Below are 56,651 nucleotides of genomic sequence, written 5' to 3' on the forward strand. Positions count from 1 at the left end.
CTTGCGGTGCTTCTTCTTCGCCATGCGCTTGCGGCGCTTCTTGATGACAGAACCCACGGAAAACCTCACTATGTCAGGGGTCTGGACGCGCATCTTTCGCGTCCGGGAACGGGCATCACGAAAAATGCCCTTGGGACATTCTAGCCGACGTCGGCGATAGGACGTTGCAGGGCGTCGGTCACGGCCGACTCCGGCACGCGATAGCTGCGGCCGAAGCGGACGGCCGGCAGCTCGCCGGAGTGCACGAGACGGTACACGGTCATCTTGGACACGCGCATCAGCTCCGCCACCTCAGCGACGGTCAGAAAACGCACATCGGACAACTCGGTCATCAGTCCCTTACTCCCCCAACATCACTCACGCCAGGCTCTCCCAGGTGAGCCATAGACATAGCGTAGGGGGCGCGTGGGACTCGTGTAAACCTCTGTGACCAGCGTGCGAGGTGGGGAACCTGTGCTCAGCGGCCCGGGATACGCTTGAACATGCTGTCGAAGGCATGCTTCGTGGATGCCGCGGCACGGCCCACCAGGTCAGCCGCGGCCACGGCCGACTCGGGCAGGTTCGACGCGGCCGCTTCGGCCGCAGCCAGGCCGTCGTCGAAGAACGGGACCAGCCAGTCGTCCACTTCGTCCAGCGGCGCGACCGACAGACTGTAGTAGCGGTGCTGGCCCTCTTCGCGGACCGAGACGAGCTCAGCCTCGCGCAGCACCTTGAGGTGCTTGGAGACGGTGGGCTGGCTCACCCGCAGCTCGGTCACGATGTGCGAGACGCTCGTGCCGAGTTCGCCGGATGCCGCGCGCTCGCGCAACAGCTGCAGGATGTCCCGACGGGTGCCGTCGGCGATCACGTCGAAGATGTCCGCCATTGTCTTAGGTTAGCCCGCGCCGCGGCCGGAGTACCATGACAACGATTCTTCCGGCGAGAGAGGCAGGTCAATGGCGGGCGACACCGTCGGGACCCGGGCATGGGGCGGCCTCCGCACGACGGCATCCGAGGCGTGGGGCAAGCTGCGTGAGCTGACCACGGCATCCCCCTCGCGATTCGCCGTCCTCGTCTTCCTCACCCTGATCCTGCTGTTCACGGCGCTGTTCTCGTTGCCCGCGGCATCCGCCGACGGCACCGCGACGCCGTTCGTCGACGCTCTGTTCACGGCCGTCTCGACGATCTGCGTGACGGGCCTGTCGACCGTCGACATGGGCACCCACTGGAGCCCCTTCGGACACGTGCTCGTCTACATCGGCGTCAACGTCGGCGCCCTCGGCGTGCTGACGCTCGCCTCGATCCTGGGGCTCGTGATCTCCAAGCGCCTGGGTCTGCGCGCCAAGCTCATCGCGGCGGGAGACTCCAACCCGCTGCGCGCGCACGGCGGTCCCGTCAACGAGGGGCAGACCGTGCTGCTGGGCGAGGTCGGCCAGATGCTCGCGACGGTCGCCCTGTCGACCCTCGTGATCGAGGCCGTCCTGGCTGTGCTGCTATACCCGTCGCTGCTGCTGAGCGGCGTCGACCCGCTGAGCGCGCTGTGGGAGGCCCCGTACTACGCGGCCATGTCGTTCACCAACACGGGCTTCGCCCCCAACGCCGGCGGCATCGAGCCGTTCGCGCAGAACTACCTCGTGCTGACGCTGCTGATGGCGGGCGTGTTCCTCGGATCGATCGGCTTCCCCGTCATCTTCACGCTGTGGCGCAAGCACCTGCACGTGCGCCGCTGGACGCTGCACACGAAGCTCACGATCATCACGACCGTGACCCTGTTCATCCTGGGCGCGTTCGTGTTCCTCCTGCTCGAGTACGACAATCCCAAGACGTTCGGTGGGCTCGGCGCATGGGACACGACGTTCCAGGCGTTCTTCCTGTCGGCGATGACCCGGTCCGGCGGCTTCTCGATCGTCGACATCGACCAGCTGCACGGGTCGTCGCTCGTCGTCGGATCGATGCTGATGTTCGTCGGCGGAGGCTCGGCATCCACCGCCGGCGGCATCAAGGTGACGACCCTCGCGATCCTCGCCCTCGCCGTCTGGTCAGAGGCCAAGGGTCGCCCGAGCGTGCAGGCGTTCGGACGCCGCATCCCCAGCGACGTGCAGCGGGTCGCCCTCTCGGTCGTCGCGTGGGGCGCGACGATCGTCGCCCTGTCGACGATCACGATCTCCCAACTCACCCAGGCACCCGTCGAGAAAGTGCTGTTCGACGTCATCTCGGGGTTCGCAACCGTCGGGCTGTCGACCGGCATCACGGCCGACCTGCCCGACCCCGCCGTCTACGTCATGGCGCTGACCATGTTCATGGGCCGCGTTGGTACAGTGACACTCGCCGCGGCCGTGGCCGCGACGTCCCGTTCGCAGCACTACTCGCTGCCCGTGGAAAGGCCCATCGTTGGTTGAGCAGATCCGGAGCGACGCTCCCGTCCTGGTGATCGGCCTCGGTCGGTTCGGCGCGGCCTGCGCCGGCGAGCTCGACCGCCTCGACCGCGAGGTGCTCGCGATCGACGCGAACCTCGAGCTCGTGCAGAAGTGGTCGGAGCGGGTCACCCACACGGTGCAGGCCGACGCCCGCAACATCGAGGCGCTCAAGCAGATCGGCGCGCAGGACTTCCAGGTCGCGATCGTTGCGACGGGCTCCTCGATCGAGGCATCCGTGCTGATCACCGCCAACCTCGTCGACCTCAAGGTGCCGCAGATCTGGGCCAAGGCCGTCTCGCAGAGCCACGGCAAGATCCTCGCCCGCGTGGGCGCGAACCACGTGATCTACCCGGAGCGCGAAGCCGGCGAACGCGTCGCGCACCTCGTGTCGGGCCGCATGCTCGACTTCATCCGGTTCGACGACGACTTCGTGCTGGCCAAGATGTACCCGCCGAAGTTCATCCGCGGCACGGGTCTGAACGAGTCGGGGGTGCGATCGAAGTACAACGTCACGGTCGTCGGCGTGAAGAGCCCCGGCAAGCCGTTCCGCTACGCCGAAGCCGACACGGTCGTCACCAACCACGACCTCATCATCGTGTCGGGCACCAACAGCGACATCGAGCGGTTCGCGGGGCTCGACCGCTAGTCGAGGGCCGGGTTAGGCCCCCGTCACGCCCCCGCGGCGAGCTCGCGCGACCGCGCGAGCGCTGCGTCGGTCGCCTCGGCGAACACGCCGTCCAGGCGCGCCCCCTGCAGCACCGCGATCGCGCGCTCGGTCGTGCCCTTGGGGCTCGTCACGCGGCGGCGCAGCTCAGCGGGGTCTTCGCCCGTGGCATCCAGCAGCGCCGCGGCGCCGATGAAGGTCTGCTCGGCCATGAGCCGGGCGTCGGCGTCCGAGAAGCCCTTGCCGCGGGCGGCCTCGGTGAGGTCTTCGATCAGGAGGAACACGTACGCGGGGCCGGAACCCGAGATCGTCCCGAGCGCGTCGATCTGCTCCTCGGCGAGCTCGATCACGGCGCCGCAGGTCTCGAACAGGGCGCGCACGAGCGCGACGTCGGCGGCGGATGCCGCGCTGCCGCCGGCGATCCCCGTGACGGCCTTGCCGACGACAGCCGGTGTGTTCGGCATGGAGCGCACGACCGGGATGCCTTCGCCCACGATCGACTCGAAGGTCGCGATCGTGACCCCGGCCGCCAGGCTCACGACGATCGTGCCGGGACGCAACACCGGCGCGATCTCGCGCAGCAGATCGGGCACCATGACGGGCTTGACCCCGATCAGGACGATGTCGGCGGATGCCGCCGCGGCGGTGTTGGCCGTGGCATCCGCCTCGAGTGCGAGACTCGTCACGCCGTCAAGGTCGGCGAGCTCTGCGGCCTTCGCGGCAGAGCGATTGGTGACCGTCACCTGCGACGCACGGCCCGAGCGGACGAGCCCCTGCAGGATCGCGCCCCCCATCGAACCGGCACCGAGAATCGCGATCGCGGGGAGCGTCTGAGACATGCGTCCATCCTATGGACGATCGCTTACCTGAAAGTTCATTCACACGTTTCGGGCCGCGGGGTAGGATGCGGCTATGACCCTCTTGGACGGCATCGGCGCCCGCCTCATCACCACGGATCGACTGACGGTCAACATCCTCGAGCGCACGGGCGATGACCCCGCGACGGCGCCCGATCAGACCGTCGTCCTCATCCACGGGAACGTCTCGTCGAGCCTGTTCTGGCAGGAGATCATGCAGGATCTGCCGCACGACCTGCGGGTCATCGCGATCGACCTGCGCGGGTTCGGCGGCACCGAGAGCCTGCCGATCGACGCGACGCGCGGCGTGCGCGATTTCAGCGACGACATCCACGCGACGCTCGTGGCGCTCGAGATCCCCACGGCGCACCTCGTGGGCTGGTCGATGGGCGGCGGCGTCGTCATGCAGTACGCGCTCGACCACCCCGTGCTGTCGCTGACGCTGCAGGCACCCGTCTCGCCGTACGGCTTCGGCGGCACGCGCCGCGATGGGTCGCGACTCACCGACGACGACGCCGGCTGCGGTGGGGGCGGCGCGAATCCCGACTTCGTGCAGCGCCTCACCGACCGCGACACGACCGACGAGGCGCAGACCTCGCCGCGCAGCGTGTTCCGCTCGGGCTACGTCGCGGCGGGCTACACGAGCGACAACGAAGACCTGTGGGTCGAGTCGATGAACACGACCTCGACCGCCGAGGGCAACTACCCCGGCGACGGCGTGCCGAGCGAGAACTGGCCCGGCTTCGCGGCGGGGACGACGGGCGTGCTCAACACGATGGTGCCGCGCTACTTCGACACCTCGGGGATCGTGGCGCTGGCCGACAAGCCGCCGGTGCTGTGGGTGCACGGCACGGCCGATGCGATCGTGTCGGATGCCTCGTTCTTCGACCTCAACCAGTTGGGCGCGCTCGGGGTCATCCCCGGCTGGCCGGGCGACGAGGTCGCGCCTGCGCAGCCGATGGTCTCGCAGACCCGCGACGTGCTGGATGCCTACCGCGCCGCGGGCGGCGAGGTCACCGAGTTGACGCTCGAGGGGGTGGGCCACTCGCCGCACCTCGAGCGCCCGGCCGAGTTCCGCCGCGCGCTGCTCGCGGTCATCGGCTACATCGGGCGCCCGGCCGACCCCGCGCCGCCCACCGAGGCGATCATCCTCAGCTCGTCGGACTGAGGCGCCGGTAGCGCCCGCGGGCGCGTCAGCGGCGCGCGTCGAAGAACGCCCGCAGCAGCGCCTGCGCCTCGTGCTCGCGCACGCCGCCGACGACCTCGGCGCGCACGGGCAGCCGGCGGTCACGCAGCACGTCGTACACCGATCCGGCAGCGCCGGCCTTCTCGTCCCACGCGCCGAACACGACTCGCCCCGCGCGCGCCTGCAGGATCGCCCCCGCGCACATGAGGCAGGGCTCGAGCGTCACCGTCAGAGTGCAGTCGTCGAGGTTCCACGAGCCGATCGCCTGCGCCGCCTCGCGCAGGGCGACGATCTCGGCGTGAGCGGTGGGGTCGGCGGTCTCTTCGCGCAGGTTGCGGCCTTCGCCGAGCACCCGGCCGGTGGCATCCGTCACCACGGCGCCCACGGGGATCTCCCCCGCTGCCGCAGCCTGCGCCGCGAGCTCGAGCGCGCGCGCCATCGCCGCGTCGTCGGCGGGAGCGGTCGGCAGGGGCACCCCTCCAGGGTAGGTCCCATGGGGAGTGCTCCCCATGGGACGCGCGCACGGCGCGCGACCGACCCCGCACTGATGCTCGAGCTGCGCGCCGGCTCCGCCTTCTGAGCCGACGCGATCGTGCTCGCGGCTGCGTGGAACCCCGATCCGCGGTCGGACGGCTCTGACGCGTAGGCTGAACACCATGCGCGTGCACGTTGCCGATCACCCCCTCATCACCCACAAGCTGACGGTGCTGCGCGACCAGCGCACCCCGTCGCCGGTGTTCCGCCAGCTCACGGAAGAGCTCGTCACGCTTCTCGCGTACGAGGCGACCCGCAGCGTGCGCGTCGAGGAGGTCGAGATCACGACCCCCGTCACGACGACGACGGGTGTGCGCATCAGCGAGCCGCGCCCCCTCGTCGTGCCGATCCTGCGCGCGGGCCTCGGCATGCTCGAAGGCATGGTCAAGCTCGTGCCGACGGCCGAAGTCGGCTTCCTGGGCATGGTGCGTGACGAAGAGACCCTGCAGCCGGCGACCTACGCCGAGCGCCTGCCGGATGACCTCAGTGACCGGCAGTGCTTCGTGCTCGACCCGATGCTCGCGACGGGCGGTTCACTCGGCGCGGCGATCGACTTCCTGTTCGCGCGCGGTGCGCAGGACGTCACCGCGATCTGCCTGCTGGCCACGCCCGAGGGCATCGCCGCGATCGAAGAGAAGGTCGGCGACCGCGACGTGACGCTCGTGCTGGGCACGGTCGACGAGGGCCTCAACGAGCGCGGCTACATCGTGCCGGGCCTCGGCGACGCGGGCGACCGGTTGTACGGCACGGTCTGAGCGCGGGCCAGTGATCCTGGGGCCGCTCAGCCGCTCGTGCGGCGGCCGGTCTCCTGCTCCCAGAACTCGAGCTGCTGGGTGAGCGCTTTGGCGAGCTCGAACACCTGGTGCGGAGGGATCCGCACACGCTGCACGACCTGACCGGGCACAAGCGTGATGGGCTTGCCATCGGCATCCGTCGCGGCCTGCGGTGGCCGCGCGAGCGAGACGAAGTCCATCACGAACACGTCGGGGGTGTGCCACACGTTGGCGAAGTCGGCGTAGCTGCCGGCGACGACCTCCGGGGGCACGTCGATCTCGAACTGGCGCGGAGCGTCGTCACTCATGGCATCCTCTTCGTCGGCATCTGCACGGATGCCTGAGTCTACGGTCACGCGGCCCCGACCAGGCGCCCGAACGCGCTCAGTCGCGTGACACCGTCGGGCGTGCGGGGCAGATCATCGAGCAGGCCGGTGCCGTACACGATGTACGCCGTGTGCTCAGCGCGCGAGACGGCGACGTTCAGACGGTTCTGCAGTAGCAGGAACTCGAGCCCGCGCGGGGCGTCGCGCCCCGACGAGGCGGCGAGGGAGACGATCGCGACGGCCGCCTCCTGGCCCTGGAACTTGTCGACCGTGCCGACGGGCACGGCGCCGAACCCGGCAGCCCCGAGCGCTTCTTCGACCGTGACCTGCTGCGCGTTGTACGGGGTCACGACGATGAGGTCTTCCGGTGACAGCGCGCGCGGCGGCTCGCCGTCACCGGCGGTCCACTGCCGCCCGACGAGGTCGCAGACGATCGCGACGACGGCATCCGCCTCTTCGGGCGATGCCGTCGCGTTGCCGGTGTGCCCGAGCGGCACGGGGATCACGCCGGGCGCGATGCCGTCGAGGTGCCGCGCCGACGTCGTCGGATGCGCCGCGAGCCTGCACTCGTACGACAGCTGCGAGACGGGTTCGGCGACCTCGGGGCGCATGCGCCGCGTCTGCGCGAGGAAGAACCCGCGATCCTGCGCGATGACGGCAGAGCCGTCCATGAGCCAGCCGAGCGCCGAGGTGTCGACGGGTTCAGGGTGCGTGCCTTGGCTCACCTGCGGCAGCTGCTGCGGATCGCCGAGCAGCAGCAGGCGCTGCGCGGCGACCGAGACGGCGATCGTGGATGCCAGCGAGAACTGGCCCGCCTCGTCGATCACGAGCAGGTCGAGGCTGCCGCGCGGCACGCGGCCGGCGTGGCTGAGATCCCACGCTGTGCCGCCGATGACGAACCCCTCGGGGTGCTCTGCCGCGAACGTCGCGTAGCCGTCTTTCGCGATCGGAGTGAACGACGGCTCGGCGGAGGTGCCACCCTTGAGCGCTTTCGCGACCTGCCCGCGCGGGACGCCCGCCTCGACGATGCGGTCGAGCATGTTCTCGACGACCGCGTGGGACTGTGCGACGACGCCGACCTTGTACCCCTGTTCGGCGACGAGCCGTGCGACGACGTGCGATCCGACGTAGGTCTTGCCCGTGCCGGGCGGGCCCTGCACCGCGAGATAGCTGTGGTCGAGGTCGTGCACCGAGCGGGCGATGTCGGTCACGTCGTCACCCGCTTCGCGCGCGAGCGTGCCGCTGCGTGTGCGCGGCGGGCGGCGCAGCAGCAGATCGGTCGCGGCATCGCGCGGGAAGGATGCCGCGGCCTCGGGCGCGGCCTGGATCACCGCGTCGGCCCACTGATCGATCGCGGCCTGCTGGCTGCCGGCCTGCGGCGGCGCGGGCGGGGTCAGCGCGATCGGCAGCTCTTGCCAGGTGAACCCCGCGATGGAGTTCTCTTCGATGACGACCCCGTCATCGAGCGTGTCGACGATGCGCACCGTGCGGGCGGCGTGGATCCAGCGCGGACTCGTGTCGACCGGGAACGGGGCGGGCAGCTCGTACAGCACGAATACGCTGCTGTCGGCGGACAGCCGGGTTCCGGGCGCGAGATCGCCACGCAGCTCGAGCACGCGACGCTGCACGCGCGCGCCCTCGGGGATGTGCCAGTCGGTCAGCACGCGACAGCGGTCGTGGTCGAAGACGACGACGTCACGGGTGTCCTCCCAGATCGACACGGGCTCGCGCAGGCGCAGGAAGTGCGTCGCCCAGAAGGTCTTCGCCTCACGCGGGTAGTAGTCGATCGCGGCGGCGCCCAGGCGCAGCGCGGTCACGGCATCCTGCTCGTGTGCCGCATGCGCCAGACGTGCGAGCGACTCGGCCCGCGGCGACGGCTCGTACGGGCGCTCGGCCGCATCGACGTCGGCCGACGGTGTCAGCTTCGCCTCGCGGGCGCGCTCGACGAGCCAGTCGCGCAACCGGCGGGTCGAGACGCAGTCGTAGCGGTTGTAGTCGGCGAGGTCGGCGAGGATCGCCTCGCCGGCGGCGGCATCCGATGCCGTCCCGGCATCGAGCAGCACGCGCGCCTCGACATACTTCACGATCGAATCGTCGCCGCGCTGCACATCGCTCGTGCGCACCTCATCGCCCATGTACAGCGGTTCGAGCTTCTTGATCGAGTACGACCGCGAGCCCACCCGCAGCGCGCGCCGGACGATCGGATAGAGATCGACGAAGACGCCTTCGCGTAGCAGCGTGTCGACCTCGGCCTCGCGCGTGCCGTAGGTTGCGGCCATCGCCAGCAGGTGCGTCGTCTCGTACGGCGCGTAGTGGTAGATGTGCATGCCCGGGTGGGTGCGACGGCGCAGGGCGACGAAATCGAGGAACTCCTCGAAAGCCCGTCGTTCATCGGCGTGGGTGTGCGCCCACAGCGCCGTGTACTGCTCGGCGTCATCGACCCAGCCGAAGAGGTAGTCGATGCCCCACTGCGGCGGCGCGCCCGCGGCGGGAGTCTCGGTGTACAGCGGGTCGCCCTCGAAGTCGAAGAAGATGTCACCGCGGTCGGGTCGAGGCAGCGCGCCGATCGCCTTAGGGAACACGACCTCGTAGGTCGGGATCGCGGGTTCTGCCGCCGCGGGCTCGGCGGCAGCGACACCGCCCGCGGGGCTGGCCAGCTGCAGCCGGGCCTGCGTGCGCAGACCCGTGAAGGTGTCCCACGACATGCGGTCGGGGGCCTCCCGGGCATCCGCCAGCTCGTCGATCGTGCGGATGCCGGCGGCCCGCAGCCGGTCGCGCTGCACGGGGCGCATGCCCGCGACGAGCAGCAGATCGCGGTGCGCGATCACCTCGGCGTCGCACGTCGCGCACCGCCCACACGCGACGACCCGCAGTGCGCCGCGCTCGTCACCCCACGCGATCGGGGCACCCCCGGCCCCGGCAGGCAGGTCGCGGTCGGCGATGAGCGCGCGCAGCCGCGCGCGACGTAGGCGGAACACCGGCATGAGGTCACGCACGGCGTGCACCGACGTCGAGCCGTCGCCGAGCAGCAGCTCGACGCGGTCGCTGTGCTCCACGCCGAGGAGGTCGAGCTGATCGACATATGCCGCCAGCTGCATGAGCGCCGTCACGCGGGCGTGCCGCGCGAGTTTGGTGTCCTGCACGATCCAGCGGCCGTCCCCGTCACGCAGCAGGAAGTCGGCGAAACCGACGAACTCGTCGGTCGAGAACACCGCCTGATAGATGACGGCGACGCCGGAGTCGGCAAGCGCCGCGTTGGTCGCGGCGACGGCGGCCGCGATGCCCGCGGCATCCGACGATCGCGTCTCGGGCAACTCGACGACACGACCCGGATACTGGGCGCGGTAGGCCTCGAGCTGGCGCAGTTCGTGCTGCGTGCCGAGCCGCCCGGCGCGGGCGAGCGTGAGGTCTTCGGGCTCTTCGACGGCCGGCACGCGGCCGAGCTTCGCGTCGATCTGGCGCAGCCACGCGAACTCGCATTCGGCCGCGGCCTTGAGATCGCTCGCGCTCCAGACGATCCGGCCTTCGTCTTCGATGTATCGCATGTCGCCCTTCCGCAATCGACCCTAGCGGCGGGTGCCGACACGGGCCCCGGGCGCGAGCCCGGCCGACCTGACAGACTGGTGCCGTGAGCGAGAACCTTCCGTTCGAGAGCGTCTACCGGCACGGCTTCGCGCGCATCGCGGCCTGCACGATCCCGGTCGCGATCGCCGATCCGGCGACCAACGCCGCCGCCGTGCTGGCCTCGGCCCGCGAGGCGCACGACGAGGGCGTCGCCGTCGCGGTGTTCCCCGAACTGTGCCTGACCGGGTACGCGATCGACGACCTCGTGATGCAGGACGCCGTGCTGGATGCCACGGAGGCGGCGATCCTCGCGATCGTGCGCGCCTCCGAGGACCTGCTGCCGGTGCTCGTCGTCGGCGCTCCCCTGCGGGTGCGCAACCGGCTTTACAACTGCGCCGTCGTGATCCACCGCGGTGAAGTGATGGGGGTCGTCCCCAAGACGTATCTGCCGACGTACCGTGAGTTCTACGAGCGCCGCTGGTATGCCTCGGGCCCCACCTACGACGGCGTCGTGCGGCTCGGCGGGTCGCTCGAGCAGGGCGGCATCGAGGCGATGTTCGGGTCGAACCTGCTCTTCCGCGCGGATGACGTGCCGGGACTCGTGCTGGCCGTCGAGATCTGCGAAGACCTGTGGGTTCCCGTCCCGCCCTCGTCGCGTGCCGCGCTCGCGGGGGCCACCGTCCTCGCGAACCTCTCGGGCAGCCCGATCACGATCGCGCGCGCCGAAGATCGCAAGACCCTCGCGCAGTCACAGTCGCTGCGGTGTCTCGCCGCCTACGCCTATGCCGCTGCCGGCACGGGCGAATCGACGAACGACGTCTCGTGGGACGGCCAGACGATGATCTACGAGGGCGGCACCCTGCTGGCCGAGACGGAGCGCTTCCCCACCGGCGCACGCATGTCGATCGCCGACGTCGACCTCGACCGCCTGCGTCAAGACCGCCTGCGCCAGGGCACCTTCGACGACAACCGCGTCGCCGAGCTGCGCCCCGCCGGCGAGCCCGCCGACGACTACGTCGAGTATGAGTTCACGCTCGCTCCCCCGGCATCCGCCACTCGGCTGCGTCGGCCGCTCGACCGGTTCCCGTTCGTTCCCGACGACGCCGCACGCCTCGACCAGGACTGCTACGAGGCGTTCAACATCCAGGTGTCCGCGCTCGTGCAGCGCATGCGCGCGATCGGATCGCCGAAGCCCGTCATCGGCGTCTCGGGCGGTCTCGACTCGACGCATGCGCTGCTGGTCGTGGCCCGCGCGATGGATCTCATGGGCCGCCCGCGCGCCGACATCCTCGCCTACACGATGCCGGGATTCGCGACGAGCGAGCACACCAAATCGAACGCGATCGCCCTCGCCGAGGCGATCGGCGCATCGATCGAGACGATCGACATCCGGCCGATGGCGACCGAGATCCTCACCGGCATCGGGCATCCGTTCGCCGCGGGCGAGCCCGTCTACGACGTCACGTTCGAGAACGTGCAGGCCGGTGCGCGCACCGACTTCCTGTTCCGCCTGGCGAACCAGCGCGGCGGATTCGTCGTCGGCACGAGCGATCTGTCGGAGCTCGCCCTCGGCTGGGCGACGTATGGCGTCGGCGACCACATGAGCCACTACGCCGTCAACGCGGGTGTGCCCAAGACCCTCATCCAGCACCTCATCCGGTGGGTCATCGCGCACAGTGATGGTGGTGGCGCAGACCTGACGCAGGACGCCAAGGACGTGCTGCAGTCGGTGCTCGACACCGAGATCAGCCCCGAGCTCGTACCGGCAGGCCAGGACGGCAAGGTCCAGTCGACGGAAGACACGATCGGTCCGTACGCGCTGCACGACTTCACACTGTTCCACGTGCTGCGCTACGGCCTGCGCCCGTCGAAGATCGCGTTCCTCGCCGAGCAGGCGTGGGCGGATGCCGAGGCGGGAGCCTGGCCTCCGGGGTTCCCCGACGACGACCGCTACGCGTACGACCGCGCGACGATCGTGCGCTGGCTGCGCGTGTTCCTGAAGCGCTACTTCGGGTTCGCGCAGTTCAAGCGCACCGCGATCCCGAACGGCCCGAAGGTGCTGCCGGCGGGTTCGCTGTCGCCGCGCGGCGACTGGCGAGCACCGTCCGACGGCAACGCCGCGGTCTGGCTCGCCGAGCTCGACGCGGCCCTGCCCCAAGACTGACCCGAGCGCCGCGGGCCCGGCCCGCCCTTACTCCTTCGGCGGGATGCCGACCGCGAGGGTGATGACCCAACCGTCGCGCGAGATGTCGGTCAGCGCGTACTGGACCTGCCTGTCGCCGATCCAGCCCTTGTGCCGGCCCATGTCGAGCCGCACATGCTCGGGAGCGACGCGCGCGGCGCGGCCATCGGCCTCGAGCACGGCCTGCACACGCACCCAGTGCTGCAGCAGATCGTCGGTCGCGGTGCCGTCGAGCAGGTGCGAGTGCTTCTGCATCTGGCGGACGTCAGCCGGCTCAGGGTGCAGGTCGCGGATGTCGATGCCGACCGGGACATCGGGATCGCAGATCGCGACGACGGTCGCGGCACGGTAGCTCGCGGTCACGATCGAAATGGGCAGGTCGACGCCGTCGCGCGAGGCGATGAGGCGGGTGTGGTACCCGAAACCGCGCGGCGCTTCGCGCTCGATGCGGATGTCGGTGGGCTCGCAGCCGAGCTTGGTCGCGATCAGCTCCTTCGCGATGATCCGGCGGCGGTCGTGGACCGTCGTCGCCGGGTCCCAGCCGAGGCGAGCCGAGACTCCCGCGGGCGTGTCGAGAAGAACGGTCTGCAGTGTCATGTCGCTCCGATCGCTGATCCGATGGCTCCATCTTGGCGCACCCGGCGTGCCGGCGGGTCACATCCCGGCGTGACAAACCGCGCGGCGCGCCGACCATGATGGAGGGATGTCACCGCGCGCGACGATCGTCGGCAGCGGGCCGAACGGGCTCGTCGCGGCCGTCACGCTCGCCCGCGCCGGTTACTCCGTGCGCGTGCTCGAAGCCGCCGGCGCCGCCGGCGGGTCGGCGCGGACGGCGGAACTGACGCTGCCGGGGTTCCGCCACGACGTCGGCTCGGCGGTGCATCCCGTCGCCCGCAGCTCGGTGTGGTTCCGTGCGTTCGGGCTCGACCGCCGCGTGGAATGGCTCGTGCCGGATGCCTCGTTCGCGCACCCGCTGCCCTCCGGCCCGACGGCGATCGCGTGGCGCGATCTCGACCGCACGGCCGCGAGCCTCGGCGCCGACGGCACGCGCTGGCGCCGCCTGATCCAGCCGCTGCGCGACCATCTCGACGGCGTCGTCGCGCTGACCGGCGATCATCTGCTGCGCGTGCCGCGGCATCCGGTGACGGCGGCTGCATTCGCCGTGCGCACGGCGCTGCTGGGCACGGCGCCATCACTCGCGCTGCGCACAGAAGCGGGCCTCGTGCTGTGGGCGGGCGTCGCGGCGCACGCCGCCCGTACGCTGCCGTCGCTCGCAGGGTCGGCCGCCGGGCTGCTGCTGGCAGCGCATGCCCACGCGGCGACCGGCTGGCCCGTGCCCCGCGGCGGAGCGGGTGCGATCACGGATGCCCTGATCGACGACCTGCTCGCGCATGGCGGTGAGCTCTCGTGCAACGAGAACGTCGTCGATGTCGCGGCGCTGGACTGGGGTGATGCGGCGGCGGGCGACGTGCTCGTGCTCGCGGGGTCGCCACGGCTCGCGGCGACCGTTCCGGGCATCCCCGGATCGTACGCGGCCGCACTCGGCCGGTATCGGTACGGCCCGGGCTTGGCGAAGATCGATCTCGCCCTCGACGGGCCCGTGCCGTGGCGCGACCCAGACCTCGGCCGCGCCGTGACCGTCCACGTGGGCGGCACGGCGGAGCAGGTGCGCGCGAGCGCGGCAGGCGTCGCCCGCGGTCGCCTGTCGCCGGCGCCGTATGTGCTGGTCGCGCAGCCGTCGGTCATCGACGCGAGTCGCGCGCCCGCGGGCGCGGCGGTGCTGTGGGCGTACCTGCACGTGCCGCGCGGGGCGGCGGCCCTCGACCCGTCCGAGCCGATCCTGCGCCGACTCGAGGAGTTCGCGCCCGGCATCCGCGATCGCATCATCGGCCGGCACGTGACCCGCGCATCGCAGCTGGCTGCACGCAACCCGGCGGCGATCGGCGGCGACGGCCTGGGCGGTCTGCTGACGCTGCGCCAAGCCGTGCGCAGCCCCGTGGTCTCCACCGTGCCGTGGCGCACACCCGCCCGCGGCGTCTACCTCGCCGGGTCGGCGCTGCCGCCGGGGCCGGGCGTGACGGGGATGCCCGGGTGGTACGCCGCCCGCACCGTGCTCACCGACGCCCGCGGCTCAGTACCGCGCCTGGAGGACCTGTTCGGGGCATCCGCGATGGGAGAATGAGGCAGTGAAACTCCTCGTCGCAGCCCTCGCCTCTGAACTGGTCGCCTTCGAAGACGAGCTCGACGGGTTCGAGCGGCTCGTCACGGGCCCCGGCAAGCTGCAGGCGACGTACGCCCTCACGCGCCGGCTCGACGCCGGCGGCATCGACGAGATCGTCGTCGTCGGCACCGCGGGCTCACTCGACTCCGCCACGACGGGGCTGCACGAGATCGCGGCGGCGATCCAGCACGACGTCACCGACATCGACGGCATCGCCGGGCAGCACGTGTCATTGCCCGCGCAGGTGCAGACCCGCGGCGGCACCGCGACGATCGCGACAGGCGACCACTTCGTCGATGATGCGGATGCCGTGGCATCCATTCGCGGTCTCGGCGCGACGCTCGTCGACATGGAGACCTACGCGTACATCTGGGTCGCCGAGCAGTTCGGCGTGCCGATCACGGTGCTCAAGGCCGTCTCGGACAATGCGCAGGATGACGCGGTGACCGACTGGCGCGAGACCGTCGCCGCGTGCAGCGCGACCCTGCGGGACGCGATGCGCGAACGCTACGGCGTCTGAGCCAGGTAGCCTTCAAGCATGTCGACCACACCGCCGACCGAGCCCACCCCCGATCAGCCGACCGCGGCGCAGCCGACGGAGGCGTATCCCGCCCCCGAGCAGCCCACGCAGGCGTACGCGGCCCCGACCGCGCCGGCCTACACCCCACCGGCGTACCCGACACAGCCCACGCAGGCGTACGGCGCGCCAGAGCAGCCGACGCAGGCGTACCCGTACGCGCAGCCGACGGCGCCGTACGGTGTCGCGCCGCAGGCCACCGGGCCGGACACCCGTTCGAAGACGCTCGCGTGGACGGCACTGATCCTCGCGATCGTGGGCATCGTGCTGGCGCTCGTCGGGTTCGTCCCCGTCGCCATCCTGGGCGTGATCGCGGTGCTGATCGGCGGACTCGTGCTGTTGGCCGGGTTCGTCATCTCGATCGTCGCGCTCGTCGGCAAGCGTCACGGCGGCACGCCGCTGAGCATCACGGCCCTCGTGCTGTCGGTCGTCGGCACGGGCATCGCGATGGTCGCACTGACCATCTCGCTGGTGTTCACCGGCCTCTCGCTGGCCGGAACGTCCTCATCGACCGATGTCTTGCCCGACACGCAGACGAGCGACCCCGCGACCGATGACGGCACGACCGATGACGGAACGACCGGAGACGGCACGACGGATGCCGGGACGCTCTCGGCGGGCGAAGAGGCCTTCCTCGCCGAAGTACGCCCCGAGATCACCCAGTTGCTGATGGACATCGACCCGACGGTGAGCGCCGAGGACGTCGAGTCGGTCTTCCCCGATGACGCGCTGATCACCATCGGGCAGACGCTGCTGGTAACCGGTGACGCCGGCATCGATGCGATCGTCGATCAAACGCTGTCCACGGCAGGGGATGCCGTCGACGCCGAGCAGCTGCGGTCGCTGTACGAGGCGATCTACGCCGCCGCGGAGGCGCACCTGCAGTAAGGCCGGCGCGGGACCGCGTCGCGCGACGCGTAGCGTGGACGCATGAACGTCTCGCTCCGCACCGCCCGGCGCTCTCCGCTGTTGCAGGTCGCGAAGTCGGCGCTTGCGACGATCGCCGCATGGCTGATCGCCGGCTGGCTCATCCCGGGGCCGGCGCCCGTGTTCGCCGCGATCGCGGCACTGCTGACGGTGCAGCCGAGCATCAGCCAGTCCTTCGGTCGCGGCGTCGAGCGCACGATCGGCGTGATCGCGGGCGTCATCGTCGCCTCGGCGATCGCCATCGTGCTCGGCAACGGGTTCTGGGCGATCGCACTGGCGGTCGTGTGCGCGCTGCTGCTGGCGTGGGCGCTGCGCGCGACACCCGGCACCGCGAACCAGGTCGCGATCAGCGCGCTGCTCGTGCTCGCGCTCGGCACGGCGACGCCCGGATACGCGATCGATCGCATCCTCGAGACGGCGATCGGCGCCGCGATCGGACTGATCGTCAACGTCGCGCTCGTGCCGCCGCTCGCACTCGAGTCGGCGCGTGCGCGCGTCGCGACGCTCACCGAAGAGGCGGCCGCCGCCCTCGACCGGCTGGGCGCGGCGCTGACCACGCGGCAGGACCCGCAGGCTCTGCACGAGCTGCTGACACGCGCGCGTGCCGTGCGCGACACCGTCGCGGCGGCGCAGACGCCGCTCGCCGATGCCCGCGATTCGCTCGCGCTCAACCCACGCGGTAGGCGCCTCGCCACCGACGTCACGGCCCTCGAGGACGACGTGCAACGACTGTCTGCGATCGTCACACATCTCATCGGGATGACCCGAGCCTTCGTCGACGACTACGACGACACGATCGCGACCGACCCCGAAGCGATCGCCATCGCGGAGCAGCTGCGCCGCGCCGCGCACGACGTGCGGCTGGGTCTTCCCGCGGGCGACGGAGCACCCCTCGAGGAGCCGCCCGCGCTCACGCGGCCGCTCGAGGTCCTCACCGTGCCGACGTCGCACTGGGTGCTGATCGGCTCGCTGCTGATCGACTTGCGCCGCATCCACAGCGCCCTCGCCGCCTCCGACGAGAGCTGACGGTCCGCGGGACGGTCGGGGCGGCGCACCGTGTCAGACCCCGGCGGTCACGTCCTGTCGGATGATGCTCGGCCCCTCGCCGGTCGCCTCGACGACGAGTTGCGCCGGGAGCTGCTCCTTCATCGCTTCGACGTGACTGATGACGCCCACGGTGCGTCCGCCGGCGCGCAGCTCGTCGAGTGTGTGCATCGCCAGGTCGAGCGTCTCGGGGTCGAGCGAGCCGAAGCCCTCGTCGACGAAGAGCGTGTCGAGGCGGATGCCGCCCGCGCGCGAGGTCACGACTTCGCCGAGCCCCAGTGCGAGGGCAAGCGATGCGAGGAATGTCTCCCCGCCGGAGAGCGACTGCGGCGAACGGAGCTTTCCCGTATGGGCGTCGAGCACCTCGATACCGAGGCCCGAGGCGCGGCCGCGCGCGGCACGGGCATCCGAGTGGTGCAGCGTGTAGCGACCCGACGACATCTCGGACAGGCGCAGGTTCGCGGCGGCGACGATCTCTTCCAGCTCGGCGGCGAGGACGAACGTCTCGAGGTCCATCTTCATCGTGTTGGGTGCCCGCCCGGCCACCGTGTCGGCGAGGCGCGTGACGGCCTCGGCGTCTTCCGCGATGCCGGCGACCTCGGCGTATGCGTCGTCGACCTGTTCGGAGAGCTCGCGCAGCCGACCCGCCGCAAGCTGGGCGTCGCGTTCGGCGGCGATCGCCGCAGCGCGGGCACGGTCTGCCGACTCGACGGCCTCGGCGGAGGCCGCGAGTTCGTCGTCGGTGACGTCGTCGTCGGCGCCGGCGAGCTCGAGATCGAGATCGAGCAGGCGGGCGCGGGTCGCTCTCGCGTCGGCCTCGTACTCGGTGAGCTGCGCCTCGATCTCCGCCGTCTCGGCGGCGGGCAGCAGCGCAGCGCGCGCGACGGCGGCGTCGGCGATGCCTGCGGCGGTCAGTCGCGCGTCACGGTCGGCGACGGTGGCCGCAAGGGCGCGCTCGCTCTCGGCGAGGGCTGCTCTGGCCTCGAGCAGCGTGTGCGCGCGGGCACGTTCCGCGTCGCCGTCGGCGATGCGGGCGGCGACCGTCGGGAACGCTCCGCGCGCCGTCGTGATCGCGGACTCGGCCTGCGCGCGTTCGGTGACCGCTGCGGCGTGCGCGACGCGCGCGGCGTCACGACTCTCGCCGAGTTCGACGCGCTCGCGGGTGGCGGCCTCGACCCGCTCGTCGAGCCCGGCGCGCTGCGCGAGCAGGTCGTCAAGCCGCGCGAAAGCGGCGTCGGCCGCGACCGCCTCGGCGTGCGCCTGCGCATGGCGGGTCTCGAGGGTCGCGGCATCGTCGTCGCCGGCGCGGGCCCGTGCCGCGCTGAGCAGTTCGCGGACGTCGCGCGCGACGTCAGCCGCGGCCACGGCGGCGGCGTGCGCCGCGTCGCGGGTGCGTTCGGCGGCCGCAAGGTCGTCGTCGGTGACGGGTGCGTCAGTGGGCTCTGCAGGGTGCGGGTGCGCCGTCGCTCCGCAGACGGCGCACGGCTCGCCGTCGACGAGCGCCGCCGACAGCTCGCCCGCGTAGCCCGCGAGCCTGCGCTGCAGCAGCGCTGTCACAGCAGCGGCAGCTTCGGCGGACGCGACGTTCGCCGCCAGGTGCGCACGCTCGGCGTCGGCGGCCTGCGCGGCGAGCGCCTCGACCTCGTGGGCGGCGGCCTGCTGCGCCGCGATCGCCTCGACCAGACGGTGCAGGTCTTCGCGCCGCGCAGCAACCGTACGCGCCTGGGTGATGTCGGCGTCGAGCGCGTCACGCTGCTGCGGGATGAGCGCGAGCCGCTCGCCGAGCGTCGCGAGCGCCACATCGATTTCGGCGATCTCGGTGGCGTGCCCCTCGAGTCGTGCCGTCACGCCGGGCAGGCCCTGCTCGAGGGCGGCGGCATCCGTCCACCGCGCACGCGCGGCCGTCAACTCATCGATGCGCGCGGCAATGTCGACGGATGCCTCTCCCCCGGCATCCGTCCATGCGGACAGAGCCGCCGTGGCGGCGGTCGCCGCAGCGTCGCGGGCTGTGGCGGCGCGGTCGGCGCTCTCGAGCGGCGCGCGCAGCACCTCCGCGGCGCGCGCGGCGTGCAGCCGTGCGCGCTCGTGCACGACGTGCTCGGCACGCGATTCGAGCTCGGTCAGGCGTGCGGTCAGGGTCGCACGCTCGCGTGCGCTCTGTGCACGAGCGGTCAGTGCGGCGTGGTCCGCGACGGCGGCTGTCGAAGCCTCATCGGCGAGATCGCGCTGCATGGCGGCCTGCTCGACGCGATAGTCAGCGCGTGTCTGCGCCGCGACGAGCGCGTCGCGACGGCCGGCGGTGTCGGCGGCTGTTGCCGGGGTGTCGGCGGCTGTCGCCGGGGTGTCGGCGGCGACCAGCCGCTCGGCCAGCTCGAGCAGTGTGCGGGCGTGCTCCGACGCGGCATCCGTCTGCTTCTGCGCCGCACGGCGGCGCTCTTCGAGGGCATCGCGGTACTGCTCGAACCGGCGCGTGCCGAACAGCGTGCGCAGCAGCGTCTGCCGCTCGTCGCCCGGGGCGAGCAGGAACCGCGAGAACTTGTTCTGCGCGAGCAGGATGACCTGCTGGAACTGCTGCGCATTGAGCCCCAGTAGTTCGCTCAGCGCGATGCCGACCTCGCGGGGTTTCGCTGCGCGGGCGATCCATACGCCGTCGACGAGCTGTTCGAGCTCAGCGCGGGCGGGCGCCGTCGTGAACCCGCCGCCGCGCTTGGCGGGGCGGTCGTACTCGGGGGCCCGCGTGACGCGCCACCGGCTGTCACCGATCGTGAACTCGAGCCGCACTTCGGTGGGATCGGTGACGAAGCAGTGGTCGCTGCGCAACCGCTTCTCCGAACCGTCGTAGCGCGGCACCGTGCCGTAGAGGGCGAAGCTCACGCCGTCGAGGATGCTCGACTTGCCCGTGCCGGTGCGCCCCGAGATGAGGAAGACGCCATCGTCAGCGAACGCGTCGAAGTCGACCCGCTGCGTCTCGCGGAACGGACCGAATCCGGTCAGCTCGAGCGTGTGCAGTCTCATGCGTGCGCTCCGACCGGCGCGCTCGCGTCACGGCCTGCGCCGACGCGCTCGTCGCCGGCCGCGCGGGTCCGCTCGTCGAAGACGTCTCGCAGCAGCTCGGCCTCGCGCTCGGTTGCACCCTCACCCTCGCGCACGTGGACCAGGAACGCTTCGACGAGCTCGCGGTCGCTGCGCGCGGCGCGCACCCGCTGCACGTACGTACGGGCGTCTTCGCGCCGTGCCGCTGCGGGCGCGTGCACGACCTTGGCGCAGTACGGGAAGCGCGCCTGCAGGCGCCGCAGCGGATCGGCCTGCGGCAGCGTGTCGGTGTACTCGACACACACCCAGGCGTCTTCCGCATCGGCCAGTGCCGCGTCAGCGAGCAGGTCGTCGAAGTCGCCGCGCAGCGTCATCAGCCGCCGCGGCACCGGCAGGTCGAGCCACTGGGCGCCGGCGAAGCCCGCGGCATCCACCTCGACCAGCCACGACCCGCGCGGCTTGTCGCCCTCGCCGAAGCTGTAGTGCAGCGGCGCACCCGCGTAGCGCACGTGCGGCGAAAGCTGCTGCCGGCCGTGGATGTGCCCGAGCGCGATGTAGTCAACGCCGTCGAAGGCCGCGATCGGCACGACGTCGAGACCGCCCTGCTGGATGTCGCGCTCAAGGTGCGGCGTCGGCTCGACGCCCGCCGCGAAGCAGTGCGCGATCGCGACCGAGCGGGCGCCCCCGCCGTGAGCGCTCCGGGCTGCGAGGTCGGCGCGGACGAGGTCCATCGCGTGGGTCAGCACTCCCGCCTGCGAGCGTGCATCGGGCCACACGTGCCGCAGCAGCGCCGGCTCGAGGAAGGGGATGCCGTAGAAGTGCACGGGCCCGTGGGTGTCGGACACCGTCACCGGCGTGCCGACGGCGGCGGGGTCGGTGAGCACGTGGATGCCCTCGCGCAACAGCCCGGCCTGGAAGCCCAGGCGGGCCGCCGAGTCGTGGTTGCCGCTCGTGACGATGACCTGGGCTCCGGTGTCGGCGAGAGCACGCAGGGTGTCGGACAGCAGCGTGTAGCACGCGGCCGCGGGGGTGGCGGAGTCGAAGACATCCCCTGCGACGATCACGACGTCGACGTCGTGCTCGCGCACCTGCGCGGTCAGCTCACCGAGCACACCGCGCAGCGCATCGAGCGTGGAGTGACCGTGGAAGGTGCGCCCGATGTGCCAGTCGGAGGTGTGCAGGATTCGCATGTCACCCACGGTAGGTCGACCCTCCGACATCACCGCGGAGGCCTGCCGCGATCTGCGGGGTCAGCGCGTCTGGCGCTTGCGTGAGGCGAGGTCAGCGAGCCCGAGCGCGAATGCGATCAGCACGAAGATGCCGACCGAGACCATCCCGAACAGGTAGGCGTCGTGATAGACGCCGATGCCGTGGGTACCGGCATCCTCATCGCGGTAGATCGCCGCGTAGAACAGCGACAGGGCGACGGCCGTGCCGATCGCGGTGCCGATGCGCTGCCCGAGCTGGCCGACCGAACCGGCGAGGCCGCCCGATCGCGTCGGGATCTCGGCGAGGGTCAGCGTCTGGTTCGGCGCCACGACGAACCCGGCGCCGACGCCGGCGATGAGCATGACCGCGGCCATCGCGTACGCGACGACCTCTTCGGGCACGGTGTACGCGACGATCGCGAGCGCGATCACCGTGACCAGCACGACGCCGAGTCCCCAGACGACCAGCGGCCGCCCGAGCCGGCCCACCAGGTTGCCGCCGTACCAGGCGCTGACGGCGCTCGCCAGCGCGAAGCCGATCGACACCATCCCGGCGAAGACGGGTTCGAGCCCGACGCCCAGCTGCAGAAACAGCGTCGTCAGCAGGAACAGCGCGGGGATCGCGGTGAAGTACGTCGCGGCGATCAGCGTGCCATTGCGGAACGAAGCGATCGTGAACAGGCTGAACGGCACGAGCGGCGCCTTGCCGGTCGCCGCGTACCGCCGCTCCCACCAGACGAACGCCGCCGCGAACACGACGAACAGCACGAGCGTCCACCAGCGGCGCGGATCGTCGTCGGGCGACCCGGTCGTGAACAGGAACGGCCACATCAGCGTGATGATCATGACGGCGAACAGCAGCAGTCCGATCGGGTCGAGCTGCACCTTGCCCGCCGAGCGCTTGCGGGTGCGCGGCAGCAGGAAGATGACGCCGGCGAGCACGGCCAGGCACAGCGGCACGTTGATCCAGAAGATCCAGCGCCAGCCGTCCTGCGCGCCACCGAGGGCGATCATGAGTCCACCGAGCGTCGGACCGAACGCCGTCGCGATGCCGATCGTCGCGCCGAACAGGCCGAACGCCCGCCCCCGCTCTTTGCCGACGAAGATCTGCTGGATCGTGCCGATCACCTGCGGCATCTGGATGCCCGCCGCGAGGCCCTGCAACAGGCGCCCGACCAGCAGGACCTCGATCGTCGGCGCGAGGGCGCAGACGATGCTCGTGACGGTGAACAGGCTGAGCCCGATGATGAACAGCGTCTTGCGCGAGCGCTGATCGCCGAGCCGCCCGAACGGCACGAGCGCCAGCCCGAACAGCAGGACGTACCCCGACACGACGATCTGCAGTTCAGTGGATGCCGCGCCCAGCGCTTCCTCGATCGAGGGCAGGGCGACATTGACCTTGCTGAGGTCGAGGATCGTGAGCGCCGCCACCGAGACACAGACCCAGAACGCGCGCCAGCGCTGTCCGTGGTCGAGGGTGATGCTGGCTGTCGCGGGAGATGTCATCACTCTCAGGCTATGCCCGCGCAGCCTTCTTCTCCGCCTGGAACGCGCGCAGGGCCTCGTAGCGGTCGGCGGATCTCGCGCGGGCTTTCTCGGCCTCTTCGTCGCGGTTCTTCGGCGGCACCGCCGCCACGAGGTCGTCCAGCAGGTGCTGCGTCGCGTGCGCGATCTCGGCGACGGCACGGTCGAACACCTCTTGATTGGCCTTCGACGGCTTCGTGGTCCCCGCGATCTTGCGGACGTATTGCAGGGCCGCGGCGTGGACTTCGTCGCTCGTCGCAGCCGGCTCGAAGTTATGCAGCGTGTGGATGTTCCGGCACATGCCCACACGGTACGCGCGGGTGGGGACCTCCGCCAGGCGTCAGCTCGCGCGGCGCGGTGCGAGCAGGTCGCCGTGACCGGGGTTCGCGTCGAACCAGTCGGCGACGTACCAACACACGGGGCTCACGCTGCGGTCGCCGCGCTGCTCGATGTCGGCGACGGCGCGGGCGACGATCTCGCCGGCGTAGCCGTGGCCGCGAAACGACGGGATCGTGTAGGCGCGGGTGAGGGCGATCGTGCGCCCGTCGTCGCGGTAGTCGAGCACGCTCACGAGGTCGTCACCTGCGAACAGGGTGTAGCGCGAGGCATCCTTCTCATCGGCGAACGTGAACGCGGTCATCCCTCCACGCTACGCCCGGATCACGGGGTGAAAGGCGGCATCGGCGCCGACCGAGCACTCTGTCACATTCCGTCATCTTGTTGCGCCGGAAATCTGGCAGTTTGACACATGGTGACGCAGTTCGTCATAATCGGCGCATGACTGACAACGCACGCACTCTGTCCGCCCGGGAGGCGAACGGACTTGCCGGCATCATGATGCCGCGCGTTGCCATGTGCTGTCGAATGTGTATCTGACGGTCATCCCCGCCGGGTCTGCCCCCGCTTCTGAACGCGGAGCGCGCTGACCCCCGAGCCACCGGACATCTCCGCGCACAATGCGGATGACGGATGCCTCGCACACCGGCCGCCGTGCGGCCGATCATCGCAACACAGTCTGAACCCGCTGGCCTCAGCCCGGGCTCCTCCCCTGAAGGACATCCTCATGTCGACCACCGCTCTTCTCGCCCGCACCGCCACTACGACCGCTCCGGCTCGCCACCTGCGCGCCGTCGACGACACCGCGATCGCCGCGCCCGTGGCATCCGCCCCGGCAGCGCCGGCCGCTCCGGCGACCGGCAGCATCCCCGTCGGCACGGCGCCGCGCGGGTTCGCCCTGTACGTCGGCATCGACGAGGCCAAGGCCGCCGCCGACGGCGTCTCGCTGTCGACGCTCGTGACGGCCCTGCGCCAGACGCTCGCCCAGCTCGCCCCCGGTGCCGAGAGCTACGCGACCGTCGCGCTCGCTCCCGCCGGCGCCGGAGGTCGCGACGTCGACGTCGTGCGTCTCGCGCTGCACGAGCCGAGCGCCGTCGCCCGCACCAAGGCCGAGACGCCCGACGATGACCACGTGCCCGGTGGCGTCACGATCGACATCTCGCGCCGCCGCGTGCACATCGACGGTGAGGCCTCCGCGCTGACCTTCAAGGAGTTCGAGCTGCTGCAGTACCTCGTGCTGCGCGAGGGCCGCACGATCGAGCGCACCGAGCTGGTCTCGTCGCTGTGGAGCCACGCCGACGGCGACGAGGTGCCCGGCGAGCGCACGATCGACGTGCACGTGCGTCGCCTGCGCTCCAAGCTCGGCCGCTACGAAGACATCGTGCGCACCGTGCGCGGCATCGGCTACCGCTTCGACCGGCACGCCGACGTCGTCATCCGCTTCGGCCACGGCACGCCTTCGCCCGACCGCTTCTGACGCGCCGCGCTCACGCCGCTGTGTCGGCGCGAGCGCGTAAGGTGACGGCATGACGACGGGACTGCGCGGGCGGATGCCACAGACGCGCGACCCGGCGTCCACCGTGCCGCTCACCCGCGACCCGCGGCCCGCCACCGAGCGCCCGATCGAGACCGAGTATCGCCCGCGAACACCCGTCGACACGCATCGCGCGATCGCGGTGCAGCAGCGCGGCGCGCACGATCCGGCCCAGCTGCAGCACGGCGGCGTCATCTGGCGCGCGAGCCGCACGCCCGCGGGGGTCGCGACCCTCGCGGTCCGCGTCGAGCGCACGCGCATCCGCGCCGCGGCGTGGGGGCCGGGCGCCGAGTGGGCGCTCGACCAGCTGCCCCACCTGTGCGGCGCCGACGACGATCCGACCGGGTTCGATCCGCGCCACCACGCCCTCATCGCCGACGCGCACCGACGCCACCCCGACCTGCGCCTGGGCCGCACCGACCTCGTCTTCGACGCGCTCGCGAGCGCGATCTTCGAGCAGAAGGTGACGGGCCTGCAGGCCTTCGGTGCGTGGCGCATGATCCTCACCTGGTGCGGCGAGCGCGCGCCCGGCCCGACGCCGCGGCCGATGTTCGCGCCGCCCGCCGAGTGGGCGAAGATCCCGAGCTGGACGTGGCACCGCGCGGGGCTCGAACCGCCACAGTCGCGCACGATCGTCGCGGCCGCCGCGCGCCGCGTGTCGATCGAGCGCGCCGTGGCATCCGCCTGCAACGGCGCAGAACGCGACGCCGTCTTCACGAGCCTGCCCGGCGTGGGCGCGTGGACGAGCGCCGAGGCCCGCATCCGCGCGTTCGGCGATGCGGATGCCGTCAGTGTCGGCGACTACCACCTCGCCCACCAGGTCGGCTACGCCCTCACGGGGCACCGCACGGATGACGACGGCATGCTCGCACTGCTCGAGCCGTGGCGCGGCCACCGGCAGCGGGTGATCCGCCTGATCGGCCTGAGCGGCGCCCTCGAACCGCGCCGCGGACCGCGCCTCGCGCCGGAAGATCACCGCGACCGCTGAACGCGCGGAACGCCGACTGAACCGCGCACGGGGCCCCTTGCGGCAACCCGCGGCGCGACCGAGACTGTGCGCATGGCACTCTCACTCAACCCCTACATCAGCCTGCGCGGCACCGCGCGCGATGCCCTCGAGTTCTACCGCTCCGTGCTCGGCGGCACGGTCGAGATCAGCGAGTTCGCCGCGTTCCCCGGTCAGGGGATCCCCGACGACGAGCAGTCCCTCGTCATGCACGGCCAACTCACGACCGACGACGGTTTCGTGCTGATGGTCTCCGACACCCCCAGCACGATGGACTACGAAGCACCCGCCGGCTTCTCGGTATCGATCAGCGGCGAGGATGCCGCGAAGCTCGAGGGCTTCTGGAACGGCCTGGCCGACGGCGGCACGGTCGTCATGCCGTACGAGACGCCGCCGTGGGGTGGGCGTTTCGGCATGCTGAAGGACCGGTTTGGCATCGACTGGATGGTCGCACTGAACGCGGGGTGACCGCACGCCGTCTCAGGCAACCCGTCAGAAGTAGACCGCGAGCGGCCCGTTCGGGCCGCTCACGACCTGCACGGGCGTCTCGAACACGCGCGTGAGCACGTCGTCGGTGAGGATCTCGGCGGGAGTCCCGAACTCGACGACCTCTCCCGCCTTCACGGCGCAGATGCGGTCGGCGTAGTGCCCCGCGAAGTTGATGTCGTGGAGGACGATCACGATCGTCTTGCCGAGCTCGTCGGCGGCGCGGCGCAGCATCTTCATCATCTGCACGGCGTGCTTCATGTCGAGGTTGTTGAGCGGTTCGTCCAGCAGCAGGTACTCGGTGTCCTGTGCGAGCACCATCGCGACGTAAGCGCGCTGGCGCTGCCCACCCGACAGCTGGTCGAGGTAGCGACCCTCGAGCGCCGTGAGATCGAGGAAGTCGATCGCGCGCGTGATGTGCTCCTCATCGACCGCCGTGAGCCGGCCCTTCGAGTACGGGAACCGGCCGAACCCGACGAGCTGGCGCACCGTGAGGCGCGTGATGAAGTGGTTCTCCTGCCGCAGGATCGACACGACCCTCGCGAGGTCCTTCGAGCGCGTGTGCGCGACGTCGAGCCCCGCGATCTCGATCACACCCTCGTCGATGTCGAGCAGGCGCCCGATCATCGTCAGCAGGGTCGACTTTCCGGCGCCGTTGGGTCCGACCAGCGTCGTGATGCCGTGCGCGGGGATCTGAAGCGTGACCGGTCCGATCGCGACGTCGGTGCTGTAGCTCTTGCGCACGTCGGTGAGGGAGATCACAGGCGGCCCTTTCTGAGGATGACGAACAGGAACACGGTGCCGCCGACCATCTCGATGATGATCGACACGACGCCCTGCGCCGAGAAGATGTTGCGCATCACGAAGTACGCGCCGCTCAGGACGACGAAGCCCGTGAGCACCGCGACGGGGAAGATGAGTCGGTGCTCGTGCGTGTCGGCGAACTGGTAGGCGAGCGTCGCGACGAGGAAGCCCAGGAACGTCATCGGCCCGACGAGCGCGGTCGAGACGGCCATCAGGATCGACACCATCGTGAGCACGAGCATGGTCTCGCGGCGGTGGGCGACGCCGAGGTTCACGCTCGCGTCACGACCGAGGGCCAGCACGTCGAGCGTGCGGGCGCGCGCCCACAGCACGCCGCCCGCGACGAGCACGAGCGGGATGGCGACCGGCAGGTACGAGGCATCCGCATTCGACACGTTGCCGAACAGGCGCGCGGCCAGCACGTCGAACTCGCTCGGGGTGAGCAGACGCTGCATGAAGGCCGATACCGAGCCGAGCCCGCCGCCGATGACGATGCCGACCAGCAGCATGATCTGCAGGTTGCCGTATCTGCCCGACAGCAGCCAGCCGTACAGGACGAGTGCGAACCCCACCATGAGCGCGATCTGCAGCAGGAACTGCGGCACCCCCTGGATCGCGACGACGCCCGCGACGCCGAGGAGGTAGACGGCCGAGGTCTGCACCGCGACGTAGAGCGACTCGAAGCCCATGATCGACGGCGTGATGATGCGGTTGTTCGTCGCGGTCTGGAAGCTGACCGTCGCGATCGCCTGCGCGAACGCGACGACGAGCATGACCACGACGTTCGTCGTACGCAGGTTCGCGATGCGCCAGAATCCGTCGCTGCCGACGGGCATCGGGTTGTCCCACGCGAGCAGCCCGAACGCGAAGCCGACGGCGAGGATGATGAGGATCGCGAGGACGATGATGTAGCGGCGGCGGGTGCGCGGCGACGCGGCGACAGCGTGACGATCGGATGCCAGGACGAGCTCAGCCACGGCGACGCTGCCTGAACAGCAGGGCGACGAAGACGACCGACCCGACGATCCCGAGGATGAGCGAGACCGGCACCTCGAAGGGCGCGATGATCGTGCGCCCGACGAGGTCGCAGACGGTGACCAGTGCGATGCCGAGCAGGCACACCCACGGCAGGTTGCTGCGCAGGTCGTCACCGCGGACGAGCGAGACGATGTTCGGCACGATGAGGCCGACGAACGGCAGGTTGCCGACGACGACCGTGACGACCCCGGTCGCGACGGCGATCAGGCCTGTGCCGAGCAGGATGATGCGGTTGTAGTCGAGGCCGACGTTGGTCGCGATCTCCTCACCCAGCCCCGCGACGGTGAACCTGTCGGCGACGATGAAGATGGCGATGCCGACGAGTGCGACGAGCCACAAGAACTCGTACTGGCCGCGCATGACCGAGGTGAAACTCCCCGCGAACCACACCCCGAGGCTCTGCAGCATGTCGGTCTGCAGCGCGACGAAGGTCGTCACCGAGCCCACGACGGCGCCCAGCATGATGCCGATGATGGGGACGATCAGCGATGAACGCAGCGAGACGCGGCGCAGGAACAGGAAGAAGATCATCGTCCCGACGAAGGCCGCGATGATCGCGCCGCCCATCCGGGCGACGATGCTCGCGCCGGGGAAGAGCACCATGACGGTGATCAGGCCGAGGCCGGCCCACTCCGTCGTGCCCGTCGTCGTCGGCTCGACGAAACGGTTCTGCGTGAGCAGTTGCATGACCAGGCCCGCCATCGCCATCGCGCCGCCCGCGAGCACGAGCGCGATCGTGCGCGGGACGCGCGTGATCGCGAACATGTCGATCGCGCCGTCGCCGCCGAAGATGTCGTACGCGCCCGTGAAGAGCGACACGGCAAGCAGGGCTGCGACGACGAGGATGCCGATGATCAGGCGGACGTCGAACAGCCGTCCCCGTGCGCGCACGGGGACGGCTGCGACGGCAGCGTCTGCGCTCAGGACGCCGACTCCAGCGCGTCGGCGAACGCGTTCAGGAACTCCGTGTAGGTCTGGATGCCCTCGTTCGTGTACGTGTCGGCGGGCATGTAGATGATGTTGCCTGCCGTGACGGCGGTGACGCCCGCGAGCGCCTCGGAGTTCTCCAGGATGTCGGCGGCCGGCTGGTACGCCGGGTCGTCGGCGGCCACGGCGGCATCCCGGTCCATCACGAGGATCCAGTCGGGGTTGGACTGTGCGATCGCCTCGACCGAGATGTCGTCGCCCTGGTGGTCGTCGGTGCCGTCGGCGACCTCAAGAGCCGGGGTGAGACCCGCGAAGTCGAACACGGGGCCGAGCGTGCGGCCGACCGTCGGGGCGATGTAGCCGATCTCGCCACCGGAGGTGTTGACGGCCATGACGGTCTGGCCCTGGTCGTAGGCGGCGATGACGCGGGCGATCGCCGCGTCGAAGTCGCTCGTGAGTTTCTCGGCCTCGGCCTGCTTGCCGAACACCTCGCCCAGGGTCGTGACCTGACGCTTGAGCTCGCTGGCGAAGTCCTCGCCGTCGCGCGGATCGAGCACGAGGATCGTGGCGTCCGGCACGAGGGCCGCGATGTCGTCCTGGAACTGCGTGAAGCGCTGACCGTTGATGATGAGGTCGGGGTCTGCCGCGACGATCGCCTCGAGGTCGGGCTCGTTGTGGGTGCCGATGTCGACGATCGAGGCATCCTGCGTGTACGCGATCGTTTCGGGCATGAGCGAGACGGCCGCCGCCGACAGCTCGATGCCCCAGTCGGACAGCGTCTGGAACGTGCGGTTGTCGAGCGCGACGACCGAGACCGGCGTCGTGATCGTGTGCTCGCCGTTGTTGTCGGTGACCGTGACGGTCGCCGCGACCGAGGTCGTCTGCTCGGCAGCCGGTGCCTCCGTCGCGCAGCCGGCAAGGCCGAGGGTCGCCGCCAGAGCGAGCGAGGTGAGGGTCAGGGGTCGTGTCATTCGCATGCGATATCTCTCCTGGTTGGGTGCCCGCTTAGGTTAGCCTTACCTGTGTGAGCTACGTCAAATCGGCATCCGAATCCACCCCCTCCTTCCGGCTGGAGCGACAGGGGCTCGACCTGCGCTTCCGTCAGGTGCGCCTCGCGCAGCGTCAATGGCTGACGCCCGGCTACGTGCGCATCCGGCTCGAGGGTGCCGACCTGCGCGGCTTCGTCTCGCTCGGCTCAGACGATCACCTGCGCATCTTCTTCCCCGACGGCCCCGTCTTCAGCCTCGACGAGCTGCGCGCGGCGCCCAGTCGCGAGTACACGCCGCTCGCGTGGGACGCAGACGAAGGCTGGCTCGACCTCGAGTTCGCGATCCATGGAGAGCCCGACGGCCAGTCACAGGGCGTGGCCGCGCCGTGGGCCGCGACTGCGGAGATCGGCGCGGTCGCGGGCATCGGCGGCCCGCGCGGCTCGATGGTGCTCACCGGCCGTCCCGACGCGTGGTTGCTCGCGGGCGACGAGACCGCTGTGCCCGCGATGCGCCGCTTCGCGCACCTGATGGATGCCTCATCCGTCGGCCGCGTCTTCGTGGAGGTGCCCGACGCCGAGCACGAGCTGCCGATCGAGACTCCCCCGGGCGTCACGGTCGAGCAGGTGCACCGGGGTGACGCCCCGGCCGGCACCGCGCTGGCCGCGCGCCTGGATGCGCTCACCGCGGCGGACCGCCCCGCGGGCTCGGTGTTCGGCTTCGTCGCGGCGGAGCAGGCGATCGTGCGGCACGGCCGCGCTCTGCTGCTCGAGCGCTGGGAGGTGCCCGCCGACCAGACCGTCGTGAAGGGCTACTGGAAGCGCGATGAGAGCGAGTACCACGCGCCGCATTGAGTCGTTCACGGGACGTTCCCCAGCGGGGGTATGGCCGGTGTCGGGCCCCCGGGTTACATTCGCGGCATGGCTGATGAGGCATCCGCACTGACCGCCTACGCGTTCCACGCGCAGCCGGGCACCGAAGGCTGGCACGTGCTGTACGGCGGTGCCCAGACGATCTTTCCGACGGGTTCGTTCGCCGTGGGGGCGGCGCTCGTGGGCCGCATCATCGAGGTGACGGCCCCGCTCGGCCGCGAACCCGACATCGACCTGCGCCCCGACGTGGTCGCAGTGGTCACCGCGGCCGACCGCCGCGGACGCTTGACGACGACGGATGCCGAGGTCGCGCGCCGCGTCTCGGCGGCGGCGGCCGAACTGGGCCTGCACCCCGACCCCGAGCGCCTGCACGCCGTGCAGATCGGCGTCGCCGAGGCGGGCGTCGACACGAGCGCGTTCTGGCTCGCGGTGCTCGGGTATGAAGAGGTCGGGGACGTCCTCGCCGATCCGCTGCGGCGCTGGCCCCGGCTGTGGCACGACGAGATCGCCGAACCGGGCCGCGGGCGCACCCACCTCGACGTCGCGGTGCCGAACGCGCTCGCGACGGCGCGCGTCGAGGCGATGCTGGGCGCCGGCGGGCGCCTCGCCGAGCGCTCGAGCCCGCCGGACTGGTGGACGCTCGCCTCACCCGACAATCACGGCATCGACATCGCCGCCTGGGGCGATGTCGCGGGAGGTCCCGATGAGTGAATCGATGACCGCGCGGGACTTCCACGCGCACAGCGGCGTCGGCGCGTGGCGCGTGCTGTTCACGGGCGCGCACGCCCACTGGCGCACCGACTCGCTCACCCAAGGCGGCGCGTTCGTCGCCGCGATCGCCGATGCCGTCGCCGATCTCGACCGCGCGCCCGACATCGACCTGCGCCCGCGCAGCGTCGTCGTGCGCACCTCGGCGCCCGAGTTCGCGCTCGACGAGGTCGACGTCGAGATCGCGCAGCGTGTCTCGGCCGCCGCGGCGGCGCTGGGGCTCACGTCCGACCCGTCGGCGCTCAAGGTCATCAACATCAACGTCGCCCGCACGCCCGGCACCGATGTGCGCCCGTTCTGGAGCGCGGCGCTCGGCTATGACGACCTGTGGGATTCCGACGCCGTCGACCCGAACGGGCGCGGGCCGCAGCTCGCCTTCAACGACATCGACCGCCCCGGTCGCGGGCGCACCCACATCGACGTGTCGGTTCCGGCCGAGGTCGGCGCGGCGATCGTGGAGCGTGCCGTCGCGGCCGGCGGCCGCCTCGTCGATGAGCGTCCCGGGCTGTGGTGGACGCTCGCGTCACCCGAGAATCACGGCGTCGACATCGCGATCTGGCCCGACCTCACGAGCTGAGCGTCACATCTCCTCGTGGGTGTCGGGGTCGCCGTCCCACAGGCGGCCACGCTCGAGGCCCGAGATCGCGCTGACCTCGGCATCCGTCAGTGTGAACCCGAAGATGTCGGCGTTCTCGACCTGACGTCCCGAGTCGGCCGACTTCGGGATCGGCGTCGAGCCCAGCTGCGTGTGCCAGCGCAGAACGGCCTGCGTCGGGGTCACTCCGTGGGCGGCTGCCACCTGCTCGATGACCGGCTCGGCGAGCAGCTCACCGCGGCGGCCCAGGGGGCTCCAGCTCTCGGTGCGGATGCCGTGCTGGGTGTGGAACGCGCGCAGGTCGCCCTGCGGGAAGTACGGGTGCAGCTCGACCTGGTTGACGGCGGGGGTGACGCCCGTCTCGTCGATGAGGCGGGTGAGCATCGCCTCGGTGAAGTTCGAGACGCCGACCGACCCGACTTTGCCGTCCTTCTGCAGGTCGATCATCGCCTGGAACGTGTCGACGTAGCGGTTCACGCTGGGGTTCGGCCAGTGGATGAGGTACAGGTCGATGCGGTCGAGGCCGAGCCGTTCGAGCGACGCGTGTGCGCTCTGCATCGTCTCGTCGTAGCCGTGCTCACGGCCGGGGACCTTTGTCGTGACGATGAGCTGATCGCGGATGCCGCTGCGGCGCACCGCCTCGCCCACTTCGGGCTCGTTCTGGTAGTTGACCGCCGAGTCGAGCAGTCGGTAGCCGTTCTCGATCGCCGAGACGATCGCGGCGGTGCCGTCTTCGCCGCGGAGCTTGAAAGTGCCGAACCCGAGCTCGGGGAAGGCGGTGCCGTCGTTGAGGGTGACCGTGGGAATCATGACCATGCCTCCACGCTACGCCTCCTACTCAGTCGTCGAGCAGGCCTTTGATCACCGAGATCACGCCGGCGTCGGCGTGGGAGGGCGCGCGGTGGCGCGCGACGGCGACCACGTCGGGGTGGGCCTCGGCCATCGCGTACGACCAGTCCGCCGCCTGCAGCAGCTCGATGTCGTTGAGGTAGTCGCCGAAGGCGGCCGTCTGCGCGCGGGTGACCCCGAGCGCCGCCTGCAGATTGCGCAGGGCGACGCCTTTGTTGACGGTCGCGTTCATGATGTCGACCCAGTGCTGGCCCGACACGACGACCTGGTGGGTGGCACGCACATCGGCGAACGCGGGGGCGGTGTGCGCCTCGCCGCCGTCGAAGTCGTAGATCGCGAGCTTGAGGATCTGATCGTCGACCGCGAGCAGGTCGGGCACCCGCTGCAACTTGGCGTAGTACTTGTCGACCTCGGCGACGAACTCGGCGTCGTCGGTCTCGATGTAAGCCGACGTCTTGCCGCACACGACGATGCCCGCCCGCAGCGAGCCCGCCGCGACGAAGTCGCGCAGACGCGAGACGACGGATGCCGCGAAGGCTGGCTCCAGGGCATCCGAACTCACCTCGACGTCGCCCCGCACGACGTACGCGCCGTTCTCGGCGATGTAGTCGAGCTCGTCGTCGACGCCCGCGAACGTCGCCTGCAAGGTCGCGAGCTGCCGGCCGCTCGCGGGTGCGAAGGCGATGCCGCGCTCGCGCAGGCGCTGCAGCAGCGGCCAGAGCGAGTCGGGGACGGTGCCGTCCGGCAGCAGCAGGGTCCCGTCCATGTCGACGGCGATCAGGCGGATGTCGGGGGCTGTCACCCCTCCATCCTCGCGCCGACCGGGGGATATCCCGAATCGGGATTGTCGGGCTGGCTCCCCTGCGCCGGCCCGCACCCCGCACCTACCGTAGAAGCCATGACCACAGCAGTCCTGCCTGACAGCCCCGCCCCGGCGCGTGCCTCCGGCGCCGTCCGCTTCGCCCGACATCTCGGCGCGCTCGCCCAGCTCGCCGCCGTCGGCGTCATCGGTTCGGCCATCTTCGGCGTCCTGGTGACCTTCCTCAGCCTGGGCGTGAGCCTGCTGCTCGTGATCGGCATCGGCGCCCTCTTCCTGATCGCGTTCGTGTACCTCATGTGGGCGACCGCCTGGCTCGAGTACGAGCGGGTCGAGGGCCTCTACGCGTACGGTCTGCCCGCCCTGCGGCTGCGGCGCAGCGGCCGCCCCGGATTCGGTGGATGGCTGCGCACTCTGTGGCAGCAGTTCATCGACGGCCCGATGTGGCGCGGCATCGCCTCGGCGTCGATCGCGACGATCCTGGGGCTCGTCACGCTGTCACTCGTCGGCACCCTTGTTTCGAGTCTCGTCCTCCCCTTCGCGCCGCTGCTCGGCGGCGACACCGTCCGCATTCCCACGACCGGCATCTTCGTATCCAGTGACTGGGCGATCCTCGTCGGCATCCTCGGCATCGTCGTCTCGATCGCGCTGCTGGTCGGCATCGTCCTGCTGCACGCCATGCTGACCCGTGCAATCCTCGTGCCCAGCCGCGAGTCGGTTCTTCTCGAGCAGGCCCGCACGGCCGGCACACAGCGGGCCAGCGCCGTCCGCGCCGGCGAGGTCGAGCGCACGCGCATCGAACGCGACCTGCACGACGGCGTACAGCCGCGCCTCGTCTCGGTCGGCATGACCCTGGGCCTGGCCCAGCAGAAGATCGACAGCGATCCCACCGCCGCGAAGGCGCTCATCGACGAGGCGCACACCTCCACGAAGGCCGCGATCACCGAGCTGCGCCAGCTCGCTCGGGGCATCCATGCGTCGGTCCTCGACGATCGGGGGCTGGATGCCGCGCTGAGCGCGCTGGCCGCCCGGTCGCACGTGCCCGTGCAACTCGATGTGCGGTTGCCGGATGCCTCGGCGGGCCGGTGCAGCCGCACGGCCGAGGCCGCCGCGTACTTCGCGATCGCTGAGTCTCTCACCAACGCCGCGAAGCACTCGCGGGCCAGTGAGACCCGCGTGACGGTGCGCCTGCGCGAAGACGAGTCCGTCGGCGGACGCCCGACCCTCTGGGCCCGCGTCGAAGACAACGGCATCGGCGGGGCGCGCATCCTTCCCGGTGGCGGCCTCGACGGCATCACCAACCGCATCACGGCGGCGGGCGGCACGAGCCGCCTCGACAGCCCCGCCGGCGGCCCGACCGCTCTGGAGGTGAGCATCCCGTGCGCATCCTGATCTGCGAAGACTCCGCACTGCTGCGCGAAGGGCTCGTCCGCCTGCTCGAAGACGCCGGACACACCGTCGTCGCGGCCCTCGTCGACGCCACCGAGCTCGCCGACACGGTCGCCCGGACCGACCCCGAGCTGTGCATCCTCGACGTGCGGCTGCCCCCGACGTTCACCGACGAAGGCATCCGCGCCGCCCTCGCCCTGCGGGCGACGCATCCGGCCCTTCCCGTCCTCGTGCTCAGCCAGTACGTCGAAGAGCGCTACGCGAGCGATCTCATCACGGGTCACTCGGCCGCCCTCGGCTACCTGCTGAAAGACCGGGTCGCCGACATCCGCGACTTCCTCGACGCCGTCGAGCGCATCGGGGCCGGAGCGACCGTACTCGACCCCGAGGTCGTCGCCCAGCTGCTGACGCGCCGCGCCCGCGACACCCGCATGGAGCGGCTCACCGACCGTGAGCGCACCGTCCTCGCGCTCATCGCCGAAGGCAAGAGCAACCAGGCGATCGCGCAGGCCCTCTTCGTCACCGAAGCCAGCGTCGAGAAGCACATCACGTCGCTCTTCCAGAAGCTCGACCTCGAGCAGGACGAGAGCGGCAACCGCCGCGTGCTCGCCGTGCTCGTCCACCTCGAACACGGCCAGAACCCCGCCGACGGCGCACCCCAGAACGGAGCACACTCGTGAGCACCACTTTGACTCCCCCGCCGCTGCCTCCCGCGCCCGGCGAGGGATACCCGTACGCCCCACAGCCCCCGCAGCCACCGGCGGGCCCCCGCTCCTCGGCCCGCGTCGTCGCGATCCTCGCGATCGCCTTCGGCTCGGTCCTCGTCGTCGGGGCCGTCTTCAGCGGCGTCTTCTCGGCCGTGCGCGCCGCGTCGCAGCACACCGAGACGTTGACGATGACGGCGGATGCCACGGGCATCCGCGACCTCGACATCGACGTGGCCGCCGCCGAGCTCACGATCGTGTTCGAGGGTGACACCGTCAGCCTCGACGTGAAGGGCAACCCCGCCGACTGGCGGCTGGACCGCGACGGCGACAGCCTGAGCGTCCACACCGACCGTGGCTGGTGGGGCGGATGGCGCCTGTTCGACAACGGCGACATCGCTGTGCTCACATTGCCGGCGACGCTGGAGAACGTCGCACTCGACGCCGATCTGTCCCTCAGCGCCGGTATCGTGCGTGCGGACGGTCGCTACGGAGCCCTCGACGTGAATCTGAGCGCCGGATCGATCGAGGTCGGCGGCAGCGCCGACACGTTGCAGGCCGACGTCTCAGCGGGCCGGTTCGTGTTCGATCTCGATGGCGTCACGGATGCCGACCTGCGGCTCAGCGCCGGCGCGATCACCGGCGAGATCGCCGGCGCCGCACCCGACGATGTGACGATCGACGTCAGCGCGGGCCGGGTGGAACTGACCCTGCCGGACGAGCCGTACGTCGTCACGAGCAACGTCTCGGCGGGCGAGTTCGAGAACCTGCTGCGCGGGGACTCCACCTCGGATCACCGGGTGGATGTCTCGGTGTCGGCGGGGTTCGCGAGAGTGGGTTCCTGATCGATTCCTATGCGGCGGTTATGGACTCCGCGAAACACCCGGATCCCGTTACCGCTTCGTTATACAGTCGTCTCAACGCGAAAGCCTGACTCCCCCGGTCAGGAACCGCGCAGCAGATCTCCTCATCTGCGATTTCTCTGGTGCAACGGGATGACAGGGCCGGTCGGCGATACGCCGACCGGCCCTTCTGTCACACTCCACCTGGTCGTTTTGCGAGGCTGTGGACATGTCGCCGAAACCGCTCGCGCGCTAGCGTGGGTGCGTGACCACCCCGATCGATGCCACCACCACTCCCGCCTGGGGCGAACTGACCGCCCTGAAGTCTGCGCTGGTCCCCGACCTGCGCGCCTGGTTCCGCGACGACCCCGAGCGTGTGCAGCGGTTCAGCTTCGAGCTGGCCGACCTGCACGTCGACCTGTCGAAGAACCTCATCGACGACGAGATCGTCGCAGCTCTCGTGCGCCTGGCCGAGCAGACGGGCGTCGCCGAGCACTATGCCGCGATGCTGCGCGGTGACCACATCAACACGACGGAAGACCGCGCCGTCCTACACACCGCGCTGCGCCGCCCCGCGGGCGCGAGCCCCGCGCTCGTCGTCGACGGGCAGGACGTCGACGCCGACGTGCAGGGCGTGCTCGACGCGATGGGCGCTTTCGCCGATCGCGTGCGCAGCGGCGACTGGCGCGGCGTGACCGGCGAGAAGGTCACCCACATCGTCAACATCGGCATCGGCGGATCCGACCTCGGCCCCGCGATGATCTCGGCGGCGCTCGAGCCCTTCGGCGGCGACATCGAGGCGCGCTTCGTCTCGAACATCGACCCGTTCGACCTCGCGCACAAGACCAAAGACCTCGACCCCGCCACGACGCTGTTCATCGTGGCATCCAAGACGTTCACGACCCTCGAGACCCTCACCAACGCACGCCTCGCGCGCGACTGGCTGTGGGCGGGTCTGCAGGCATCCGGCGCGATCGACTCTTCCGAAGCGCAGAAGACGGATGCCGTGGCGCACCACTTCGTCGCCGTGTCGACTGCCCTCGACAAGGTCGCCGCCTTCGGCATCGACCCCACCAACGCGTTCGGGTTCTGGGACTGGGTCGGCGGCCGCTACTCGGTCGACTCGGCGATCGGCCTGTCGCTCGCGATCGAGTTCGGCCCGGAGGCCTTCCGCGACCTGCTCGCCGGTTTCCACGCGGTCGACGAGCACGTGGCATCCACACCGCTCGCGCAGAACGTGCCGGTGCTCATGGGTCTGCTCAACGTCTGGTACTCGAACTTCCTCGGCGCGCAGTCGCACGCCGTGCTGCCGTACGCGCAGCAGCTGTCGCGCTTCGCGGCCTACCTGCAGCAGCTCACGATGGAGTCCAACGGCAAGTCGGTGCGCTGGGACGGGTCGCCCGTCACGACCGAGACCGGCGAGGTCTTCTGGGGTGAGCCCGGCACCAACGGACAGCACGCCTTCTACCAGCTGATCCACCAGGGCACGCGGCTGATCCCGGCCGACTTCATCGCGTTCGTGAACCCGGCCTACCCGCTGGCAGAAGACGGTCGCGATGTGCACGGGCTGTTCCTGGCGAACTTCCTCGCGCAGACCAAGGCGCTCGCGTTCGGCAAGACGGCCGAAGAGGTCGAGGCCGAAGGCACGACCGGCGCGCTCGTCGCGGCGCGGACCTTCCCCGGAAACCGCCCCACGACGTCGATCTTCGCTCCGGCGCTGACCCCGAAGGTGCTCGGCGAGCTCATCGCGCTGTACGAGCACCTCACGTTCACGCAGGGCGTGATCTGGGGCATCAACTCGTTCGACCAGTGGGGTGTCGAGCTCGGCAAGCAGCTCGCGCTGCAGATCGCACCCGCGGTCGAGGGCGACGCCGCCGCCTACGACGCGCAGGACGCCTCGACCCGCGCGCTGCTGGACTACTACCGCGCCCACCGCGCGTAGGGCCGCGGGCCGCGCCGCGGCATCCGCACCGCGCGTAGGTCCGCGGCTCGCGCCGCGGCATCCGCCCTCGACCGGCGTGGTTTCTCGATGATCGCCGACGGCCCTGCCGTTCGCGTCAGCCGGCGCTGCGGGTGTGCAGCCGCTCGCCGTCGGGGTTGAAGATGCTGACGATCTCGGCGGGCCCCGGCCCCGTCGCGCTGATCGAGTGCGGCGTGCGCGTGTCGAACTCGGCTGCCTCGCCGGTCTCGAGCACGAGCTCGCTCTCACCGAGCACGAGCCGCACGCGCCCGCTCAGCACGTAGAACCACTCGAAGCCGTCGTGCACGCGCGGTGCCGGCGCCTCGTCGACAGCCGGATAGGTCACCTTGTAGGTCTGCACGGGCGAGTCCTCGCGCGTCAGCGGCGCGACGACGTGGCCGTGCCGCCGCGTCGGGGCGCGGCGGACGCGCGGATCCGCGGGCGGGGCGACGAGGTCGTCGATGCGGATGCCGAGCATCCGCGTCAGCGGGACGAGCAGCTCCAGGCTCGCCTGGCGCTTGCCGGCCTCGAGCCGCGACAGCGTGCTCGCCGAGATGCCGGCGCGGCTCGCGAGATCGTCGAGCGTCCATCCCTTCGCCTGCCGCGCGGCACGCAGCCGCGGCCCCACACGCTGCGTGTCCGTCATGGCGACATGTTGCCATTTCCGCAAGTACGTTTGCAATACGACGACCGGTCAGGCGATGCTGTCGGCATGACTGACCGCACATGGGACGCCGTCGTGATCGGCGGAGCAGTCGCGGGCCTGAGCGCCGCGCAGATGCTGGGGCGCGCGCGGCGCCGCACGCTCGTGATCGACGCGGGCGCGCCCCGCAACAGGTTCGCCGCGCACATGCACGGCGTCCTCGGCCACGAGGGCGTCGATCCTGCCGAGCTCCTCGCGCGCGGCCGCACCGAGGCATCCGCGTACGGTGTCGCGATCGAGAGCGGGACGGTGACCGTCATCGACGACCTGGGCGATCACCTGCGCCTCACCCGGGCCGACGGCACGATCGACCTCGCGCGCGCAGTGGTGCTGGCCGCCGGCGTCGCCGACGAGCTCCCCGATGTCCCGGGCCTCGCGGATCGCTGGGGCCGCGACGTGCTGCACTGCCCGTACTGTCACGGCTTCGAGGTCGCCGGGCGACGCCTCGGCGTGCTGGCGACATCCCCCGCGAGCATCCACCAGATCGAGATCGTCCGGCAGTGGAGCGACGACTTGACGGCCTTCACGTCGGCCGCCGAGCCGCTGCCCGACGAGGTCCGCGCGCGACTGACTGCGCGGGGCATCCGCATCGTCGCCACCCCCATCGCCTCCGTCGACGTCGCGGACGACGCGCTCGTCGCGGTCGTCACAGCGGACGGCGGCCGGCACGCGGTCGACGCACTGTTCACCGCACCGACGCCGCGCATCGCCCTGGACTTCGCCGGCGGACTCGACCTCGCCCGCACGGATGGACCCGGGTCACCTCTCGCGGTCGACGCGACCGGCGCGACGAGTCACCCGCGCGTATGGGCGGCCGGCAACCTGGTGGCGCCTTACGGAAACGTTCCGCTGTCGATGGGATCGGGGTCGATGGCCGGCGCCGGCGCGAGCGCGGGGCTGGTCGCCGAGGATGCCGCGCACGCGGTCGCCCAACGCCGCGCCGCCCGCAACGCGCACTGGGAGGAGCGGTACGCCGACAGCGACCGCGTCTGGTCGGGCCAGGTCAACGCCACGACCGCCGCCGTCGTCGAGACGCTTCCCCCGGGTACGGCGCTCGAGATCGGCTGTGGAGAGGGGGCGGACGCCGTGTGGCTCGCCGAACACGGCTGGACCGTCACCGCGGTGGATGTGTCCGCCTCGGCGATCGCCCGGGCCGCCGGCGCAGCCGCCGAGCGCGGTCTCGAGATCGACTTCCGCACCGCCGACGCCGTCGGGGATCTGCCGGCGGGCGCGTTCGACCTCGTGGTCTCGAGCTTCCTGCACTCGTGGGAGTCGGACTTCCCCCGCATCGCGATCCTGCGAGATGCCCTCGCGCGGGTCGCGCCCGGCGGACGCCTCCTCGCTGTCTCGCATGCCGCGCCCCCGCCGTGGGCGCGGGAGCTGCCCGCGCACCTGCCGCCGATGCGGACGCCCGCCGAGGAGCTCGCGTTGCTCGACCTCGACCCCGAGGAATGGTCCGTCGAGCGGGCCGAGCTGCGACGACGCGAGGCGCGCGACCTCGACGGCAATCCCGCGCACCTCGACGACGGCGTCCTGCTGCTGCGCCGGTTGGGCTGACCCCGGCCGCTGCCACCGTTTTCCCGACGGATGCCGCGGCGTAGGGTGACCGCATGGACGGCTTCGCAGCGGTCGACTTCGAGTTCGCGCGGCAGGTGCTGCAGCGGGGCATCGCCGCTCTGTTCCTCGTCGCGTTCGTCTCGAGCCTGAACCAGTTCCGGCCCCTTCTCGGCGAGCGCGGACTGCTGCCGGCGCCGGAGCCGCTCGCGTGGGCGGCCGCGAACCCGTCGCGCGCGAAGCTGCTGCGCCCGACGCTGTTCCGCCGGATCCGCTACACCGACCGGCGGCTCGTCGCGCTGTGCGTCGCCGGGATCGTCGTCGCGGCGCTGCTCGTCGCCGGCATCCCTCAGCTCGGCCCGCTGTACAACTGAGCGTCGCGCCGCCGATCCCGAACGCACGACGCCGACCGGCCGGGCCGCTCCACGGACCCGGCCGGTCGTTCGCAGCACGAGAGGGCGCCGCACGCGCGCGGGATGCCGGACGCGCGAGCACCGACGCGGCAGGGCGCCCGCGCCGCCGCTCAGCGCGCGAGGACGCGTGCCTCCCAGGGGCGCAGCACGGCGGCATCCGACGCGGCGCCGAGGTTGTCGAGCACCTGCTCGGCATCCGCCCACTCCTCCGGCAGCTCGATCGTCGACGGCGTGCCGGACAGGTTCGCGAGCACGAGCAGCCGATCGCCCTCGTGCTCGCGCTCGTAGGCGAACACCCCCACGCCCCCCAGCTCCAGCCGTCGGAACGACCCGAGCGCGACGACGGGGCGCGCATGGCGCAGCGCGATCAGACGCCGATAGTACGCGAAGACCGAATCGGGGTCGTCGTACTGCGCGGCGGCGTTGAGCCACGCGTGGTTCGGATTGACCGCGATCCACGGCGTCCCCGTGGTGAAGCCGGCCTCCGCCGAGGCGTCCCACTGCACGGGCGTGCGCGCGTTGTCGCGACCGCTGTGCCGGATGCCGTCGAGTACCTCGGCCGCGACCTGGCCGAGCTCGGTGGCCTTGGCGTAGTGGTTGATCGACTCGACGTCACGCAGGTCGTCGATGCCGGCGAACGGCATGTTGGTCATGCCGATCTCCTCGCCCTGGTAGATGTACGGGGTGCCGCGCAGCAGGTGCAGCATCGTGGCCAGCGCCGTCGCCGACGCGCGCCAATGCGCGGCGTCGTCGCCGAACCGCGAGACGGCACGGGGCTGGTCGTGGTTGGACAGGTACAGACTGTTCCAGCCCTTGGCGCCCAGCGCATCCTGCCACCGGGTCAGCGACTCCGCGAGACGGCCGGGGGCGATCGGGACGGGATGGAACTTGTCCGCGCCATGGTCGAGGCCGACGTGCTCGAACTGGAACACCATGTCGAGCTCGTCGCGGGCCGGGTCGGTCAGCAGCAGCGCCTCGTCGGTGGTGACCCCGGGCATCTCGCCCACCGTGATGAGATCGCCGCGACCCTCGAACACCTCGCGGTGCATCTCCTGCAGGAACTCGTGCAGCCGCGGCCCATGGGCGTAGTGTGCGAAGCCGTCGCCGAGTCCGGTGACCGGGTCGGCGACGCCGTCGGGCAGCGCGACGTCCTTCGAGATCAGATTGATGACGTCCATCCGGAAGCCGTCGACGCCGAGCTCCAGCCACCACCGCATCATGGCGTAGACGGCCTGCCGGACCTCGGGGTTCTCCCAGTTGAGGTCGGGCTGCTTGCGGTCGAACAGGTGCAGGTAGTACTCGCCGGTCCGTTCGTCCAGCTGCCAGGTCGATCCGGAGAAGAACGACTCCCAGTTGGTCGGCTCCGCTCCCTTCTCGCCGGCTGCGAAGCCGTCGCGTGCGGGGCGCCACCAGTACCAGTCGCGCCGGGGGCTGTCCGTCGACGAGCGCGACTCGACGAACCAGGGGTGCTCATCCGAGGTGTGGTTGACGACGAGATCCATGACGAGCTTCATGCCGCGGGCGTGGACGTCGGCCAGCAGCTCGCGGAACTCGTCCATCGTGCCGAACAGCGGGTCGATGTCCTGGTAATCGCTGATGTCGTAGCCGTTGTCGGCCTGCGGCGACCGGTAGATCGGCGAGAGCCAGATCACATCCACCCCGAGCCGCTGGAGGTGGTCGAGCCGGGACCGGATGCCTCGCAGGTCGCCGATCCCGTCGCCGTTCCCGTCGACGAAGCTGCGCGGGTAGATCTGGTAGACGACGGCCGAGCGCCACCACTCCGGTGCGGTCTGAACGGATGAGCCGAGGGGCTGGGAGAGGGTCACTTGATCGCTCCGAGGTTGACTCCGCGCATGAGGGTGCGCTGGAAGATGAGGAAGAACACGAGGGCGGGCAGGATGCCGGCCAGGGATGCCGCCGCGAGGGCGGTCGGGTCGCTGGTGTACTGCCCGCTCAGGGCACCGAGCGCGACCGAGACCGTCTGGTTCGCGGAGCTGGGCAGCAACACCAGGGGCAGGAAGAAGTCGTTCCAGGTCCAGATGAAGAAGAACGTCACGAGCACCCCGAGTGTCGGCCGGGTGAGAGGGAAGACGATGTGCCACAGCACCTGACGTCGGCTGGCGCCGTCGATCCGCGCGGCCTCGAGCACCTCGGTGGGGAACGACCCCAGCACCGAGGCGAGCATGTAGGTGCCGAACGCGCTCTGCAGCACCGACAGGATGATGATCACTCCGAGCTTCGTGTCGTAGAGCCCGAGGTTGCGCGTCAGGATGTACAGCGGGTAGACCAGCGCCTCCTGCGGGATGGTGAACGCCAGCATGAAGACGGCCAGCACCCAGACCCGCCCCTTGATCTTGCCGATGCCGATCGCGAACGCGCTGAGCAGGCTGATCGCGGCGGCGATGAGGGCCACGCTGCCGCTGATGATGACCGAGTTGACCAGCTTCTGGTTGAAGTCGATCCCCGTCCAGAACTTGATCAGGGCGCTGAAGTCCAGCGAGGTGGGCACGCTGATGGGCCCGTTCGCGATGTACTCCGGGGCCGGCTTGAAGGCGTTGATCAGCGCGAGCCAGAACGGGAAGATCATCAGGATCGCGATGGCGGCGACCACGATCAGCACGACCCAGCCGCTGACGCCGCGGCGACGGTGGCGGGTCCTGTCGACGCGGGCGCGGGCCTTGCGGGCGGCCTTCGGGTCGATCAGTTCGGGTGCGGCCCCGGTGGGCGCGGTGACGGTCATTTCTCGAATCCCTCGGTGTTGCGGGTCTGGAACAGCAGCAGGCCCACGGCCACGACGGTGACCACCAGTGCCAGCACCGTCGCCACGGCGGCGCCGTACCCGACCTGGGTCGTCGTGAAGAAGTTGTAGTAGGAGAAGTACGCCGGGACGATGGTGCTCGTCCCCGGGCCTCCCTTGGTCAGCACGAAGATCGGCGCGAACACCTTCAGCGCCGCGACGCTGGTCGTGATCACCACGACCGCGATCTCGGGACGCAGCTGGTTGAGCGTGATGACGCGGAAGCGCGTGAACCAGCCCGCTCCGTCGAGTTCGGCGGCCTCGTACAGGGCGGGATCGACCCTCGAGAGGCCTGCCATGAAGATGACGACGGTGTAGCCGATCTGCAGCCAGATGAGCACGTTCATGACGGCGTAGATGGCGAAGTTCGGATCGCCCAGCCAGTTCTGGGCGAGATCGCCCAGGCCGACGGCCTCCAGCATCGTGTTGATGATGCCGTACTCGGGCTGGTACATCCACTTCCACAGCACGCCGGCGACGGCGATCGGCAGGATCTGCGGCAGGTAGAACAGGGCACGCAGGATGCTGGAGGAGCGCGCCCCGAAGCGCGGCGCGATGTAGTCGAACAGCACGGCGGCCACGAGCACGCCGAAGGCGGTCGGCACGATCGCCATCGCGAAGATGAACGCGATGCTGTTGAGGAACGACGTCCAGAAGGTCGGGTCCGCGAACAGCCGGACGTAGTTGTCGAGTCCGATGAACTGCGGCGTGCCGACACCGCGGTACTTCGTGAGGCTCAGGTAGACGTTCATCCCGAAGGGGATGAGCACGACGGCCGCGAAGCCGAGCGCGCCGGGGATGAGGTAGCCCCAGTAGCCGCCGGCCGGCTCCAGTGCGGAGCGGCGGCGTGCGGAGGGTGCGGTGACGGTCATGTCGTCTGGCTTTCGATCGGGGTGTGCACGGCGGCGGGTCCCGCCGCCGTGCACACGAGGGTCACTGACCCGCGTCAGCGCGTCCCTGCTCGTACGCGGTGCGGATGCCGTCGACGACCTGTTCCGGCGTCTTGGTGCCCTGCACGAGCTCGGTGTTGTTCTGGATGAGGATGTCGTTCAGCCCCGGCACCGGCCAGTCCGGGTACCAGGCCAGGCCGCCGTCCTCGGAGCTCTGCAGGTCGGCGAAGCGAGCGCTCAGCAGCTGACCGATCGGCGAGGTGATCGCGTCGGCATCGGCGGCCACGGGCACCTGGCCCTCCTCACCGAGGAGGTTCTGGATCTCGGGGCTCATCGTGATCTCGAGGAAGTCGTACGCGAGGTCCTTGTTCTTCGCCTTCGCGGGGACGACCCACAGGTTGCCGCCCGACCCGGGGTGCAGGTCGTTGCCCGGGAACAGGAACTGGTCGAACTCGAAGTCGGTGATGTCGTCGGCGAAGTTTCCGCCCCACCACGAGCCGGAGTAGAAGATCGGGTAGGTGCCCGCCTCGAACGCGTTGCCGGAGTCCTGCGCCGGGATGCCGGTCGAGTCCTTGCTGATGTAGCCCTTGGCCACCCAGTCGGCGACCGTCTCGGCCGCCGTCTCCCAGGCATCCCAGTCGACGTCGCCGTCGAAGCGCTGGTAGGCGCCCAGCGACTTCTCGTCCATGTTCGCCAGGGCGAGCGCGTAGAGCAGGTGCGGGCCGGGGTAGTCGGCCGAGCCGAGCGAGAGCGGCGTGATGCCGTTGTCGACGAACGTCTGCATGACGTCCTCGAACTCGTCCAGGGTGGTCGGCACCGAGAGGCCGTACTTGTCGAAGAGGGTCTTGTTGTACCAGGTTCCGACGAACTCGCCGTAGTTGGTGATGCCGTAGCGCTCCCCCGAGCCCATCAGGCCGTTCTCGTACAGCCCCACGTCCTGCGCGGAGTCCGACAGATCCCAGCCGCGCTCCTTCGCGACGTCGGTGAGATCGGTGAGCAGACCCGCCTGCGACACGAGTCCCGCGGTCGCGTTGCCCTTGAGGTACTCGAGCACGTCGGGGGCGTCGTCGGTGTCGAGCAGCAGCTGTCCCGACTGCTGCATCTGCTCGTAGGTCTTGAGCTCGAACTCGACGGTGACGTCGGGGTGCTTCTCCTTGAAGATGTCGATGGCCTTGTTCCAGGCGACCGACAGCGCCGAGTCGTCGTTCTCCCACCACCAGACCTTGAGCGTCTTGCCGTCCCCGGCGGCGGCCTCCCCGCCTGACGAGCAGCCGCTCAGTGCCAGCGATGCTGCGGCGAGCAATCCCGTGGCGGCGACGACCGCACGGAGCTTGCGATTGGTGAACACGTGTGACCTCCTATGGTCCTTGGTGCGTCCGGTCCTTCCTCGGACAGGAATATGTTTACAGCAAACATATTCGGGTGTCAACGCCGCACAGTCGGGACACTCGCGGCCATGAGTAATGTCCGATCCGGACATATCAGCGTGCCCCATACTGGACGATGTGAGCACACAGACGTGGAGTCCCGGAGCCGGGGCGGCACTGCCGGTCGCGATCGAGGTCCTTCGTCGCGGTCCGATCTCGCGCGCGGACATCGCGCGCCGACTCGGACTGTCGCACGCGTCGCTGTCACGGCTGTGCGCGCCGCTGCTGGACCGCGGGATCATCCACGACGTCGGCGAGCACAGCGACGGAAAGGTGGGCAGGCCCTCGCGACTGCTGGACGTCGACGCGGCCTCCCACTACTTCCTCGGCCTGAAGGTCCGCGAATCCGAGGTCGTCGGCGCGATCACCGACCTGCGCGGCGACGTCGTGTCGACGCGCACGATCGGGTTCGACGACCGCAGCCCGGATGCCGTGCTCGATCGCATCGTGGCGCTCCACGACGCACTCGGCGAGGAGCATCCGATCGCCGGCATCGGCATCGGCATCGGCGCGCGCACCGCCCACCGCCGCATCGTCCGGCATGCGCGCTTCCTCGGCTGGGAGGATGTGCCTCTGGCCGAGCTGGTCGAGACGGCGACCGGCGTGCCCGCTCTCGTCGAGAACGATGTGGTCGCACTGTGCGAGTACGAGGACTGGTTCGGCTTCGCCAGCGCCGACGACAGATTCGCGGTGGTGACCCTGGGGATCGCGACCGGCTTCGGACTGGTGGTCGACGGGCACCCCATCGTGAACGAGGACTACGGGATCGGCCTGGTCGGCCACTGGCCGATGGATCCCTCGGGGCCCCTGTGCGCCCTGGGACACCGCGGATGCGCGGCCGCGCTGCTGGACGCCGATGCGATCACCCGGTACGCCGGCGAGGCGCACGGCAGGCCGGTCGGCTACGAGGAGGTCCTGGCGCTGGCCGAAGCCGGCGACCCCGCTGCGACCCGCATCCTCGGCGATGCCGCGCGCGGCCTCGGCATCCTGCTCGCCGCCGTCTGCAACCTGGCGCTGCCGGAACGGATCGTGATCGCCGGCGAGGGCGTCGGCATCGCGCGCTGGGGAGCGGAGCCGATGCTCGCCTCGCTCCGCGCGCACCGAGACGCCCGGGCGCACACCCCGCCGATCGACTTCGCCGCCGGAGACAACGTCGAGTGGTCGCGAGGGGCGGCGGTCCTGGCGATTCAGGCGTTCGTGCGCGGAGACGCCGCGACCAAGACCGCGTAGCCACTGCCGTCGGCCGCGGGCTCCTCAGGCCGACGGCAGATGACGCCGCCAGCTCAGCGCGACGACCCCCACACTGAGGAGCGCGATCACCGCACCGGCCAGGAACATCGTCGAGTAGCTGAGCCAAGTGCCCAGCGCGGCGAGGATCGCAGGGATGAAGAAGCCGACGTAGGTCAGCGAGTAGTACACGGCGGTCAGTCCCGCGAGGTCGTCGGGGCCGGCGATGCGCTGGATCTCGCGGAGTCCCCCGACCAGCAGCATGCCGTACGCCGTCCCGAGCACCGCAGCGGCGACGAAGGCCCACGGCAGCGAGTTCAGCCCGACCGCGACGGCGGCGAGCAGCATCGCCGGAACGGTCACCGTCAGCGCCACCCCGATCCCACGGGCCGAGCGCGGCGTGTCGATCCGGGCGGCGAAGCGCTGCACCGCCACGCCGCAGCCGAGTGCGACGACGCACAGGAGCCCCGAGACCCCGATCTCGAAGCCCGGCGCCTGCGACATCATGAGGCCGGGCAGAATCGCGTAGGCGCTCGCCGCGGTGCCGAACACCCACGGCGCCATCGGGGCGACGACGAGCAGGAAGCGGCGGTGCATCGCTGTCGGGATCCGCAGGTCCATCCGGAGCGGGCGGCTCACCGCGGAGCGCGTCCTGCTCTCGGGGGCGCGCACCAGCACGGCGAACGCGGCGAGCGTGATGACGATGTGCACGACGTACGGCGCCACGGCGCGCGCGGGCCCGAACTGCGCGAGCGCGGCTGCGACGCCGGCGCCCAGCGCGAACCCGATCGTGAGGGCGAGTGCAGCACGCGACGCCCCGCGCCCCTCGACGGGCGCGGCGTCGAACGGGGCCTCGGAGAGCTCTTTGACCCAGCTCGTGCCGACCGCCATGACGAGACCCAGCGCGATGCCCGACAGCACGCGGCCGGCGAACAGCAGGGGGGCCGATGCCGCGCCCACCGCCAGCAGTCCGCTTCCGGCGACCGCGATCAGCGGTGCCGGCAGGAACAGCGGGCGACGCCCGTACCGGTCGGAGAGCGGGCCGCCCACCAGCAGAGCGGGGACGATGCCGAGGACGTAGGCCCCGAGCAGGACGTTCACCGTGAGCGCGCTCATCTGGTCGAGCTGACGGTACATCACGAGCAGCGGCGTGAACTCGTTGCCTCCCCACGCCACCGCGAACAGGGCCGCGCTCACACTGAACCACGGCGCGATGCGCATGCGGCCGGCCGGCGCGGCCGGCGTCGGGTGCCCGCCGGTCCGCGGCATTCCGGTGCGCGCAGCGCCCGTGCGGATCGTCGCGGTGGCGCTCACGGCAGCAGCTCCCGGTGGGTGTTGCGGATGTGGCGGGCGAGCGCCATCTCGAACGCATCGGGTTCGCTCTCGGCGACGAGCCGAGCGAGCATCTCGTGGTCGTGCAGCACCTGCTCCGTGCGGTCGTCGCGTCGCCACAGCGACCTGGCCACCATGCGCCGCTGCCTGTCACGCAGCGTGGCGAAGAACTTCGACAGCAGGGCGTTGCCGCCCGCGTCGACGATCGTCGCGTGGAAGGCGGTGTCGGCGTCGGCCAGCCCGACGAGGTCGCCCGCGACGTAGGCGGCACGCTGCCGCTCGATGACCTGGGCGAGCGCCGCGGCGACCTGTGCGGCACGCTGCGCGTCGCGCGTCAGGCGTCGCACCGAATCGGTCTCGATCAGGACGCGGGCATCGACGACGTCCTCCAGCTCATGCGGCCGGACCTCGACGACGAGGGCCCCGCGCTTGGGATACAGCCGCATCCAGCCCTCGGCCTGCAACCGCAGAAAGGCTTCGCGCACCGGCGTGCGGCTCATGCCGAGGGCATCGGCGACCGCGCCCTCGCTCACCATCTCGCCGCCGACGAGGTCGCCGTCGAGGATCCGGGTCTTCACGTCGGCATACGCGATCTCGGCGGCCGACGTCGCCTCGGGAGGCGCGGCACTGGTCTCGTCAAGCTGTTGCACAACATAGATACTAGTCGCATGCGAGTGAGATCGCGAACGGCGAGGCGCTCCGCGGGCGTAGCCTCGCAGCATGGACGGCCTCGCGGCGGTCGACTTCGAGCTCGCGCGGCAGGTGCTCCAGCGGGGCACCGCCGCGCTGTTCCTGATCGCGTTCGCGTCGAGCCTCGCCCAGTTCCGGCGACTGCTCGGCGATAACGGCCTGCAGCCGGCACGCGACCTGCTCGCCTGGGCCGCGTCCTCTCCCGCGCGCGAAGCTCCTGCGGCCGACGCTGTTCCGCCGAGTGCGGTACACGGATCGGCGGCTGGTCGTGATGTGCTGCAGCGGCATCGGCGTCGCAGCGCTGCTGATCGTCGGCATCCCCCAGCTGGGGCCGCCGTGGGTGCCGATGATCGCCTTCCTCGCGCTGTGGGCCGGGTACATGTCCATCACCTCGATCGGGCAGACGTTCTACGGGTTCGGGTGGGAGATGCTGCTGCTCGAGGCCGGGTTCCTCGCCGCCTTCCTGGGCTCGGACGACCAGCCGCCGCCGACGACGGTCATCGTGCTCTTCTGGTGGCTCGTGTTCCGGCTGGAGTTCGGTGCCGGCATGATCAAGATCCGCGGCGGGCGGGAGTGGCGCGACTTGACGGCGCTCATGTACCACCACGAGACCCAGCCGATGCCCAGCCCTCTCAGCCGCCAAGCGCACCTCCTGCCGGCGTGGTTTCACCGCGGCGAAGTCCTGGGCAACCATTTCGCGCAGCTGATCGTGCCGTGGTTCCTGTTCGCGCCGATCCTGGGGTTGTGGATCCCCGGGCCCTGGCCCGCCGTCATCGGAAACGTCGCGGCGGCGGTCGTCATCGCGACGCAGCTGTGGCTCGTGCTGACCGGGAACTTCGCGTGGCTGAACTGGGCGACGATCGTGCTGGCGTTCTCGGCCTTGTCGGTGCCAGGGTCCGGTGAGCGGATGCCGGATGCCGCGCCGCTCGGCGGCATTCCGCCGTACTGGGTCGTCGTCACCGGTGTCGTGGCGCTCGGGTACGTCGCGCTCAGCGTGCCCGCCGCGCGGAACCTCTTCTCGCGCCGTCAGCTCATGAACGCGAGCTTCAACCGGTGGCAGCTCGCGAACGCCTACGGTGCGTTCGGCACCGTCACGAAGGAGCGCATCGAGTACGTCGTCGAGGGCACGACGGATGCCGATCCCGACACCGCCGCGTGGTGCGAGTACGCGTTCAAGGGCAAGCCGGGCGACGTCCGCCGCATCCCGCGGCAGTTCGCGCCGTATCACCTGCGGCTCGACTGGCTGATGTGGTTCCTGCCGCTCGGGCGGTCGCTCGAGGACTGGTTCACCGCGTTCCTCGTGCGCCTCCTCGAAGCGGATGCCGCGACGTTGCGGATGCTGCACCGCGATCCGTTCGGCGGCGAGCGGCCGCGGTGGGTGCGGGTCGTCTCGTACCGCTACCGCTTCACGACGAGGGCCGAGCACCGGGTCTCGGGCGCCGTGTGGTTCCGCGACCGCCGACACGTGCTCGTCCAGACCCTCGGCTTCGGGGGCGACCGCGACCCCGATCGTTGAGCGAGCCCACCGGTCGTTGAGAAGCGAGCCCGGGGCGTCCCCCGCCGGTCGTTGAGCGAGCGAGGAACGAGCGAGACGAAACGCCCCAACCGGTGCGGGGAGAGTTACGACGTTTCGTCTCGGTCGCTGGCGCTCCCTCGCTCAACGACCGGGGGGCAACACCACTCGGTCGCTGGCGCTCCCTCGCGGGGCGACCGGGGAACGATGTTCGTCTCGGTCGCTGGCGCTCCCTCGCTCAACGAGCGGAAGACGCGGCGGCGGTGGCGCGGGCGACCCAGCGGGGCTCGTCGCCGTAGCGCTGCGGCGGGATCAGGCGACCCGCCGCACAGTCGGCGACGAGCGTCGCGAGGCGGTCGGCGCGGGTCTGCTCGCGTTTAGCCGAGAGCACCCAGTTGCCGGCCACGCGGCGGTACGACGGTGGCGCTGCCTCCCAGAACGCCTGCGCGGCGGGAACCGCGGCGATCGCCGCAAGCCCGTCGGTGCCGAGTTCACGCCGGGTCTCGTACGAATACCCCGCTACGCTCTTGTCTCTCCGCTCGAACGCCGCGATGCCCGCTGGATGCATCCGCCCCTCGGCCAGCAGACGCTCGACGTGCGCGATGTTGACGGCACTCCAGTTCGACGTCGGCTTGCGGGGCGTCCACCGCTGACGGCGCGCCTCGTCGTCGATCCGGTAGCTGGTGGAGTCGATCCACCCGAAGCAGAGCGCTTCGGGAACGGCGTCCTCCCACGTCAGCCCTCGGTCGGGGTGACCCTTGCGCCGCAGCCCCATCCACAGCTCGGTTGCGGTGGCGTGGTGCTCCTCGAGCCAGGCGCGGAAGGCCGCGGCATCCGCGAAGAAGACCACCTCGACATCGTCACCCACGCCGCCGACGGTAGCAGCGGCATCCGACATCAGCGCAGGGTCAGCCGGTTCCAGCGTCCCGGCTCGTCGAACTCGCCGTACCGCACGTCGGCACCGTCGGAACCGACCGATGCCGCGCACACGAGCAGCGACAGCGTGGGATAGCCGAACGGCCGGTTGTCGCGCACGATCGCACGGTCGTCGACCGATCCGACCGCGCTCGTGCGCTCGAGGACGTCGAGCCAGCCCTCCCACCAGTGCGCGTCATGCGGGTCGGTGTCTCCGAACGCGTCGTGCCACGCCGAGATGCGGGCGGTCGCGGGGTCGTCGACGTCGTCGTGGGCGATCATGTGGATGCCGGGCGCGAGATCGACGGTGCGCACGGTGACGCCGTCCCACATCGTGACGCGGGCGCCGGCGGCGGTGACCTCGACGAGGTTGTAGCCGTGCGTCCGCGGGCGCTCCCCCGCGGAGCCCGCCACCGGGGCCGCCCCGGCGAGCGCGTCGAGGACGACGTGCCCGCGCGAGCCGAGCGTCTCCTCCGGCTCGGTCACGACGTCGGCGCGGTTGAGGATGACGGCGACGCGCCCGGCGGTCGGGTCGGCCGCGAGCCACGCGCCGCCCGCGCGACGATCACGAACACCGATGACACCGGTATGCTCGGGCCACCACTCCCCCAGTGGGTCCCACGTGCGGGCGGGGTCCTCGTCGCGCACGGCGAGCAGGCGCACCGGCTCACCGGTCGCCGCCGGAGACTCGGGAACGTGGACGATGACGGTGCACACGGTGCTCGTGACCTCTCCGCCCGCCTCCCGGCGCGTGGGAGGATCGGACCATGTTCGTTGTCGTGGGTGTGACGGGCGGCATCGCCGCGTACAAGACGGTGCAGGTGGTGCGCACCCTCGTGACGAGCGGTCACGAGGTGCACGTCGTACCCACGGCGGATGCGCTGCGGTTCGTCGGGACGGCCACGTGGGAGGCCGTCAGCAGGAATTCTGTCACGACGAGCGTGCACGACGACGTCGCGCAGGTGCGCCACGTCGCGCTCGGCACCTCCGCCGACCTCGTGATCGTCGCGCCGGCGACCGCGAACACCCTCGCCCGCATGGCGGCGGGCATCGCCGACGACCTGCTCGGCGTGACGCTGCTGGCGACCACCGCGCCGGTCGTCGTCGCGCCCGCGATGCACACCGCGATGTGGGAGCACGCCGCGACGCAGCAGAACATCCAGACCCTGCAGGAGCGCGGCGTGCACATCGTCGGCCCCGCCGACGGTCCGCTCACCGGCGGCGACAGCGGCCCGGGACGCATGGTCGAGCCCGACGAGATCGTCGCGGCAGCGCTCGCAGTCGCCGCTGGCACCGCCGCGCACGGCGACCTCGCCGGCCGGCGCGTGGCCGTGTCGACGGGCGGCACGCGTGAGCCCATCGACCCGGTGCGGTTCCTCGGCAACCGCTCCAGCGGACGGCAGGGCGCCGAGCTCGCGCTGACGGCGGCCGACCGGGGCGCCGCCGTGACGCTCGTCGCGGCCCACGTGGACGACGGCGTGCTGACGGCGGTGGCGCGGCATCCGCGGATCACGCTCGTGCGCGCGTCGACGGCCGCCGACCTCGAGAGCGCGATGACGGATGCCGCGGCCACTGCCGACGTCGTCGCGATGGTCGCCGCCGTCGCCGACTACCGGGTCGCCGAGGTCGCCGCGCACAAGCTGCGCAAAGAGGACGGTCCCCTGCAGCTCGACCTCGTCGAGAATCCCGACATCCTCGCGGAGCTCGTCGCCGGCCGCAGCCCCGGCCAGATCATCGTCGGGTTCGCCGCCGAGACCGCGTCGGACGACGCCGAGCTGCTCGAGCGCGGCCGCCGCAAACGCGCCCGCAAAGGCGTCGACCTGCTGGCCGTCAACCGCGTCTCGTGGGACGAGGGCTTCGAGGCGGCCGAGAACCGCGTGCTGCTGCTCGACGCGCGGGGTGAGGTCGTGGCGGATGCCGCGGGCACCAAACGCGCCGTCGCCGACGCCGTCTGGGACGCGGTCGCCGCCCTCCGGTGACCTGGGCGACGAGGCGCCCCGCTACGCCTTCTGCTGGATGTCCAGGAGCGGGGTGCCGTGCGTCGTCGGGCCGAGCGCGACCGGGTCGACGGTGTCGAACTGGTCGGCGTTGAGCACGATCACCGGGGTGATGAGCGGGTAGCCGGCCTTCTCGATGACGGCCCTGTCGAAACTCACGAGCGGGGTGCCGACCTCGACGCGGTCCCCGTTTCGGACCTTGACGTCGAAGCCTTCGCCCTTGAGGTTCACCGTGTCGATGCCGACGTGGATGAGGACCTCGGCGCCGTTGTCCAGCTGCAGCCCGAACGCGTGCCCGGTCGGCTGAGCGGCCGCGACGACACCGGCGCCCGGCGAGTAGACGGTGTCGCCCGTCGGCTCGATCGCGACGCCCGGGCCCATCACTCCGCCGGCGAACACCGGATCGGGCACCGTGTCGAGGGCGACGACGGTGCCGTCCAGCGGCGAGGCCACCTGCAGGAGCGCGCCGACCCCGGCATCCGGTTCGGCGACGGCGGTGGCCGTCGCGGCGGCGGGCGCCACGGCGGCGCCTTCACCCGCAACTCCGGCGAGCTCCTGCCCTCCGGCGACGGCGGGGATCGTGTCGCGGGCGGCTCCGGCCGTGGTCGCGCCGGCGACAGCGGTCGCCGCGGCATCCGCCGGATTCTTGTAGCCCGAGAAGATGATGAGCAGCATCGCGACGATGAACGCGCCGGCGACCGCGATGATGTACAGGCCGATCGGGTCGAACGCGGGGATCGTCAGCAGCGACGTGAAGACGAACGCCTGCGTCGTGATGCCGTGCTCAAGTCCCAGCATCAGCGAGCCGACGCCGATGATCAGGCCGCCCGTGAGGCATCCGACGAGCATGCGTGGATAGATGCGCTTGAACCGCAGATGGATGCCGTAGAGCGAGGGCTCCGAGATGCCGCCGAGCAGGCCGGCGGCGAGCGCGCCCGTCGCGGTCTGCTTCATGTCCTTGTCCTTCTCGCGCCAGGCGAGGAACAGCACGCCGGCCGTCGCGCCGAAGCACGCGAAGTTCCACGCGCCCATCGGGCCCTGGATGAAGTCGTAGCCGAGGGTCTGGATGTTCAGCAGCATGATCGCGTTGATCGGCCAGTGGAGCCCCAGCGGCACCATGAAGGGATACGCCAGCGGGATGATGATCGCGAAGATGAACGGCGAGAACGTGTTGATCGCGGCGAGGGCGCTCGCCAGGCCCGCGCCGACGTAGACGCCGATCGGGCCGATGAGGAACGCCGTCAGCGGGATCATGATGAGCATCGCGAGGAACGGCACGAAGATCAGCTGCAGGTTGTCGGGGATGAGCTTCTTCAGCCCCTTGTACAGCGGGCCGAGCACCGCCGCCATCAGCAACGGCGGGAACACCTGCGACGAATAGTCGGCGATCGGCATGGGCAGGCCCCACACCTGGACGATCGCGACCTGTGCCTGCTCGAATCCGAACAGCGGCGTCTTGTCGACGCCGGTGGCCAGCCCCGAGAAGCCGGGAAGCATGAGCACCGCCATGATGGCGAATCCGACCCACGGGTCGGCGCCGATCTTCTGCGACGCGTTGTAGGCGACCATGAGCGGCAGGAAGACGAACACACACTGCCACATCAGGTTGACGAACGCCCACGACGGGTCGAGCGTCACGCCCGGCGCGTTCCAGGCCGGAATGACCTCGAGGGTTGCCATGAGCGCCATGAAGGTGATGAACAGGGATGCCCCGAGCAGCGCACCCAGGATCGGGCGGAACGAGTCGGAGAGGAACTCGAACAGCGAGTCGAGCCATGCGTTCGTGCCGCGCGGGCCCTTCGCGCGCTCGCGCGCCTTGATGTCATCGGCGGTCTCAGCCGCGCCGGACGCCGCGGCCCCGCCTGACGCCATCGACGGCAGCGCCATGATCTCGTTGTAGACGGTCTGCACCCCGCCGCCGATCACGACCTGGAAGCGGTCGCCGGCCTGCGGCACGGCGCCGAGCACGCCCGAGACGGCTTCCGCCGCGTCTTTGTCGGCTTTCGTGCCGTCATGCAGCTGGAAGCGGAGCCGGGTCGCGCAGTGGGTCAGGCTGGCGATGTTGCCGGGCCCGCCGACCGCCTCGACGATGTCGGCTGCGGAGTTGGATGCCATCGTGCTTCTCCTCGCTGATCGTGCCCCGCGGTGACGCCGAGGCGTTCCTGAGAATCCGCTGGATTCACCTGCTCGTGAGCCTAGCCGCGCGACGGATGCCATCGAAAGGCCCTCCGCCGTGAATGAACGCGCGCGTTCAGCCTCGCGCC

General features: G+C 70.7%; 52 protein-coding genes and 2 pseudogenes (1 of these 54 running past the window's edge). 24 read left to right on the forward strand and 30 right to left on the reverse strand.

The window, feature by feature from the left end:
• The 3 genes from BGO46_RS12135 to BGO46_RS12145 all read right to left on the reverse strand — a co-directional run.
• Positions 1-57, reverse strand: a 57-nt coding sequence (locus BGO46_RS12135; protein WP_299986268.1) for an AURKAIP1/COX24 domain-containing protein, incomplete at its 3' end; no start/stop codon positions are given.
• Between the two features lie 83 nt (positions 58-140).
• Positions 141-332 carry a helix-turn-helix domain-containing protein gene (locus BGO46_RS12140; protein WP_292676809.1) on the reverse strand — a complete coding sequence of 64 codons (192 nt, stop codon included), beginning with the start codon at positions 330-332 and terminating at the stop codon, positions 141-143.
• A gap of 125 nt (positions 333-457) precedes the next feature.
• Positions 458-865 (reverse strand): metalloregulator ArsR/SmtB family transcription factor, encoded by a 408-nt coding sequence (locus tag BGO46_RS12145; RefSeq protein WP_292676807.1) that lies wholly within the window; start codon positions 863-865, stop codon positions 458-460.
• A gap of 70 nt (positions 866-935) precedes the next feature.
• Here BGO46_RS12145 and BGO46_RS12150 point away from each other — a divergent pair, with 70 nt between their 5' ends.
• Entirely contained in the window at positions 936-2,378 is a 1,443-nt protein-coding gene (locus tag BGO46_RS12150) for a potassium transporter TrkG (RefSeq protein ID WP_292676805.1), read from the forward strand.
• Positions 2,371-3,042 (forward strand): TrkA family potassium uptake protein, encoded by a 672-nt coding sequence (locus BGO46_RS12155; RefSeq protein WP_292676803.1) that lies wholly within the window; start codon positions 2,371-2,373, stop codon positions 3,040-3,042. Before BGO46_RS12150 ends, BGO46_RS12155 begins: the two co-directional genes overlap by 8 nt.
• Positions 3,043-3,065: 23 nt before the next feature.
• On the opposite strand, the gene proC is transcribed toward BGO46_RS12155, so the two are convergent.
• A complete protein-coding gene (gene proC, locus BGO46_RS12160) occupies positions 3,066-3,899 on the reverse strand; it encodes a pyrroline-5-carboxylate reductase (protein WP_292676801.1) in 834 nt (277 codons plus the stop codon).
• 73 nt (positions 3,900-3,972) lie between these two features.
• On the opposite strand from proC, the gene BGO46_RS12165 reads away from it, so the two are divergent.
• Positions 3,973-5,085 (forward strand): alpha/beta hydrolase, encoded by a 1,113-nt coding sequence (locus BGO46_RS12165; RefSeq protein ID WP_292676799.1) that lies wholly within the window; start codon positions 3,973-3,975, stop codon positions 5,083-5,085.
• Positions 5,086-5,110: 25 nt separating this feature from the next.
• Here the strand turns inward: BGO46_RS12165 and BGO46_RS12170 are convergent, their stop codons facing one another.
• The gene (locus BGO46_RS12170) at positions 5,111-5,542 is read right to left on the reverse strand and encodes a nucleoside deaminase (protein WP_292676925.1); all 432 of its coding nucleotides are present in this window, start codon (positions 5,540-5,542) and stop codon (positions 5,111-5,113) included.
• A 217-nt stretch (positions 5,543-5,759) separates the two neighbouring features.
• Here BGO46_RS12170 and upp point away from each other — a divergent pair, with 217 nt between their 5' ends.
• A complete protein-coding gene (gene upp / locus BGO46_RS12175) occupies positions 5,760-6,392 on the forward strand; it encodes a uracil phosphoribosyltransferase (protein ID WP_292676798.1) in 633 nt (210 codons plus the stop codon).
• 26 nt (positions 6,393-6,418) lie between these two features.
• Here upp and BGO46_RS12180 read toward each other — a convergent pair whose 3' ends face one another.
• Both BGO46_RS12180 and BGO46_RS12185 read right to left on the reverse strand, forming a co-directional pair.
• Positions 6,419-6,766 carry a DUF3467 domain-containing protein gene (locus BGO46_RS12180; protein WP_292676796.1) on the reverse strand — a complete coding sequence of 116 codons (348 nt, stop codon included), beginning with the start codon at positions 6,764-6,766 and terminating at the stop codon, positions 6,419-6,421.
• A complete protein-coding gene (locus BGO46_RS12185; protein ID WP_292676794.1) occupies positions 6,763-10,281 on the reverse strand; it encodes a bifunctional RecB family nuclease/DEAD/DEAH box helicase in 3,519 nt (1,172 codons plus the stop codon). The genes BGO46_RS12180 and BGO46_RS12185 overlap by 4 nt, the downstream gene beginning before the upstream one ends.
• 83 nt (positions 10,282-10,364) lie before the next feature.
• Here BGO46_RS12185 and BGO46_RS12190 point away from each other — a divergent pair, with 83 nt between their 5' ends.
• Positions 10,365-12,464 carry an NAD(+) synthase gene (locus tag BGO46_RS12190; protein WP_292676792.1) on the forward strand — a complete coding sequence of 700 codons (2,100 nt, stop codon included), beginning with the start codon at positions 10,365-10,367 and terminating at the stop codon, positions 12,462-12,464.
• Positions 12,465-12,491: 27 nt separating this feature from the next.
• Here BGO46_RS12190 and BGO46_RS12195 read toward each other — a convergent pair whose 3' ends face one another.
• The gene (locus BGO46_RS12195; protein WP_292676790.1) at positions 12,492-13,079 is read right to left on the reverse strand and encodes a hypothetical protein; all 588 of its coding nucleotides are present in this window, start codon (positions 13,077-13,079) and stop codon (positions 12,492-12,494) included.
• Positions 13,080-13,185: 106 nt separating this feature from the next.
• Here BGO46_RS12195 and BGO46_RS12200 point away from each other — a divergent pair, with 106 nt between their 5' ends.
• The 4 genes from BGO46_RS12200 to BGO46_RS12215 are packed head-to-tail and all read left to right on the forward strand — an operon-like array spanning position 13,186 to position 17,233.
• Positions 13,186-14,664: an NAD(P)/FAD-dependent oxidoreductase gene (locus BGO46_RS12200; RefSeq protein WP_292676788.1), complete on the forward strand. Its 1,479-nt coding sequence runs from the start codon at positions 13,186-13,188 to the stop codon at positions 14,662-14,664.
• 4 nt (positions 14,665-14,668) lie between these two features.
• Positions 14,669-15,223, forward strand: coding sequence for a nucleoside phosphorylase (locus BGO46_RS12205; protein ID WP_292676786.1), 555 nt, complete (start codon positions 14,669-14,671; stop codon positions 15,221-15,223).
• Between the two features lie 18 nt (positions 15,224-15,241).
• Entirely contained in the window at positions 15,242-16,168 is a 927-nt protein-coding gene (locus BGO46_RS12210; RefSeq protein WP_292676784.1) for a DUF308 domain-containing protein, read from the forward strand.
• Between the two features lie 42 nt (positions 16,169-16,210).
• On the forward strand, positions 16,211-17,233 hold the full coding sequence (locus tag BGO46_RS12215) for an FUSC family protein (protein WP_292676782.1): 1,023 nt from the start codon (positions 16,211-16,213) through the stop codon (positions 17,231-17,233).
• A 33-nt stretch (positions 17,234-17,266) separates the two neighbouring features.
• Here the strand turns inward: BGO46_RS12215 and BGO46_RS12220 are convergent, their stop codons facing one another.
• The 5 genes from BGO46_RS12220 to BGO46_RS12240 are packed head-to-tail and all read right to left on the reverse strand — an operon-like array spanning position 17,267 to position 23,656.
• The gene (locus tag BGO46_RS12220) at positions 17,267-20,266 is read right to left on the reverse strand and encodes an SMC family ATPase (RefSeq protein WP_292676780.1); all 3,000 of its coding nucleotides are present in this window, start codon (positions 20,264-20,266) and stop codon (positions 17,267-17,269) included.
• Entirely contained in the window at positions 20,263-21,474 is a 1,212-nt protein-coding gene (locus tag BGO46_RS12225) for an exonuclease SbcCD subunit D C-terminal domain-containing protein (protein ID WP_292676778.1), read from the reverse strand. Before BGO46_RS12225 ends, BGO46_RS12220 begins: the two co-directional genes overlap by 4 nt.
• Before the next feature lie 60 nt (positions 21,475-21,534).
• On the reverse strand, positions 21,535-22,998 hold the full coding sequence (locus BGO46_RS12230; protein WP_292676776.1) for an MFS transporter: 1,464 nt from the start codon (positions 22,996-22,998) through the stop codon (positions 21,535-21,537).
• Positions 22,999-23,008: 10 nt separating this feature from the next.
• Positions 23,009-23,317, reverse strand: coding sequence for a DUF2277 domain-containing protein (locus tag BGO46_RS12235; RefSeq protein ID WP_292676774.1), 309 nt, complete (start codon positions 23,315-23,317; stop codon positions 23,009-23,011).
• Between the two features lie 39 nt (positions 23,318-23,356).
• On the reverse strand, positions 23,357-23,656 hold the full coding sequence (locus tag BGO46_RS12240) for a GNAT family N-acetyltransferase (RefSeq protein ID WP_292676772.1): 300 nt from the start codon (positions 23,654-23,656) through the stop codon (positions 23,357-23,359).
• A 423-nt stretch (positions 23,657-24,079) separates the two neighbouring features.
• Between BGO46_RS12240 and BGO46_RS12245 the strand changes: the two genes are divergently transcribed.
• The 3 genes from BGO46_RS12245 to BGO46_RS12255 all read left to right on the forward strand — a co-directional run bounded on the left by BGO46_RS12245 (position 24,080) and on the right by BGO46_RS12255 (position 26,360).
• Positions 24,080-24,829, forward strand: a complete 750-nt coding sequence (locus tag BGO46_RS12245) for a winged helix-turn-helix domain-containing protein (protein ID WP_292676770.1) — start codon at positions 24,080-24,082, stop codon at positions 24,827-24,829.
• A gap of 49 nt (positions 24,830-24,878) precedes the next feature.
• The gene (locus BGO46_RS12250; protein ID WP_292676768.1) at positions 24,879-25,874 is read left to right on the forward strand and encodes a DNA-3-methyladenine glycosylase 2 family protein; all 996 of its coding nucleotides are present in this window, start codon (positions 24,879-24,881) and stop codon (positions 25,872-25,874) included.
• 72 nt (positions 25,875-25,946) lie between these two features.
• The gene (locus tag BGO46_RS12255) at positions 25,947-26,360 is read left to right on the forward strand and encodes a VOC family protein (RefSeq protein ID WP_292676766.1); all 414 of its coding nucleotides are present in this window, start codon (positions 25,947-25,949) and stop codon (positions 26,358-26,360) included.
• A gap of 24 nt (positions 26,361-26,384) precedes the next feature.
• Here BGO46_RS12255 and BGO46_RS12260 read toward each other — a convergent pair whose 3' ends face one another.
• From BGO46_RS12260 to BGO46_RS12275, 4 genes are read right to left on the reverse strand one after another with little or no spacing between them, the layout of a single operon-like run.
• Positions 26,385-27,140, reverse strand: coding sequence for an ATP-binding cassette domain-containing protein (locus BGO46_RS12260; RefSeq protein ID WP_292676764.1), 756 nt, complete (start codon positions 27,138-27,140; stop codon positions 26,385-26,387).
• Positions 27,137-28,159 carry an iron chelate uptake ABC transporter family permease subunit gene (locus BGO46_RS12265; protein WP_292676763.1) on the reverse strand — a complete coding sequence of 341 codons (1,023 nt, stop codon included), beginning with the start codon at positions 28,157-28,159 and terminating at the stop codon, positions 27,137-27,139. The genes BGO46_RS12260 and BGO46_RS12265 overlap by 4 nt, the downstream gene beginning before the upstream one ends.
• Complete coding sequence (locus BGO46_RS12270) at positions 28,152-29,111, reverse strand: iron chelate uptake ABC transporter family permease subunit (RefSeq protein ID WP_292676761.1); 960 nt, start codon at positions 29,109-29,111, stop codon at positions 28,152-28,154. Before BGO46_RS12270 ends, BGO46_RS12265 begins: the two co-directional genes overlap by 8 nt.
• A 29-nt stretch (positions 29,112-29,140) precedes the next feature.
• Complete coding sequence (locus BGO46_RS12275; protein ID WP_292676759.1) at positions 29,141-30,124, reverse strand: ABC transporter substrate-binding protein; 984 nt, start codon at positions 30,122-30,124, stop codon at positions 29,141-29,143.
• 47 nt (positions 30,125-30,171) lie between these two features.
• Here BGO46_RS12275 and BGO46_RS12280 point away from each other — a divergent pair, with 47 nt between their 5' ends.
• From BGO46_RS12280 to BGO46_RS12290, 3 genes are all read left to right on the forward strand, one after another.
• The gene (locus BGO46_RS12280; protein WP_292676757.1) at positions 30,172-30,987 is read left to right on the forward strand and encodes a siderophore-interacting protein; all 816 of its coding nucleotides are present in this window, start codon (positions 30,172-30,174) and stop codon (positions 30,985-30,987) included.
• A 66-nt stretch (positions 30,988-31,053) separates the two neighbouring features.
• Complete coding sequence (locus BGO46_RS12285; protein WP_292676755.1) at positions 31,054-31,716, forward strand: VOC family protein; 663 nt, start codon at positions 31,054-31,056, stop codon at positions 31,714-31,716.
• Positions 31,717-31,720: 4 nt separating this feature from the next.
• Positions 31,721-32,350 carry a VOC family protein gene (locus tag BGO46_RS12290; protein ID WP_292676753.1) on the forward strand — a complete coding sequence of 210 codons (630 nt, stop codon included), beginning with the start codon at positions 31,721-31,723 and terminating at the stop codon, positions 32,348-32,350.
• Positions 32,351-32,353: 3 nt separating this feature from the next.
• On the opposite strand, the gene BGO46_RS12295 is transcribed toward BGO46_RS12290, so the two are convergent.
• Positions 32,354-33,184: an aldo/keto reductase gene (locus tag BGO46_RS12295; RefSeq protein WP_292676751.1), complete on the reverse strand. Its 831-nt coding sequence runs from the start codon at positions 33,182-33,184 to the stop codon at positions 32,354-32,356.
• Positions 33,185-33,206: 22 nt separating this feature from the next.
• Positions 33,207-34,019, reverse strand: coding sequence for a Cof-type HAD-IIB family hydrolase (locus BGO46_RS12300; RefSeq protein ID WP_292676749.1), 813 nt, complete (start codon positions 34,017-34,019; stop codon positions 33,207-33,209).
• A 96-nt stretch (positions 34,020-34,115) separates the two neighbouring features.
• Between BGO46_RS12300 and BGO46_RS12305 the strand changes: the two genes are divergently transcribed.
• The 4 genes from BGO46_RS12305 to pgi all read left to right on the forward strand — a co-directional run bounded on the left by BGO46_RS12305 (position 34,116) and on the right by pgi (position 38,911).
• Complete coding sequence (locus tag BGO46_RS12305; RefSeq protein WP_292676747.1) at positions 34,116-35,426, forward strand: histidine kinase; 1,311 nt, start codon at positions 34,116-34,118, stop codon at positions 35,424-35,426.
• The gene (locus tag BGO46_RS12310) at positions 35,414-36,103 is read left to right on the forward strand and encodes a response regulator transcription factor (RefSeq protein ID WP_292676745.1); all 690 of its coding nucleotides are present in this window, start codon (positions 35,414-35,416) and stop codon (positions 36,101-36,103) included. Before BGO46_RS12305 ends, BGO46_RS12310 begins: the two co-directional genes overlap by 13 nt.
• Positions 36,100-36,972 carry a hypothetical protein gene (locus tag BGO46_RS12315; protein ID WP_292676743.1) on the forward strand — a complete coding sequence of 291 codons (873 nt, stop codon included), beginning with the start codon at positions 36,100-36,102 and terminating at the stop codon, positions 36,970-36,972. Before BGO46_RS12310 ends, BGO46_RS12315 begins: the two co-directional genes overlap by 4 nt.
• Before the next feature lie 262 nt (positions 36,973-37,234).
• Positions 37,235-38,911, forward strand: coding sequence for a glucose-6-phosphate isomerase (gene pgi / locus BGO46_RS12320; protein WP_298045193.1), 1,677 nt, complete (start codon positions 37,235-37,237; stop codon positions 38,909-38,911).
• Between the two features lie 115 nt (positions 38,912-39,026).
• On the opposite strand, the gene BGO46_RS12325 is transcribed toward pgi, so the two are convergent.
• Positions 39,027-39,575 (reverse strand): XRE family transcriptional regulator, encoded by a 549-nt coding sequence (locus BGO46_RS12325; protein WP_292676740.1) that lies wholly within the window; start codon positions 39,573-39,575, stop codon positions 39,027-39,029.
• A gap of 66 nt (positions 39,576-39,641) precedes the next feature.
• Between BGO46_RS12325 and BGO46_RS12330 the strand changes: the two genes are divergently transcribed.
• Both BGO46_RS12330 and BGO46_RS12335 read left to right on the forward strand, forming a co-directional pair.
• The gene (locus BGO46_RS12330; protein ID WP_292676738.1) at positions 39,642-41,189 is read left to right on the forward strand and encodes a methyltransferase domain-containing protein; all 1,548 of its coding nucleotides are present in this window, start codon (positions 39,642-39,644) and stop codon (positions 41,187-41,189) included.
• A gap of 53 nt (positions 41,190-41,242) precedes the next feature.
• Positions 41,243-41,548: pseudogene (locus BGO46_RS12335) on the forward strand (lipase maturation factor family protein); the annotation flags it as partial.
• A 161-nt stretch (positions 41,549-41,709) separates the two neighbouring features.
• Here BGO46_RS12335 and BGO46_RS12340 read toward each other — a convergent pair.
• The 4 genes from BGO46_RS12340 to BGO46_RS12355 all read right to left on the reverse strand — a co-directional run bounded on the left by BGO46_RS12340 (position 41,710) and on the right by BGO46_RS12355 (position 46,634).
• Positions 41,710-43,425 carry an alpha-glucosidase gene (locus tag BGO46_RS12340; protein ID WP_292676736.1) on the reverse strand — a complete coding sequence of 572 codons (1,716 nt, stop codon included), beginning with the start codon at positions 43,423-43,425 and terminating at the stop codon, positions 41,710-41,712.
• Positions 43,422-44,339, reverse strand: a complete 918-nt coding sequence (locus BGO46_RS12345) for a carbohydrate ABC transporter permease (protein ID WP_292676735.1) — start codon at positions 44,337-44,339, stop codon at positions 43,422-43,424. Before BGO46_RS12345 ends, BGO46_RS12340 begins: the two co-directional genes overlap by 4 nt.
• Positions 44,336-45,268 carry a sugar ABC transporter permease gene (locus BGO46_RS12350; protein ID WP_292676733.1) on the reverse strand — a complete coding sequence of 311 codons (933 nt, stop codon included), beginning with the start codon at positions 45,266-45,268 and terminating at the stop codon, positions 44,336-44,338. The genes BGO46_RS12345 and BGO46_RS12350 overlap by 4 nt, the downstream gene beginning before the upstream one ends.
• 61 nt (positions 45,269-45,329) lie before the next feature.
• Complete coding sequence (locus BGO46_RS12355; protein ID WP_292676731.1) at positions 45,330-46,634, reverse strand: extracellular solute-binding protein; 1,305 nt, start codon at positions 46,632-46,634, stop codon at positions 45,330-45,332.
• Between the two features lie 157 nt (positions 46,635-46,791).
• On the opposite strand from BGO46_RS12355, the gene BGO46_RS12360 reads away from it, so the two are divergent.
• Positions 46,792-47,943, forward strand: a complete 1,152-nt coding sequence (locus tag BGO46_RS12360) for an ROK family transcriptional regulator (protein ID WP_292676729.1) — start codon at positions 46,792-46,794, stop codon at positions 47,941-47,943.
• Positions 47,944-47,967: 24 nt separating this feature from the next.
• Here BGO46_RS12360 and BGO46_RS12365 read toward each other — a convergent pair whose 3' ends face one another.
• Together BGO46_RS12365 and BGO46_RS12370 are read right to left on the reverse strand one after the other, a co-directional pair.
• Positions 47,968-49,254 (reverse strand): MFS transporter, encoded by a 1,287-nt coding sequence (locus tag BGO46_RS12365; protein ID WP_292676727.1) that lies wholly within the window; start codon positions 49,252-49,254, stop codon positions 47,968-47,970.
• Entirely contained in the window at positions 49,251-49,922 is a 672-nt protein-coding gene (locus tag BGO46_RS12370) for a GntR family transcriptional regulator (RefSeq protein ID WP_292676725.1), read from the reverse strand. The genes BGO46_RS12365 and BGO46_RS12370 overlap by 4 nt, the downstream gene beginning before the upstream one ends.
• Before the next feature lie 70 nt (positions 49,923-49,992).
• On the opposite strand from BGO46_RS12370, the pseudogene BGO46_RS12375 reads away from it, so the two are divergent.
• A pseudogene (locus tag BGO46_RS12375) lies at positions 49,993-51,478 on the forward strand (lipase maturation factor family protein).
• Positions 51,479-51,713: 235 nt separating this feature from the next.
• Here the strand turns inward: BGO46_RS12375 and BGO46_RS12380 are convergent.
• A complete protein-coding gene (locus BGO46_RS12380) occupies positions 51,714-52,373 on the reverse strand; it encodes a YdeI/OmpD-associated family protein (protein WP_292676723.1) in 660 nt (219 codons plus the stop codon).
• A complete protein-coding gene (locus BGO46_RS12385) occupies positions 52,373-53,107 on the reverse strand; it encodes an NRDE family protein (RefSeq protein WP_281652562.1) in 735 nt (244 codons plus the stop codon). The genes BGO46_RS12380 and BGO46_RS12385 overlap by 1 nt, the downstream gene beginning before the upstream one ends.
• A gap of 50 nt (positions 53,108-53,157) precedes the next feature.
• Between BGO46_RS12385 and coaBC the strand changes: the two genes are divergently transcribed.
• Positions 53,158-54,369 (forward strand): bifunctional phosphopantothenoylcysteine decarboxylase/phosphopantothenate--cysteine ligase CoaBC, encoded by a 1,212-nt coding sequence (gene coaBC, locus BGO46_RS12390; protein WP_292676721.1) that lies wholly within the window; start codon positions 53,158-53,160, stop codon positions 54,367-54,369.
• A 21-nt stretch (positions 54,370-54,390) separates the two neighbouring features.
• Here the strand turns inward: coaBC and BGO46_RS12395 are convergent, their stop codons facing one another.
• Both BGO46_RS12395 and BGO46_RS12400 read right to left on the reverse strand, forming a co-directional pair.
• Positions 54,391-56,502, reverse strand: a complete 2,112-nt coding sequence (locus BGO46_RS12395) for a glucose PTS transporter subunit IIA (protein WP_292676720.1) — start codon at positions 56,500-56,502, stop codon at positions 54,391-54,393.
• A 136-nt stretch (positions 56,503-56,638) separates the two neighbouring features.
• A protein-coding gene (locus BGO46_RS12400; RefSeq protein WP_292676718.1) for an IclR family transcriptional regulator crosses the window boundary here: on the reverse strand, positions 56,639-56,651 show its end. The gene runs 764 nt beyond the window's last position; only the last 13 of its 777 coding nucleotides appear in the window; its start codon lies beyond the right edge, outside the window; its stop codon occupies positions 56,639-56,641.

The organism is Microbacterium sp. 70-16 (genome assembly GCF_001898315.1).
Lineage (GTDB): Bacteria > Actinomycetota > Actinomycetes > Actinomycetales > Microbacteriaceae > Microbacterium.

What these genes read in the sequence shown, in the direction of transcription:
- BGO46_RS12230 (WP_292676776.1), bottom strand. Translation starts at nt 22,998, where the DNA reads ATGACATCTCCCGCGACAGCCAGCATCACCCTCGACCACGGACAGCGC.
- BGO46_RS12275 (WP_292676759.1), bottom strand. Translation starts at nt 30,124, where the DNA reads ATGCGAATGACACGACCCCTGACCCTCACCTCGCTCGCTCTGGCGGCG.
- upp (WP_292676798.1), top strand. Translation starts at nt 5,760, where the DNA reads ATGCGCGTGCACGTTGCCGATCACCCCCTCATCACCCACAAGCTGACG.
- BGO46_RS12380 (WP_292676723.1), bottom strand. Translation starts at nt 52,373, where the DNA reads ATGTCGGATGCCGCTGCTACCGTCGGCGGCGTGGGTGACGATGTCGAG.
- BGO46_RS12255 (WP_292676766.1), top strand. Translation starts at nt 25,947, where the DNA reads ATGGCACTCTCACTCAACCCCTACATCAGCCTGCGCGGCACCGCGCGC.
- BGO46_RS12170 (WP_292676925.1), bottom strand. Translation starts at nt 5,542, where the DNA reads ATGGCGCGCGCGCTCGAGCTCGCGGCGCAGGCTGCGGCAGCGGGGGAG.
- BGO46_RS12215 (WP_292676782.1), top strand. Translation starts at nt 16,211, where the DNA reads ATGAACGTCTCGCTCCGCACCGCCCGGCGCTCTCCGCTGTTGCAGGTC.
- BGO46_RS12185 (WP_292676794.1), bottom strand. Translation starts at nt 10,281, where the DNA reads ATGCGATACATCGAAGACGAAGGCCGGATCGTCTGGAGCGCGAGCGAT.
- BGO46_RS12195 (WP_292676790.1), bottom strand. Translation starts at nt 13,079, where the DNA reads ATGACACTGCAGACCGTTCTTCTCGACACGCCCGCGGGAGTCTCGGCT.
- BGO46_RS12245 (WP_292676770.1), top strand. Translation starts at nt 24,080, where the DNA reads ATGTCGACCACCGCTCTTCTCGCCCGCACCGCCACTACGACCGCTCCG.
- coaBC (WP_292676721.1), top strand. Translation starts at nt 53,158, where the DNA reads ATGTTCGTTGTCGTGGGTGTGACGGGCGGCATCGCCGCGTACAAGACG.
- BGO46_RS12225 (WP_292676778.1), bottom strand. Translation starts at nt 21,474, where the DNA reads ATGCGAATCCTGCACACCTCCGACTGGCACATCGGGCGCACCTTCCAC.
- BGO46_RS12210 (WP_292676784.1), top strand. Translation starts at nt 15,242, where the DNA reads ATGTCGACCACACCGCCGACCGAGCCCACCCCCGATCAGCCGACCGCG.
- BGO46_RS12145 (WP_292676807.1), bottom strand. Translation starts at nt 865, where the DNA reads ATGGCGGACATCTTCGACGTGATCGCCGACGGCACCCGTCGGGACATC.
- BGO46_RS12200 (WP_292676788.1), top strand. Translation starts at nt 13,186, where the DNA reads ATGTCACCGCGCGCGACGATCGTCGGCAGCGGGCCGAACGGGCTCGTC.
- BGO46_RS12305 (WP_292676747.1), top strand. Translation starts at nt 34,116, where the DNA reads ATGACCACAGCAGTCCTGCCTGACAGCCCCGCCCCGGCGCGTGCCTCC.
- BGO46_RS12345 (WP_292676735.1), bottom strand. Translation starts at nt 44,339, where the DNA reads ATGACCGTCACCGCGCCCACCGGGGCCGCACCCGAACTGATCGACCCG.
- BGO46_RS12285 (WP_292676755.1), top strand. Translation starts at nt 31,054, where the DNA reads ATGGCTGATGAGGCATCCGCACTGACCGCCTACGCGTTCCACGCGCAG.
- BGO46_RS12150 (WP_292676805.1), top strand. Translation starts at nt 936, where the DNA reads ATGGCGGGCGACACCGTCGGGACCCGGGCATGGGGCGGCCTCCGCACG.
- BGO46_RS12220 (WP_292676780.1), bottom strand. Translation starts at nt 20,266, where the DNA reads ATGAGACTGCACACGCTCGAGCTGACCGGATTCGGTCCGTTCCGCGAG.
- proC (WP_292676801.1), bottom strand. Translation starts at nt 3,899, where the DNA reads ATGTCTCAGACGCTCCCCGCGATCGCGATTCTCGGTGCCGGTTCGATG.
- BGO46_RS12165 (WP_292676799.1), top strand. Translation starts at nt 3,973, where the DNA reads ATGACCCTCTTGGACGGCATCGGCGCCCGCCTCATCACCACGGATCGA.
- BGO46_RS12240 (WP_292676772.1), bottom strand. Translation starts at nt 23,656, where the DNA reads ATGACCGCGTTCACGTTCGCCGATGAGAAGGATGCCTCGCGCTACACC.
- BGO46_RS12290 (WP_292676753.1), top strand. Translation starts at nt 31,721, where the DNA reads ATGACCGCGCGGGACTTCCACGCGCACAGCGGCGTCGGCGCGTGGCGC.
- BGO46_RS12395 (WP_292676720.1), bottom strand. Translation starts at nt 56,502, where the DNA reads ATGGCATCCAACTCCGCAGCCGACATCGTCGAGGCGGTCGGCGGGCCC.
- BGO46_RS12350 (WP_292676733.1), bottom strand. Translation starts at nt 45,268, where the DNA reads ATGACCGTCACCGCACCCTCCGCACGCCGCCGCTCCGCACTGGAGCCG.
- BGO46_RS12250 (WP_292676768.1), top strand. Translation starts at nt 24,879, where the DNA reads ATGACGACGGGACTGCGCGGGCGGATGCCACAGACGCGCGACCCGGCG.
- BGO46_RS12140 (WP_292676809.1), bottom strand. Translation starts at nt 332, where the DNA reads ATGACCGAGTTGTCCGATGTGCGTTTTCTGACCGTCGCTGAGGTGGCG.
- BGO46_RS12235 (WP_292676774.1), bottom strand. Translation starts at nt 23,317, where the DNA reads ATGTGCCGGAACATCCACACGCTGCATAACTTCGAGCCGGCTGCGACG.
- BGO46_RS12330 (WP_292676738.1), top strand. Translation starts at nt 39,642, where the DNA reads ATGACTGACCGCACATGGGACGCCGTCGTGATCGGCGGAGCAGTCGCG.
- BGO46_RS12325 (WP_292676740.1), bottom strand. Translation starts at nt 39,575, where the DNA reads ATGACGGACACGCAGCGTGTGGGGCCGCGGCTGCGTGCCGCGCGGCAG.
- BGO46_RS12295 (WP_292676751.1), bottom strand. Translation starts at nt 33,184, where the DNA reads ATGGTCATGATTCCCACGGTCACCCTCAACGACGGCACCGCCTTCCCC.